The sequence below is a fragment of the Streptomyces sparsogenes subsp. cuspidosporus genome, from assembly GCF_039532705.1.
In the GTDB taxonomy this organism is placed as follows: Bacteria; Actinomycetota; Actinomycetes; order Streptomycetales; family Streptomycetaceae; genus Streptomyces; species Streptomyces sparsogenes.
The window spans coordinates 167,198-223,357 of record NZ_BAAASD010000008.1; the positions used below are offsets into that span (position 1 = coordinate 167,198).

The window sequence follows — 56,160 nt, forward strand, 5'->3', positions numbered from 1 at the left end:
CCGTGGAGAAGAAGACCAACACGTTGGCGCCGGCGACCCAGCGGCCGCGTAGCAGGCCGAGGCGCAACAGCGGTGCGGGGGTCCTGGATTCGGCGACGATGAAGGCGGCCAGGAGCGCGGCCGCGGCGCCGAGCGTCGCCCATGTGGCCGGGGAGCCCCACCCTTGGGTGTCGGTGCGAACCACCCCGAGCACCAGCAGACCGGCTCCACCGGTTGCCAGGACGGCGCCGAGCACGTCCAGCCTCTCGCGCCGGGCGGGGCGTGCTTCGGCGGGCACGCCTGCGAGAACCAGCGCGAGAGCCACCGCCACGATGGGCAGATTGATCAACATCACCCAGCGCCAGCCCGCGTACTGGGTGAGCAGGCCACCGGCCAGCACGCCCAGCGCTCCTCCCGCGGCGTTCACCCCGCTCCACACCCCGAGCGCGCGTACGCGCTGCGGGCCCTCGGGGAAGGCGGTGGTGAGCATCGCCAGCGTGGCCGGGGTGGCTGCTGCGGCTCCCAGGCCCTGACCGGCGCGGGCGGCGATCAGTTGCCAGGGGGCCTGGGCCAGCCCGCCCGCCAGCGAGCACAACCCGAAGAAGGCGAGGCCCAGCACGAAGAGCCGACGTCGGCCGTACAGGTCGCATGCGCGGCCACCCAGCAGCAGGAATCCGCCGAGCGTGAGCGCGTAGACGTGCACGACCCACGACAAGGCGAGTGGCGCGAACCCCAACGCGGTGCGCATTGCGGGCAGCGCGACGTTGACCACCGACAGGTCCAGGGCGACGGCGAACTGGGCGACGGCCACCGCCGCCAGTACCACTCCGGGCCGCCCCTGCGAGTTTTTATACATGTAAGGAAAATAGCCTTGGAGGATCACTGCTGTCGACACCTGGGGGATGATGAGGGCATGCCGCAACCATCCGCACCGCGCAGAACGCTCGGCCGACCTCCCCGTATCTCCCGCGAGGAGGTCGTCACAACTGCCCGCCGGATCGTGGACTCGGAAGGCGTGGACCGGCTGACGATGCGGCGGCTGGCCACGGAGATCGGCAGTACGCCGATGGCGCTCTACCACCACGTCCGCAACAAGGAAGAACTGCTCGTCCTGCTGCTGGACGACTACGCCGCGCGGGCGCTGCACCGGCCCGAACTGCCCGCCCAGCCTCGCGAGCGGATCGTCGTCGCTGCCGCCGCGATCCACAAAGCGCTCGCCGCCTGCCCCTGGATCGTGGAGGTGCTGACTGCCGACGACTTGATGTCCGCATCCGCCTTGTGGTTCGTCGAGCAGATCGTCGACGGTCTGGTCGCATGCGGACTGACCCCCGAGCGGGCCATACAGGGATACCGCGCGATCTGGTACTACACGGTCGGAGAGATCGTGGTCCGGGCGACAGCGGCCCGGAGGCGCACAGACGACGACCGCCCCACCTACCGGGAGCGGATCTTTGCCGATCTCGACCCGAGCGAACTACCCCGTCTGGCACAGGCCGCGGACCACTGGGCACCGCTGACCGCTGAGGACACCTACCTCGATGGGCTCCGCGCCATGGTGGACGGCCTTCTCGCTGCCCGCTGACGAGTCGCCCCGGGGATACACGCGCCTGGCCTCCGAGATGACTGGTCGATCGTAGGGACGCGGAATTGCCGGTGGGGCGGAACGAAATCATCCATTTCAAGCGGCGCGGAGATCGGCCGAGGAGGCACGATGAGCGGGACGTGGGCCGGGGTGCGGGAGCGCGTGCTCGCGCTGCGGAAGGCGCCGCGGTGGTGGGCCGTCTTCGGTGCCGACCACCCCGGTCACGGCCACGAGTTCGAGCTGCTGCCCGTCCTCACCGAGGAGCGGCTGCGGGACGTGGAGCGGTGGCTGGGGACCGGACTGCCCGAGGAGTACCGCACGTTCCTCACGGAGGTGGGCGCGGGCGGCGCGGGCCCCGACTACGGCCTGTTCCCGCTGCGGCCGCCCGGCCCCGGCACCCCGCCCGCCACCGGCCACTGCGCGCTGCCCTTCCGCCCGGGGCTCACGGCCGAGCTGGAGGAGCACGAGGAGGCGGAGCCCCGGCGGGAGGACCACCCGGACGACGAGACCTTCGCCGCCGCGTACGCCGCCTGGGACACCCGCCGCGACGAGCTGAACGACGCCCTGACCGAGGGCACCCTCTGCGTCGGCTCCCAGGGCTGCGCGTACTACTCGCTCCTCGTGGTCACGGGCCCGTACCGCGGCACCATGTGGGACGACGTACGGGCCGTCGGCGAGGGCGTGGTGCCGATCGAGCCGCGGGGCCGGACGGGGCCGGTCACCTTCGCCGAGTGGTACCTCGACTGGCTCGACCACGCGGAGCGGCGCGCCTGGGACACGACGACCGAACCCCCGCCACGCCTTCGGTTCATCCCCGACCGCGCGGACGGGTGACGGGGACCACGGCCTGCCGGGGCCCGGTGGCGTTATGCTGCGCTCATGCTTCTTTCGCCGTGTCTCAGCTGGTGGCGCTCCTCTTAGGAGCGGCCGCCTCTCAGACGTGGAAAGGGCCGTTCGGACGGACGGCCCTTTTTGTGTCCCGTGGAGCAGGGGGTGTCGTCTCGTCCGAACGGCGGCACCGACCCCCAGGAGACCTCATGGAAACCACCGTCCGGACCCCGGCTCCCCAGGCCCTCACCTCCGATTCCGCCGCCGACACGCTCGGGGTGTCCGCCGCGCGGGCGCGCAGCGCGGTGCTGGAGGAACGGATCCTCGATGACCCCGGGCAGTTCCGGGTGCTGACCGGCGACCGCCCCACCGGGCGGCTGCACCTGGGCCACTACTTCGGCACGCTCCACAACCGGGTGCGGCTGCAGGACCTCGGCGTGGAGATGTTCGTCATCATCGCGGACTACCAGGTCCTCACCGACCGCGATGTCGCGGACGACCTGACCCGGCACGTCGAGGAGCTGGTGCTCGACTACCTCGCCGTCGGCGTGGATCCGGCACGCGGCACCATCTTCACGCACAGCGCGGTGCCCGCGCTCAACCAGCTGCTGCTGCCGTTCCTCAGCCTCGTCTCCGTCGCCGAACTCGAGCGCAACCCCACGGTGAAGGACGAGATCGTCCACTCGCGGCAGGCCGCCATCAGCGGCCTGATGTTCACCTACCCCGTGCACCAGGCAGCCGACATCCTCTTCTGCAAGGCCAATCTGGTCCCGGTCGGCCGGGACCAGCTCCCCCACCTCGAACTCACCCGGACCGTCGCCCGCCGCTTCAACGACCGCTACGGCGCCGGCACCGCCGTCTTCCCCCGGCCCGACGCGCTGTTGTCGAGCGCGCCGCTGCTGCTCGGCACGGACGGCACCAAGATGAGCAAGAGCCGGGGCAACGCCATCACCCTGGCCGCCGACGCCGACGAGACGGCCCGGCTGATCAAGGGGGCGAAGACCGACTCCGAGCGCCGCATCACCTACGACCCGGCCACCCGCCCGGAGGTGTCCTCGCTGCTCCTTCTGGCCGCCCTGTGCCAGGGCCGGACCCCCGAGCAGGTCGCCTCCGACATCGGCTCCGCGGGGGCCGCCGCGCTGAAGAGGACCGTAACCGAGTCGGTCAACGAGTACCTGGCTCCCCTCCGGGCCCGCCGGGCCGAGTACGCGCGGGACCGCGGCTTTCTCCACCAGGTCCTGCGCGAGGGCAACGAGAGGGCCAACGCCGTGGCGGACGCCACCCTGGCCGAGGTGCGGGCCGCCATGAACAACCGCTACTGAACGGCGGCTTCAGCCCGCCAGGACCATGCCCGCGCCGTCCCCGAAGGTGAGGCGGCAGGTGTCGGCGCGGTACGTGGCGACGGCCACGGCGACCGTGCGGCCGGCGGCGGTGTAGCGGGTGGTGACCAGGAGAACGGGGGCGCCGGGCAGGCGGTCCAGCCGCTTGGCGTCGTCGGCGCGGGCGGAGCCCAGCTCGACGGACTGTTCGCGGCCTTCGAGTTCGACGCGGCGCAGCTCGCCGAGGACCGCGCGGGCGCGGGCGGCGCCGGGCGGGATGTCGAGGGCGGCGAGCCCGGGGACGGAGGCGGCCGGGACATAGAGCAGCTCGGCGGCGATCGGCTGGCCGTGGCTGACGCGGGTGCGGCGCACGGTGTGCACGGGGGTGCCGGGCCGGACGTCGAGGAGCCGGGCGATCGCGGCGGGCGGCGCGGCCTCCGCGCTGTCGACGGGCTGCCAGGCCGCCTCGTCGGTGTCGTCCCAGCTGTGGGCGCGGTCGCCGACCGCGACGCCCACGCGGGGCGGGGCGACGGTGGTGCCCACGCCGCGGCGGCGCTGCAACCTGCCCTCCAGCTCGAGCTGTTCGAGGGCCTGCCTGAGGGTGGCGCGGGCCACGCCGAAGCGGGCCGCGAGCTCGCGCTCGTTGGGCAGGATCTCACCGACGGCGAACTCCGAGTCGAGCGCGTCGCTGAGCACGGTCTTGAGGTGCCAGTACTTGGGCTCCGGCACCGTGTCGAGCTGCGTGGTCCCCACCCTGTCCTCCGCAACGGATCTGCGCGCTTACGCGTGCTCTGCAGTGCTCTGCAGTGCTCTGTATTGCGTGTTTCTTTATTAAAGGTTGTTGCAGTATCTGTAGCGACCATAAAGCGGCGCCTTGCCTTGGTCAAGACCAATTGCCTTGGTAAGGACCTATCAACGCGCCGCCTAGGATGCGGTCATGACGTCAGAGCCCTATCTCTCCGAGCTGTTCTCGCTGACCGACCGGGTCGCCGTGGTGACCGGCGGCAGTTCGGGCATCGGCCGGGCCATCGCCGTGGCGCTGGGGCGCGCGGGCGCGAGCGTCGTGGTGGTGGCGCGCAGGGAGGCCGAGTTGGCCGCCACCGTGGAGGAGCTGACGGGGCACGGCTGCCGTGCGGCCCGGGTGAGCGCGGACCTGGGCACCCGGGAGGGGGTACGGGCGGCGGCGGAGGAGGCGGTCGCCGCGTTCGGGGAGCCCGACATCCTGGTCAACAGCGCCGGGATCAACCTGCGGCCCCCGCTGGGCGAGCTGGGCGACGACGTGTGGGACACCACGATGGCGGTCAACCTGGAGGCGCCCTACCTGCTGGGGCAGCGGTTCGGCCCGGCGATGGCCGCACGGGGCTTCGGGCGGATCATCCACATCACCTCCCAGCAGGCGCACCGGGCGTTCGTGCAGAGCGGCGCGTACGGCGTCTCCAAGGGGGCGTTGGAGTCGCTGGCCCGGTCACAGGCCGAGGCCTGGTCGCCGTACGGGGTCACCTGCAACACGCTGGTGCCGGGGTTCGTGATGACGCCGCTCAACAGGCGGCTGTCCACCGACCCGGAGAAGGTGGCGGCGCTGGCCGCGCGCACGATGGTCGGGCGCAACGGGCTGGCCGAGGACTTCGCCGGCGCGGCGGTGTTCCTGGCGAGCCGCGCCTCCGGCTATGTCACCGGGCAGTCGATCTTCGTCGACGGCGGGTTCTCCGTTCACTGAGCCGCTCGTAAGCCGCTCCCCGAGCCCTTCACTGAGCCGCGCCGCCGGGCGTCCCCCCTGCCGGAGGTGCCAGGTGGGCCAGGTGGGCCAGCTTGTCGGGGTTGCGCACGATGTAGACGGCCTGGACCAGGCCGTCCGCGACGTCGAGGCTGAGGACCGTGTCGGGGCGGCCGTCCGCGAAGAGCACCAGCGCGGGGCCGCCGTTGAGCTCGGTGAAGGCCAATTCCGGGTGCTGCCTGGCGTCCTGGGCCACCGCCACCATGAAGCGGGCGATCTTGTCCGCCGTCTCCATGACACGCAGCGGCGCCTTGGACTTGCCGCCGCTGTCGCCGATCAGGCGTACGTCGGGCGCCAGCAGTGCGAGCAGTCCCTCGAGGTCGCCGTCCCGGGCGGCGGCCAGGAAACGCTCCGTCAGGTCGCGGCGCTGCGCCGGGTCCACCTCGAACCGCGGCTTGCGCTCCTCCACATGGCGCCGCGCCCGCCCGGCCAGCTGCCGCACCGCCGGCTCCGTGCGGTCCAGGGCGGTGGCGATCTCCCCGTACGCGAAGCCGAAGGCCTCGCGCAGGACGAACACCGCGCGCTCCAGTGGGGAGAGCGACTCCAGGACGACGAGCACGGCCAGTGAGACGGACTCGGCGAGCAGCGCCCGCTCGGCGGTGTCCGGGGCGGCGTGGCCGAGGTCGGTGACGAGCGGCTCGGGCAGCCAGGGGCCGACGTACGACTCGCGGCGGGACCGCGCCTGCCGCAGCCGGTCGATGGCGAGCCGGGTGGTGACGCGCACGAGGAAGCCGCGGGGGTCGCGGACCGTTTCGCGGTCGGCGCCGGACCAGCGCAGCCAGGCCTCCTGCACCACGTCCTCCGCGTCCGCGACGCGGCCCAGCATCCGGTAGGCCACCGCGGTCAGGAGGGAGCGGTGGTCTTCGAAGACGTCCGTCGCGGTGTCGGCCGCGTTGTGAGAGGTGGCCACGGGGGCCATCCTCCCACGCCCACCGGACGGCGGCCCGGGCGCTTCGGCTACGAGCGGCGGGGCACCGGCCGCGGTGCCCGCGCGCGGCCCAGCACCCCCGAGCCGAGGGCCACTCCCAGAGCGACCAGGAGGCTGCCCGCCGCCTGCGCCGTGCCGTAGCCGCCGGTGCCGACGAGCGGTGCGGTCGCGGCGGCGGAGACGGGGATCAGACCGGAGAAGAGGGTGGCCCGCTCGGCGCCGATCCGCTGGACGCCGACGTACCAGAACACGAAGCCGACGACGGTCACCACGGCCGCCTGCCACAGCAGTGCCGCCGCCTCCCCGCCGTCCGGGGCCCGCAGCCATCCCCGGCCGTCGAGCACCAGGGCGAGCAGCGCGGACTCCACGGCGGCGAGGCCGCAGGCCGCGGCGGACAGCAGCCGGGGGCCGAGCGGCCGCAGGACCGGGACGGCCAGCACGGCGAACCCCACCTCGCCCCCGAGCGCCGCCGCCGACCACAGCAGCCCGGCCGTGTCCGTACGCCCCCACCCCTGGACGACGAACGCGCCGGCGGCCACCGAAAGCGCCCCCACGACCACGGCCGGCGCCGGGTGCCGCCCGTCGAGCGCGGGCACGATCACCGCGACGACCACGGGCGCACAGCCGACGAACACCCCGGGCACCGCGGGCTCCGCGCTGCCCTCCGCCGCGAGCACGGCGAGGTTGAACCCGACCATTCCGACGGCCGCCAGCACGGCCAGCCGCGCCCACTGGCGCCCGGTCAGCTTCCGCAGCCTGCCCGCCACTTGCCCCTCGGGCGCCCGACCGTCCAGACCGCCGCGTCGGGCCCGGCCGCGCCATCCGGCGAGCGGCAGCAGCAGGGCACAGGCGAGGCCGTAGCGCAGCGCCTGGCCGCCCGCGTGGGGGTAGTCGCCGAGCACGCTGTTGGCGGTGAACGAGGCGCCCACCAAACAGCAGGCCACCGCCGCGAGCAGCGCCCCGAGCAGCCGGTGGCGCGCTCCCGCGCCACCGCCGGGGCGCGGGACGGGGTCCCCGCGCCCGGCGGCGGGGGCCACGGTGGGAGCCGCGGCGGAGCGGGTGGCGACCCGGGCCGCGGGGGCGCCCGGGTCCGGCACCGGGAGATCGTTTCGTTTCATGACGCCGACGCTAGGCAGCCGACCGGCACCCCTTAAGGTCCAATCCGATGGCTGATTCAGGGACCACTTCCGGTACCGCCGCTTCCGGTACCGCCGCTTCCGGTGCCACCGCCTGGCAGCTGCTGCTTCCCACCGCGTCCGCGCCGCCCCGCCGGCGCGGACGGACGCTGCAGGCCGCGCTGCGCGAGGCGGTGCGCTCGGGGCGGATCGCCGCCGGGACCCGGCTGCCGTCCAGCCGGGAGCTGGCGGCCGACCTGGGGGTCTCGCGCGGCCTGGTGACCGAGGCGTACGAGCAGCTGACGGCCGAGGGGTACCTGAGGAGCGCGCGCGGCTCGGGCACCTGGGTGAGCGGGGCGGCGCGGGCCGCGGCGGAGCGGGGGCACCAGGCGCCCGTGTCCGGCGGCGCGCCCGGGACCGGCTTCGTACCCGGTACCCCCGATCTGTCGCTGTTCCCGCGCGCCGCGTGGTCGGCGGCGCACCGCCGGGCCCTGGCGCGCCTCCCGCACAGCGCCCTGGGGTATCCGGATCCGCGCGGGCTGCCCGAGTTGCGGGCCGCGGTGGCGGGGCTGCTCACCCGGCGCCGGGGGGTGGTGGCGGACCCGGAGTGCGTGGTGATCTGCTCGGGCGTCGCGCAGGCCATGACGCTGCTGGGCTTCACGCTGGCCGGGCTCGGGCACCGCGCGGTGGCGGTGGAGGACCCCGGCAGCCCCGAGCACACGACGCTGCTGGCGGCGACGGGACTGACAGCCGTGCCGGTGCCGCTGGACGCGGAGGGGCTGTCCCCCACCGCCCTGGCGGCGTCGGACGCGCGGGCCGCCCAGCTCACCCCGTCCCACCAGTTCCCCCTGGGCGTCGCGTATTCGGCGCGGCGCCGCCTCGAACTGCTGGAGTGGGCGCGGGCCGTCGACGGCCTGCTGATGGAGGACGACTACGACGGCGACTTCCGCTACGACCGGGCGCCCGTCGGCGCGCTGCAGGGCCTGGACCCGGCTCGGGTCGCCTATGCCGGCTCGGTCAGCAAGTCGCTGGCCCCGGGGCTGCGGCTGGGCTGGCTGGTGGTGCCCGGCGGCCTCGTGGGCCCGGTCGTGGAGCGCAAGCGGACCATGGACCTGGGCAATCCGGCGCTCGACCAAGCGCTGTTGGCCGAGTTCATCGAGCGCGGCGACTACGACCGGCAGTTGCGGCGCTGCCGGCGCGCCTACCGGGAGCGGCGGGACGCGCTGGTCACGGCGCTGGCCGAGCACTTCCCCGGCACGGAGGTGACCGGGATCTCCGCCGGGCTGCACGTCATCGCGCGGCTGCCGAGGCGGTACGGGCCCCAGGACCGCTTCCTGGAGCGCGCGGCGCGGGCCGGGGTGGCGCTGCGCCCGCTCGCCGCCTACGGGCACCGGCCCGGCCGCGCCCCCGGCCCCACGCCCGCCGACGACGACGGGCGGGTACGTCTGGTGATGGGCTATGCCCATCTGCCCCCCGCCCGCATCGCCCGGGCCGTGGCCGCGATCGCCCGCGCCGGCGGCCCGGGCCTTCCCGGCACCCCTCGGTGAGTTGTTCACTGTCCGTTCGAACGCGAGGCATCTGGCACCGATAGCAACAGGACCGCACAGCGGTTCCATGAGCAACAGGAGGTTCGGCATGGCGCGGGATTCGGGCACAGAGATCGGGCGGCGGGAGGTCGGGCGGCGGCAGGTGCTGCGCGGTTCGGCGGCGGCCTCCGCCGCGCTGGCGGTGCCGACGCTGGCGTCGGCGGCGTGGGCGGCGCCCGCGCAGGCGCTGTCCGGCCGGCCGAGCGCCCAGTGGGGCGTACAGGTGGGCGATGTGACGACGTCCTCGGGCCTGGTGTGGGTGCGCTCCGACCGTCCGGCCCGGATGGTGGTCGAGACCTCCGCGACCGAGTCGTTCGCGAGGCCCCGGCGCTGGCGGGGCCCGCTGCTGGGGGCCGGCAGCGACTTCACCGGCACCACCCCGCTGCACGGGCTGCCGCCGGGCACCCAGGTCCACTACCGGGTGCTGCTGGCCGACCCGGACGACCCGCGCCGCACCGGCGAGCCGGTGTACGGCACGTTCCGCACCGCGCCGGCGCGCCGCCAGGGCGTGCGCTTCGTGTGGTCGGGCGATCTGGCGGGGCAGGGCTGGGGCATCAACCCGGACCTCGGCGGCTACCGGATCTTCGAGGAGATGCGGCGGCTGGACCCCGACTTCTTCCTGTGCAGCGGCGACAACATCTACGCCGACGGCCCGCTCGCCCAGAGCGTGGCCCTGCCGGACGGCCGCACCTGGCGGAACGTCACGACCGAGGAGAAGTCCAAGGTCGCCGAGACGCTCGCGGAGTACCGGGGCAACTTCCGCTACAACCTGCTGGACGCCAATCTGCGCCGGTTCAACGCGCAGGTGCCGACGATCGTCCAGTGGGACGACCACGAGGTCCTCAACAACTGGTACCCGGGCGAGATCCTCACCGACGCCCGCTACACCGAGAAGGACGTGAACGTGCTGGCGGCGCGGTCGCGGCGGGCCTTCAGCGAGTACTTCCCGATCAGCACGCTGCGCCCGGACGCGGACGGCCGGGTGTACCGGGTGCTGCGGCACGGCCCGCTGCTCGACGTGTTCGTGCTGGACTGCCGCACGTACCGGAACGCCAACTCGCCGGGCCGGCAGCCCGACGACGCCCAGGGCATCCTCGGCGCCGAGCAGCTCGCCTGGCTCAAGCGGGAGCTGTCGGCGTCGCGCGCGGTGTGGAAGGTCATCGCCTGCGACATGCCGCTGGGGCTCGTGGTCCCGGACGGGGCGACGGACTTCGAGGCGGTCGCGCAGGGCGACCCGGGGGCGCCGCTCGGCCGTGAGCTGCAGATCGCGGAGCTGCTGCGGCACATCAAGCACCGGAAGATCACCGGCACGGTGTGGCTGACGGCCGATGTCCACTACACCAGCGCCCAGCACTACGACCCGTCGCGGGCGGCGTTCAAGGACTTCGCCCCGTTCTGGGAGTTCGTCTCCGGGCCGCTGAACGCGGGCGCGTTCCCCGCGGTGAAGCTGGACGGCACCTTCGGCCCCGAGCAGCCCTTCGTCAAGGCTCCCACCCGGGCGAACGTCTCGCCGGCCGAGGGCTTCCAGTTCTTCGGCGAGGTGGACATCGACGGGCACAGCGGCGAGCTCACGGTCCGGCTGCGCGAGCTGGGCGGGGCGGTGCTCTTCACCAAGGTGCTCCAGCCCGGGCGCGTCGGCCAGTGAGCCGGGGGGCCGGGGCCTGTCCCGTGCGCGCCTGTCCCGTACGGGCCTGTCCGATGCGGGTGTTTCCGTACGGGCCTGTCCGCCCCGGCCCCATCCCTGGCGCCGCCACTTTCAACTGTTCCATTCCGGACAAAAACGGTTTCGTTCCGCAAATACCCTCTTAACCCATCGGTCACAAAGCGTTCGTGATCACGCAACACCGCTCCGCAAGGGTGGACGCATGACCCACGCGACCCCTCACGACCACACCCGGCGCTCCCACGGCTGGCGGCGCGACCTGGTGGAGCTGGCCGCCCGGTGGTCACGGCGCCACGGCTCCGGCCCCGCGGAGCCGGAGCCCCCGACCGCCACCACCGCCACCCCGGTCACGGACGCCCCGGTCACGGTCGTCCCGGACCGCGCGGGAGGCGAGGGCGACGGGGGCGCGTCCCGGGCGGACACCACCCTGTGGCGGATGCGGACGACCGTCCGGGACGAGCCGGGCACCCTCGCGGCGCTGTGCACCGCGCTCGCCCGTCACCGGGTCGACATCCTGGCGCTGCAGACCCACCCGCTCGGGGACGGCACCGTGGACGAGTTCCTGCTGCGCGCCCCCGCCGACCTGCCGCCCGCCGAGCTGACCCGCACGGTGACCGACGGGGGCGGCCGCGACACCTGGATCGAGCGGGCCGACGCCCACGACCTGGTCGACGCGCCGACCCGGATCCTGTCCCTGGCCACCCGCACCGCCCTGGACGCCGCCGAACTCCCCCTCGCGCTGCGCGCCCTCCTCGGCCGCTGCGCCATCCGGTCGCTGCCCGCCAGGTCCCTGGCCGGCCGCCCGCTGGAGGGGCTGCCGCCGCTCGAGGGCGTGCTGGAGGAGACCGTGATGCGGCTGCGGGACCCGTCCGGCGGCGCGATCGTCATCGAGCGCCCGTACCTCCCGTTCACCCCCACCGAGTTCGCGCGCGCCCGCGCGCTGGTCGAGCTGGACTCCCGGCTCGGCCCGCGCGTCCCGCGCCGCCGCGACGTCCTGACGCTGCCCGAGGGCAACGAGATCACCGTACGCCGCGCCGACACCCGCGACCTGGACGCGGCGCGCGCCATGCACCAGCGCTGCTCCGCCGCGACGCTCGCCCAGCGCTACCACGGCCCGGTCGGCGACGCCGACCGCTACCTCGACCACCTGCTGAGCCCGCGCTTCGGCCGCACCCTCGCCGCGCACACCGCCTCCGGACGGCTGGTCGCCCTCGGCCACCTGCTGTGGGACGGGGACGAGACCGAGGTCGCGCTGCTCGTCGAGGACGAGTGGCAGCGCCGGGGCATCGGCGGGGAGCTGCTGAGGCGGCTGGTCGCGATGGCCGCCGAGACGGGCTGCGCATGCGTCTACGCCGTCACCCGGTCGGCCAACACCGGCATGGTCGCGGCGATGCGCGCGCTGGAGCTGCCGCTGGACTACCAGATCGAGGAGGGCACGCTCGTCATCACCGCCCGGCTCTCCCCCGCGGTGATCCCCTCGAGCACGGGCTGACCCGTCGGCGCGGGTCCCGTCGGCGCGCCACTCATGGCCACGGGCCCCGTCGGCGCGGCTCTCGTCGGCGCGGGCCCCGTCGGCGCGGAACGATCTCGGTCAGGTACGTAACATCCGATGCGCGTGACGCGGCCCCTCCCTCCGTACGAGGATGGCCGCATGTCCGACACCAATGACGCATCCCTGCCCCGCCAGGTGGCCGACGCCTACGTCGACGCCCTCATCGAACTCGACCCGATCACCGGCACCTACCTGGGGGTGCCCGACAGCGCCCGGCGCCTGCCCGACTACTCGCCCGCCGGCCAGGAGGCGCTCGCCGACCTCGCCCGCGCCACCCTGGACCGGCTCGGTGAGGCGGAGGCACGACCCGGTGCGGACACCGACATCGAGCGGCGCTGTGCCCGGCTGCTGCGGGAGCGGCTGACCGCCGAGCTGGCCGTGCACGACGCGCAGGAGCACCTGCGGGCCGTCAGCAACCTCCACTCCCCGGCGCACGCCGTGCGCGGCGTCTTCACCGTGATGCCGACCGAGACCGAGGACGACTGGGCCGCGGTCGCCGCGCGGCTGCGCGCCGTACCGGCCGCCCTGGAGGGCTACCGCGCCTCGCTCGCCGAGGGGCTGCGGCGCGACCTGCCCGCCGGCCCCCGCCAGGTGACCACGGTCGTCGGCCAGCTCGGCGAGTGGGTCGGCACCGCCGGCACCGGCCGCGGCTGGTTCGCCGACTTCGCGGCCGGCGGCCCCGAGGCGCTGCGCGCCGAGCTGGACGGGGCGGCCGCCGAGGCGACCGCCGCCTTCGCCGCGCTCCGCGACTGGCTGCGGGATGTGTACGGCCCGGCGGTCCAGGGCGCGCCCGACGTCGTCGGGCGCGAGCGCTACCGCAGGTGGGCGCGGATGTGGAACGGCACCGACCTGGACCTGGACGAGGCGTACGCGTACGGCTGGTCCGAATACCACCGGCTGTACGCCGAGATGCGGGCCGAGGCGGAGAAGATCCTGCCCGGCGCCACCCCTTGGGAGGCGCTGCGCCACCTCGACGAGCACGGCCAGGCCATCGAGGGCGTCGAGGAGACCCGCGCCTGGCTGCAGGGGCTCATGGACCAGGCCATCGAGGCGCTGGACGGCACCCACTTCGACCTCGCCGAGCGGGTCAAGCGCGTCGAGTCGATGATCGCGCCGCCGGGCAGCGCGGCGGCGCCGTACTACACCCAGCCGTCGGTGGACTTCTCGCGGCCCGGCCGGACCTGGCTGCCCACCATGGGCGAGACCCGCTTCCCGGTCTACGACCTGGTCTCCACCTGGTACCACGAGGGCGTGCCCGGCCACCACCTGCAGCTCGCGCAGTGGGCGCACGTGGCCGACCGGCTCTCCCGCTACCAGGCCACGGTCGGCATGGTCAGCGCCAACGCGGAGGGCTGGGCGCTGTACGCGGAGCGGCTGATGGACGAGCTGGGCTTCCTCACCGACTCCGAGCAGCGCCTGGGCTATCTCGACGCGCAGATGATGCGCGCGGTGCGGGTGATCATCGACATCGGCATGCACCTGGAGCTGGAGATCCCCGCCGACTCCCCGTTCCACCCCGGGGAGCGCTGGACGCCGGAGCTGGCGCAGGAGTTCTTCGCCCGGCACAGCGGCCGGCCCGCGGACTTCATCGAGAGCGAGCTGGTGCGCTACCTGGGCATGCCGGGCCAGGCCATCGGCTACAAGCTGGGCGAGCGCGCCTGGCTCGCCGGGCGCGAGGCGGCCCGCAAGGCGCACGGGGACGCGTTCGACGCGAAGTCCTGGCACATGGCGGCCCTTTCGCAGGGCTCGCTGGGGCTGGACGACCTGGTGGCCGAGCTCTCGGCGATCTGACCCGGGCCTCGGGGCCGGGCCTGGGCGCGGGCCTCGGGGCCGGGCCTGCGGGGCCGGGCCTGGGCGCGGGGGCTGACTCTCGGCGCGGGGGCTGACTCTCGGCGCGGGGTCCGGCTCCCCGCCCGAGGTCCGGCTCTCCGCCCGGGGGCCGGGCGAATCGCCGTTGTGGAACGGCCGTCCGGCTCCCTAAGGCCGACTGCCATGAGCACCGCCGGCACCACCGTCTTCCTCTTCCCCTGCGATCCGCTCGCGCCGCGGCGCGTGGACCCCGAGTTCGCCGAGGAGGCGCGGGCGGCCCGCGCCTCGGGGGTGACGGTGGCCCTGATCGACCACGACGCGCTGCTGTCCCAGGGCGCGGCGGACGCGGTCGCCCGGGTGCCGCGCGACGCCGGGTCCGCGTGGTACCGCGGCTGGATGGTGCCGGCCGACCGTTATGCCGAGCTGTCCACCACGCTCGCCGACCGGGGCTGCGCCCTGCTCACCTCCCCCGAGCGCTACCGCGCCGCGCACGAGCTGCCCGGCTGGTACGACACCTTCGCCGCGCTGACCCCGCGCAGCGCGTGGCTCCCCTCGCCCCCGGGCCGGGTGCCGGCCGAGGCCGATCTGGCGTACCTGGCCGCCCGGCTCGGCGGCGGCGGCCCGGCCGTCGTCAAGGACTGGGTCAAGTCCCGCAAGCACGAGTGGCTCGAGGCCTGTTACGTCCCCGACCTGGCCGATACCCGCCAACTGGCCGCCGTGGTCGCCCGCTTCGTGGAGCTGCAGGACGAGTTCCTCACCGGAAGGGTGGTGTTGCGCGCGTACGAGCCGTACCAGCCGGTGGGCGAGGCCCGCGTCTGGTGGGTGGACGGCGCCCCCGCCCTGGTCGGCGCCCACCCCGACTCGCCGGGGCTGCGCCCCTCCCCCGACCTGTCGGCGGTGGCCCCGGCCGTACGGGAGTTGGGCTGCCGGTTCGTCACCACCGATCTGGCGCTGCGCGAGGACGGGCGGTGGCGGGTCGTGGAGGTCGGGGACGGTCAGGTCGGCGGCTTGCCCCGGGACGCCGACCCGGAGCCGCTGTTCGAGGCGCTGGCGGTGGCGGGCGCCCGCGGCGCGGCGGCTCGGCCGGCATAGCCATCCGGCAGGCCGACGGCACGTCAGGGCGACCGACCGCTCCCGGCGGTCAGCGCGCTGACCCGTGATGCCGCACCGTCGAGCCGTCCCGGCCCTTCACCACCTCCAGCCGCACCGGGATGCGCTGGCGCAGGTCGGCGACGTGGCTGACGATGCCGACCGTACGGTCGCGCTCGCGGAGCGAGTCCAGCACGTCCAGGACCTCGTCGAGGGTCTGCTCGTCCAGGCTGCCGAAGCCCTCGTCGACGAAGAGGGTGTCCAGCCGGACGCCGCCCGCCTCGTCCGTCACCACGTCGGCGAGGCCGAGGGCGAGGGCGAGCGACACGAAGAAGGTCTCGCCGCCGGAGAGGGTGGCGGTGTCGCGCTCGCCGCCGGTCCAGGCGTCGATGACGTGCAGGCCCAGGCCCGACCTGCCGCGGCCGCCCGTGCGCGCGTCGGAGTGCACGAGGGTGTAGCGGCCCAAGGACATGCGGCGCAGCCGGGCGCTGGCCGCGGCCGCGACCTGTTCGAGCCGGGCGGCCAGGACGTACGCCTCCAGGCGCATCCGGCGCTCGTTCTCGGCGGAGGTGCCCGCCGCGAGCGTGGCCAGCCGGGCCAGCCGGTCGTGCTCCTGGCGCAGCGGGGCGAGCCGCCGGGCGTCGGCCGCGGCTTGGGCGGAGAGCCGGTCCAGCTCCTGGCAGCGGGTACGGGCCGCCGCGTCCCGGGCCGAGGCCTCGCGCAGCAGCCGGGTGGCCGCCTCGGCCGCCGCCTCCGCGGCGGCGGGGTCCGCGCGGGGCTCCCGCGCGGCCGCGGCCACCTGCGGATCGGCCAGCTCGGCCGCGACGGCCGCGGATTCCGTCTGCCACTGCTCCAGTCGGTGCCGCAGCCCACTCTGGGCCGCCGCGGGCAGCACGGCGCGGGCCGCGGTGTGCGGCGTCTCGAAGCCCGCGCGGCGCGCGCCCTCGGCGACCCGCGCCCTCGCCTCCTCCAGCCGCCGCGCGGCGGCCTCGGTCTCCCGCGCCGTCTCGGCGGCCCGGGCCAGCAGCCCGGCGTGCCGCTCCAGCCGGGCCGCCCGCTCGGCCACGGTGGCGGTGCCGCCGCGGGCCCGCTCCAGCGCCTCCAGCAGCGCGGCCCGCTCCGCCACCAGGGCCTCGCGGTGCGAGGTGCGCGCCGCGGCGCGGCGCTCGGCCTCCTGCCGCTGGGTCAGGCGCCGGTCGTGCTCCTCCTCGGCACGGGCCAGGGCCTCGCGCGCGGCGTGGCCCCCGGCCGCGGCGCCGCGGGCCTCGGCGAGCGCGGTCTCCACGTCCGCCAGGGCCCGGTCCAGTTCGTCCGCCGTACCGCCGCCCGCGGTGGCCTCCGCGCCCGCCAGCGCCTCCCGCAGCGACTGCAGCCGCCGCTCGGCCTCCTCCCGCCCGGCCTCGGCCCCGCGGTAGTCCTCCAGCGCGGCCTCCTCCGCCGCACGGTCCACATGGCCGGCTCCCGGGCGCGCGGGGGCGGGGTGTTCGGCGGCCCCGCACACCGCGCACGGCTCGCCGTCGCGCAGCGCCGCCGCGAGTTCGGCGGCGATGCCGCGCAGCCGCCGGTCCTTGAGGTCCAGCCATCTCTCGTGGGCGGCGGCGGCCTCCTCGCGGGAGCGCAGCAGCCGATCCTCGGCCTCGGTCGCCTGCCCGGCAAGGAGGTCCCGCCGCCGGGCGGCCTCGAGCCGCTGCCGGGCGGGGGCGAGCTGCCCACCGAGCTGTTCGGCCCGGGTGGCGGCCTCCTGCGCGGCCTCGATCCGCCGCGTGTGCGCCTGGCGCACCTCCTCCCACCCGGCGAGCCACTGCCCGGCCTCCTCGGCCGCCTCCTCGTCGGCGCGCGCCTGTCGGTCGAGCCGCCCGACCTCGTCGGCCACCTCCCCCGCCCGCCGCTCGGCGCGGCGGGCCGCCCCCAGCGAACCGAGCTCCTCCCGCACCCGCCGCTCGGCGGCGGCCAGCACCGCGGCGTCCGCCCCTGCGAGCCCCGGCATCCCGAACCGCGGCCCGGGATCCGCGCCGCCCGTCCCGGCGCCCTCGCGGAGGCCCTGCCCGGGCACCGCGACTCCCGCCTGCCCAGCAGCAGCGCGCTCCTCGTCCGCCTCGGGGCGGCCCGAGAACTCCCCCCGCGCCTCCAGCCCCGCACCGGCCCCGCCCACGCGCGGCGCCTGCCCCGCACCCTGCCCTGACGCCACCGGCGCGTGTTCCGCGTTGTCGGCGGCGTGGCGCGGGCGCGGGAGTTCGGTCGGGTGAGGTACGGGGGCGTCGAGACGCAGGTCGGGGGCGGTCGCCAGGTCGGCGCGGGCGGCGCGTTCGGCCGCGGTGGCGGCGGCGTGGTCGTGTTCGGCGGCGGTGTGGAGTTCGAGGGCGGGGACGACGGCGTCGGCCGCGCGGGCGCGGTCCAGGCGTTCGCGGGCCAGGTCGTGGTCGGCGCGCTGCCGCTCCAGCTCTTCGGCGCGGTGTCGGGCCTCGGCGTGGCGGTGCTGGAGGCGGGCGCGCTCGCGTTCGGTGTCGGCCGCCCGGCGGGCGGCGTGGTGGGCGGTCTCGGCGGCCTGGACCGCGGCGAGCGCGATGTCCTGCCGCTCGCGGGCGGTCGTACGGGCGATGGCGGCCCACTCCAGGACGGCGCCGGCCAGCCCCGGTTCCCCCGGTGCGAGCTCCGGCAGCGGATGCTCCTCACCGCCGGAGGCCGAGGGGGAGGGCGAGATGGCGCCGGCGGCCTGGGCCATGCGGTGGGCGAGGGCGAGCAGCCGCTCGTCCCCGGCGACGACCTGCTTCTCCGCCGCGCGCCGCAGCTCGGCGAGGCGTTCCTCGACGGCGGCGAAGCGGCCCGTGTCGAAGAGCTTGCCGAGCAGCTTGCCGCGGGCCAGTTCGTCGGCGCGCAGGAAGCGGGCGAAGTCGCCCTGGGGCAACAGCACCACCTGGCAGAACTGCTCCTTGCTCATGCCGAGCAGCTGGCTGATCTCCTCGCCGATCTCCTGGTGCGAGCGGCTGAGGGCCTTCCACTCCCCGGCCCCGGGGAGGTATTCGCGCAGCCGGCTCTGCGCCTTCTCACGCGTGAAGCCGGTGCCGCGCTTCTTGGGGCGCGGCTGCTCGGGGCTCCGGGTGATCTCCAGGCGCCGCCCGCCGACGGTGAGTTCGAGGAGGACCTCGGTGGGGGTGTGCGGGTCGGCGTGGTCGCTGCGCAGGGACAGCCCGCCGCCCTGCCGGGCGCCGGGCACCTGGCCGTACAGCCCGTAGCAGACCGCGTCCAGGACGGACGTCTTGCCCGCGCCGGTCGGCCCGTGGAGGAGGAAGAGCCCGGCGGCCGACAGCTCGTCGAAGTCGACCTCCTGTGTGGTCGCGAAGGGGCCGAAGGCGGTCATGGCGAGGCGGTGCAGCCTCATCGGGCCACCTTCCGGGAGGAGGAAGCCGCCCCGACGGACCCCGCCCCCGCGGATCCGGTAGCGGGGGATTCGGCTGCGGGGGATCGGGTTGCGGCGGATTCGGTCTCCGCGGCCCGTACGGCGTCCAGGGCCGCCCCGAGCACCGCGCGCTCGGCCTCGTCCGGGCCGCGCCCGCCACGCACATGGGCCACGAAGTCCTCCGCGATCTGCCAGTCGGTGCGGCCGCGCAGCCGCTGCGCGTACGAGGCGAGGGGGTCCTCGGGGGCCCGCTCGGGGTCGAACACCAGGCTGAGCAGGTGGGGGAAGCGGCGCGTCAGGCGGGGCATCGGCTCGTGGGGGCGCGCGGGGTCGGTGAGGGTGGCCTCGACCCAGGCGTCCTCGTGCCGGGCCAGGCCGGGGTCGGCGAGCAGGTCCTCGATCCGGCCCCGGATCCGGGCCAGCGGCCGGGGCACCGGGCAGTCCACGCGCTCGGCGGTCACGGCGCCGCCGGGGCCGAGGTCGACCAGCCACATGGACTTGCGGTGGCGGGCCTCGGAGAAGGAGTACGCGAGCGGGGAGCCGGAGTAGCGGACCCGCTCGGTGATGGCCTGGCAACCGTGCAGGTGCCCGAGCGCCGTGTAGTCGACGCCGTCGAACACCTCGGCGGGCACGGAGGCGACGCCCCCGACGGTGATGTCGCGCTCGCTGTCGCTGGGCGCGCCGCCGGTGACGAAGGCGTGCGCGAGGACGACCGAGCGGGTGCCCGGGGGCCGGGTGGCGAGGTCGGCGCGCACCCGGGCCATGGCGGCGCGCAGCACCGCGGTGTGCCCCGTGCCGTCGGCGCCGAGCGCCTCCCGCACGAGGGCGGGCTCGAGGTACGGCAGCCCGTAGAACGCGACGTCGCCGTGGTCGTCGGCGAGGACAACCGGGGTGGCGCAGCCCGCGGGGTCGGTGCGCAGGTGGATGCCGGCCCGCTCGATCAGCCCGGCGCCGACGCCGAGCCGCCGGGCCGAGTCGTGGTTGCCGGAGATCATGACCGTCGGCACGCCGAGGTCGGCGAGGCGGTGGAGGGCGTCGTCGAACAGCTCGACGGCGGCGAGCGGCGGCACCGCCCGGTCGTAGACGTCACCCGCGACGAGGACGGCGTCGACGTGCCGCTCGCGCACGGTGGCGACCAGGTGGTCGATGAACCGCCGCTGCGCCGCGAGCAGGTTGACGCGGTGGAAGGACCGCCCCAGGTGCCAGTCGGACGTGTGCAGAAATCTCACCGGCTCGCTCCGACCCGCACGCTCGCCCTCTCTCCGCCCCTGGTTCCTGTCTTTCCTGTTCGCCGCGGCGCGCCCGCCTCACGGCGGCCGGCACCGCCCTACCGTAGCCCCCTCGGCCGCCCGCCCGCCCGCACACCCTGTGAAAGCGGGAGGCCGGCCGGTGCCGTCTCCAGCCGTCGTCCGGGAAGTGGGGCGCGGTGTCGGGGTGGATCGTGCCGCGGTGTGCCGCGGCCGTCCCCGCCGCGGCCGACCGCTACTGGCCCTCTTGCTGCGCCTGCTGCTGGGCGCGCGCCTCCGGAGAGGGGCCGAAGGTCTGGTCGAGTGCCTGGTTGAACTGCTGGTCGTCGACCCCGAGCAGATCGTTCATCATCCTGGTGCGCATTCCGCCGTTGCCCTCGGTGAGCAGGGCGCGCCCGGTGTCCTTCCAGGTCTGGCCCATCTCGTCACCGGCCTGCTGCCAGGACGCCGCGCTGTAGTCCGGCGCGTCGGGGGTGAAGATGTCGCCCCAGCCCTGCTTGGCGACCTCTTCCTCCGACAGGTGCGGATTGCCGGTGGGCGACAGGGCGTTGACGGTGACCTTGAGGGTGTTGCCCCAGTACTGGTCCTCTTCCCACATCAAACCCGCCGCCAGACCGAGCCGGTTGGCTATCTCGTTGGCGTCCTGGACGAGCGCCCGGACTCCCCACTCCCAGCGGTCGCAGAACCCCTCGAACGCGTCGGCCAGCCCCTTGCCCCCGGCTTCCATCTTGGACATCGTCATGTCCGAGAAGCCGGAGCCCTGCAGGGCGCCGGTGTTGTCCCCGACGTCCCTGAGTTCGCCGATCGCCGCCCGCAGACCCTTGGTGATCAGGTCCACGGACTCCTTGCCGACATTCAGATCCCCGTCGCTCACTGCCCGGCCCCCTGTGTCCGCTCGTTCCCGGTGCCGTTCCGGCCCTCGTTCCCGTTCTCGTCGTCGTCCACGTCCACCGCGACCTCGTCCGGGACGATGCCCCGCACCGGCGGGAACATCATCGACCCGTCCTCGTCCGCCACGTCCACCGCGACGCCCGCGGGGCGGCCCATCTCCGGCACCATCACATCCAGCAGCCGCGCCCCGAGCACGGCGGCGTACTCCCACTCCTGGCCCGGGTCGGAGCCGCGCGCGGTGGCGAAGCGGGCCAGCGCGGACTCGTCGGTGAAGGCGTAGATCCAGCGGATGCCGCCGTATTCGGCCGTCATGAAACCGCCGTCGGCCACGGGTACCAGTACGGCCGTGCGGCGGAACTCGCCGACCATCGCGGCGGGATCACCCGCCCCCGCGCGCACCGCGGCGATGTGCTCAGCCAGTTCCATAAGGGCGGCCCCCCGTTCCTGTGTCCTCAACGGCATCCCCGGCCACGGTACCGTCGCCCAGCGGCATGATCAGCACCCGCGCCGTCCACTGTTGCAAACCTCGTACATACGACATCCGGGCATGCGCCCACGTCAGACGGGTCGGCCGCCCGGGGCGTCCTGGTACGCCTCGCCGCCCAGCTCGAGGGTGGCGGTGCCCGCGGTGGCGTCCGCCAGCCAGGCGCGGAAGGCGTCCACGTCCGCGTCGGGAAGCCCCAGCTCGATCGTCACGGCCTCCGCGTAGCGCACCTCGCGCACCGCGCGGCCGGTCGCGCGCAGGTCGTTCTCCAGCCGTCCGGCCCGCTCGTGGCCGACGGTGACGGTCGCCAGCCGGAACCGCTCCCGGGTGACGGTGCCCAGGGCGTCCAGGGCCTCGCCGACCACCCCGCCGTAGGCGCGGATCAGCCCTCCGGCGCCGAGTTTCACACCGCCGTAGTAGCGGGTGACGACCGCCACGACGTACCGCACCTCGCGGCGCAGCAACATCTGCAGCATCGGCACACCCGCCGTGCCGCCCGGCTCCCCGTCGTCGCTCGCCTTCTGGACCCCGCCGTCGGCGCCGATGACGTAGGCGTAGCAGTTGTGGGTCGCGGTGGGGTGCTCCCCGCGGACGCGCCGGACGAAGTCCTGGGCTTCCTGCTCGGTCGCGGCGGGCGCGAGGGAGCACAGGAAACGCGATTTGCTGATCTCGATCTCGTGCACGCCCTCGCGCGCGACCGTCCGGTACCGCTCCTGCATCGGACCACCCTATGCGGTGGACCGGGCCGCTCGGCGCGCGGTGGCGCCGGGGTGGCTTCGGAATGCCCGGGCGCCGGTGTTCGTTGCGGACGGTGAACGAGCATCCAACCCTCGGGAGGCAGGCGTGTACGGCGATCCGGCGGTGATCCGCGAGATCCTGACCGAGCTCGGTGACACCTGGGCGGTGGTGGGCCTGTCCTCGAACCGGGCGCGGGCGGCGTACGGGGTCGCGGAGGTGCTGAGGCGCCACGGCAAGCGGGTGATCCCCGTGCACCCGAAGGCGGAGACGGTCCACGGGGAGCAGGGGTACCGCTCGCTCTCGGACATCCCCTTCGAGGTGGATGTCGTGGATGTCTTCGTCAACAGCCGGCTCGCGGGGGCGGTCGCCGACGAGGCCGTGGCCATCGGGGCCAAGGCGGTGTGGTTCCAGCTCGGCGTGGTGGACGAGGCGGCGTACGAGCGCACCCGTGGCGCGGGGCTCGCCATGGTCATGGACCGCTGCCCGGCCATCGAGTTCAATTCCGTGGGCTAGGGCCCGTACCACTCGACCGAGGCCAGGAGGTCCGGGTGCTAGCGTCGGACCGTGATCCCCATACGGGCCGCCCGCCCCGCCGACGCCGCTGAACTGGTACGACTGCGCCGTGTGATGTTCGAGGCCATGCACGGCCTGGACCGGCCCGGCGCGTGGGAGGCCGGCGCGCGGGAGGCGGTCGTGCGGCTGCTCACCGGGCCGGAGGGACGGCTGGGCGCGTTCGTCGTGGACGGCGACGAGCCGGGCGCCCCGCACCTGGCCGCGTGCGCGGTCGGCAGTGTCGAGGAGCGGCTGCCCGCGCCCGGACACCCCTCGGGGCGCTTCGGCTTCGTCTTCAACGTGTGCACCGACCCCCGTTACCGGGGCCGCGGATACGCCCGCGCGCTGACCGAGGCGCTGCTCGACTGGTTCGCCGGGCAGGGCGTCACCCGCGTCGATCTGCATGCCACGCCCGACGCCGAGCACCTCTACCGCAGTCTGGGGTTCGCGGAGCACTCCCGCGCGCTGTCCCTGGACGTGTCCGGGCGCGGGGGCTGAGCCGGGCGCGCGGCGACCGGCATCAGAGGCCGACGCCCGCGGCGACCGGTCCTCAGATGCCGAGGCCCTCCAGGACCTCCGCCCCCGGCAGCCCGGCGATCGCCTTGCCCGGCACGATGAGCTTGCCGCGGCGGCTTCCGCTGCCGATGAGCGCGTACGGGATGTCGGCGACGGCCGCGTCGACCAGCACCGGCCAGTCGGCGGGCAGGCCGATGGGCGTGACGCCGCCGAACTCCATGCCGCTCACGCCGAGCGCCGTCTCCATGGGGGCGAAGGAGGCCTTGCGGGCGCCGAGTCGGCGGCGCACCGCGCCGTTGACGTCCACCCGGGTGTGGGAGAGGACCACGCAGGCGGCGAGGGTGGTCTCGCCGGCCCGCTTGCCCGCGACCACCACGCAGTTCGCGGACTGCTCCAGCAGCCGGGCCCCGTAGTGCTCCACGAGCACGGCCGTGTCGGCCTTGTCCGGGTCGGTGTCCACGTACAGCACCTGCTCCACGGGCACGGGGCCGCGCCAGGCGCGCAGCGCCTCGGCCACCGGCGCGGTCAGCAGGTCGAGGCATTCGACGGCGGGACGTGCGTCGTCGAAGGCGTCCATCGGCGTACTCATGCGGTCAAGTTAACAGCCCGCCCGGCGGCCTCCGCTCCCGACGGCCTCCGCGCCCGGTGGCTCAGCGTGCCGGGGGGACGGAGACGGCCATGGTCATCGTGACGGTCTCCGTCCCGTCGTTGCGGTAGCCGTGGGGGACGCTCGCCTCGAAGGCCGCCGAGGAGCCGGCCGGCACGGGGTAGGTCTCGCCGCCGACGGTCAGTGTCAGCTCGCCCGCCGTGACGTGCAGCAGCTCGAAGGTGCCGGGCGGATGCGGATCGGAGTCGCTGCCCTCCCCCGGCGTCAGCCGCCACTCCCACAGCTCCAGCGGCCCGCGCGCCTCCGTGCCGACGAGGAGGGCGGTGTAGCTGCCGGCGTCGGTGGACCACATGCGTACGGCCTGCTCGGCGGGGACGAGCTGGACCTGGGGGCCGCTCTCGTAGTCGAGCAGGGTGGTGATGCTCACTCCGAGGGCGTCGGCGAGCTTGACGGTGGTGCCGACGCTCGGGTTGGTGCGGGCCTGCTCGATCTGGATGATCATGCCGCGGCTGACCCCGGAGCGGGCCGCGAGGGCGTCGAGGGTGAAGCCACGCTCATTGCGCCAGCGTTTGAGGTTGCGGGCGAGCGACTGGGTGAGGTGGTCGAGGTCCGTCAACGATCCGTCCAATATTCTAAATGGCAAAGTCGAACATACTGAACTACGGTGTGGTGTACTCCAACGTCCACCACACTGTACGGCGAGGTCTCCCCATGTCCGCACTCTTCGCTCTGGCCACCAGCCTCCTGCTGGGGCTGGCCGACTTCGGCGGAGGGCTCCTCACCCGGCGCATCCCCGCCCTCACCGTGGTCGTCGTCTCGCAGGGCATCTCGGTGGTCGTGCTGGGCTGCGTCGTCACGGCCGGTGGCGGCTGGGCCGAGGCCGATCCGCGGCTGTGGTACGCCGTCGCGGCGGGCGTGGTGGGGCCGGTCGGGATGCTGTGCTTCTACCGGGCGCTGGCGCTCGGCCCGATGGGGGTCGTCTCGCCGATCGGCGCGCTCGGCAGCGTGGCCGTCCCCCTCGGCGTCGGGCTCGCCCTCGGCGAGCGGCCCGGCCTGCCGCAGTTCGCCGGGATCGCGGTCGCGGTGGCCGGGGTGGTGCTCGCCAGCGGACCGCAGACCGGGGGCACGTCCGTACCGCGGCAGACGCTGCTGCTCACCCTGGTCGCCGCGGTCGGCTTCGGGTCGGTCATGACGCTGATCGCCGAGGCGTCCACCACCGTGACCGGGCTGTTCCTGGCGCTGTTCGTCCAGCGGGCGTGCAGCGCGGTGGTCAGCGGCGCCGCGCTGTACGCGTCCACGCGCCGCGGCACCCCCGCGCTCGACCCGGCCGCCGGGGGCGTACGCGCGCTGTGGGCCGCGCTGCCCGCCCTGGCCTTCGTGGGCCTGGCCGACGTGGCGGGCAACGGCACCTACAGCGTGGCCGCCCACACCGGTCCGGTGACCGTGGCCGCGGTGCTCGCCGCCCTGTACCCGGTCGTGACCGCGCTGGCGGCGCGCGCGGTCCTCAGCGAGCGGCTGCGCGCGGTGCAGGCCACCGGCGCCGGGCTGGCGCTGGTGGGGTCGCTGCTGCTCGCGACGGGATGAGCGGCCGCCCTGTGGGCGCCGGGGCCGCGGGGACTACCGTGCCCTCCGGCGCCGCGCGACGCGGCGGTGACGGATGAGACCAGGGAGTGGGGCTGTGGCGGAGCGGGCGTTGATCGCGAGCGTGGGCGGCAAGGAGCCGAAGGTCGATTCGGAGGCGTTCACCGCCCCGACGTCCGTGGTGATCGGCGAGGTGACGCTCGGCGCCGGCGCGAGCGTCTGGTACCACGCGGTGCTGCGCGGCGACGCGGAGGCCATCAGCGTGGGGGCCGGGAGCAACATCCAGGACAACTGCACGGTGCACGCCGACCCCGGTTTCCCGGTCACCGTCGGCGAGCGGGTGTCGGTGGGCCACAACGCGGTGCTGCACGGCTGCGTCATCGAGGACGACGTGCTCGTCGGCATGGGCGCCACCGTCCTCAACGGCGCCCATATCGGCGCCGGCTCCCTGGTCGCCGCCCAGGCGCTGGTCCCGCAGGGAATGCGGGTGCCGCCGGGGTCGCTGGTCGCGGGGGTGCCCGCGAAGGTCCGGCGGGAGCTGACCGAGGAGGAGCGGGAGGGCATCCGGCTGAACGCGGCGGGCTATACGGAGCTGGCCCGCCACCACCGCGACGCCACCCTGGAGCGGGAGGGGCGGGAGCGGCGGGCCTGAACGGGACACCTCTGCGAGAGGTGTGACCGGCAGCCCTGACGGGAGATGCGAGGGAGGCCCGGGCGGGAGGCCTGCGCGGAAGGTCGGGCGGGGCCGGGCGGAAGGTCAGTCGGCCGCCGGGACGGGCTGCTGCTCGGCCGCCCCGGGGCCGGCCTGCTCGGCCTCGACCGCCTCCGCCTGGGCCTTCTTCGCGCGCCGCTTCATCACGAGCATCGAGCCGAGGCCGAACAGCAGGGCCGCCACCAGACCGAGCCAGGAGAAGCGCTTGAGCCAGTCCTCGGCGACCTTTCCGACCGAGTAGATGACCGCGGTGGTGCCGCCCGCCCAGACGATGCCGCCCAGCACATTGGCGATGAGGAACTTCCAGTACGGCATGCGCAGGCATCCGGCGAGCGGGCCGGCGAAGATGCGCAGCAGCGCGATGAAGCGGCCCACGAAGACCGCCCACATGCCCCACTTCTGGAAGTACCGCTCGGCGGTGGCCACGTGCTCGGCGCTGAAGTGCTTGGGGAACTTGCGCCCCAGCCAGTTCAGCAGCGGCTGACCGCCCTTCCGGCCGATCAGATAGCCGATCGAGTCGCCGATCACCGCGCCCGCGATGGCGGAGCCGCCCAGGATGTACGGATTGATGTGGTCCTGGGAGGCCGCCAGCAGGCTCGCGCTGACGAGAATGATCTCTCCGGGAAGCGGGATGCCCAGGCTCTCCAGGCCGATGACCAGACCCACCAGCAGATAGACGCTGACCGCGGGTACGGTCTCGAGCCACTCCTCGATATGCAACGCCGGTTCCTCCCCATATGCCCGTACTCTTCCCGGCGTGCGCCGATTCGGCGCACGCCGGGAAGCCTACTCAATCAGCGTGCGGTGGCCACATCCCACATGCCACACCGATGATCACACCGATGATCGCGGCATGCGGCGCCCGGGCATGGCGTCCCCTCCCCCGGAGACGGCCGCGGCGCCGACATGGTTCCCGCCCGCCGGGGAGCGGTGCGGCACCGAGGGGCGGCCGTGGCCGCCACCCCTGTCCCCCCTTATGGTTACTGGCCATGTGGCCAGGACAGCAGCCGCCCGGGGGCGAGCAGAACCCGCAAAATCCGAACCCCTATCAGCAGCCGGGGTATCACCAGCCCAACCCGTACCAGCAGCCGGGATATCACCAGCCGAATCCCTACCAGCAACCCCAGCAACCCCAGCAGCCCCAGCAGGGGCAGCCGCAGGGCCCGCCGCAGGTGCAGCCGCAGGGCCCGCCGCAGCAGGGATATCCGCAGCAGGCGCAGGCGCACGACATGCCCACCCAGGCCTGGGGCTCCCCCGCCGTCCAGCCGCCCGGCGCGCCGGAGCCGCCGCGGAAGAAGAACCGCACGGCCGTCATCGCCGTCGTCGCGGCGGTGGCCGTGGTCGCGGCCGCGGCGGTGACCGCCGTGCTGGTGACGAACAACGACGACGGGGGGAAGAAGGAGGCGAAGGGCGGCAAGAAGCCCTCGGCCGCCGCGTCCTCGTCCTCCCCCGCGCAGGGCGACGAGGGCGGCGACGACACCAGCGGTGACAGCGGCGGTGAGGACAATCCGCGCGCCGGCCAGACCGTCGAGCCGGTCATACCCGGCTGGAAGACGGTCACCAACCCCAAGCGCCACAACGCCTTCGACGTCCCCGCCGGCTGGTACGTGGCGTCCCCCGACACCATGAGTTCGTACTCCAAGGACGGCAAGCCGATCATCTCGATGACCGGCCCCGCCTACTACAAGCGGGACCGCTGCACGGTCAAGGACAAGAAGACCGGCTTCACCACCTCCAGCCCCCTGGCCGGAGCGGGCACCAAGGGCGCCCAGGGCGCCAAGACCCAGGCCCAGGCCGCCAAGACCGAGGCGCTCAACTGGCTCTACGCCGTGTTCGACCAGGACGAGACCGGCGATTTCAAATCCACCACGCCCAAGAAGTTCACCAGCGAGTACGGCGTCAAGGGCTACTCCTCCTCGGCCACCGTCACCGGTGTGAAGAAGACCGACAAGTGCTCGTCGGACGGCAAGGCGTTCACCGTCACCTACACGGACGTCAACGGCGACTGGGCGACCTGGGTCCTGTACTCGGCCAAGGGCGTCAAGGACGAGATCTCCGACGAGACCATCAAGAAGATCATGAACACTCTGCGGCCGCTGAAGTCCGGCTCCTGAACCGTCCGGGCCTCCCGAGCGGGCCCGGCCGAAAACCTCCTGGCCGAAATAGGGTTGGCGCCGGGGCCCGCCCCCAGGGATAGTCCGCGGGTGACCATCCCCTCCGCCTCGCGCCGCCGACCGGGCCGTCCCGCCTGGGCCGGCCGCAACTACACCCTGCTGACCGCCGCCGCCGTGGTGACGGGCCTCGGCAACGCCGGAGCCCTGATCGCGGCGGCGTTCGCGGTCCTGGAGGCCGGCGGGGACGGCGGCGACGTCGGCCTCGTCGCCGCGGCCCGCACCGTCCCGCTCGTCGTCTTCCTGCTGATCGGCGGCGCGGTCGCGGACCGGCTGCCGCGACACCGGGTCATGGTCGCGGCCAACACCCTCAACTGCCTGTCCCAGGCCGCCTTCGCCGCGCTCGTGCTGTCCGGCGAGGCACGGCTGTGGCAGATGGCCGTGCTCTCCGCGCTCGGCGGCACCGGGCAGGCCTTCTTCTCCCCCGCCGCCGAGGGCATGCTGCTGTCCACGGTCGACGGCGAACAGGCCGGGCGCGCCTTCGCGATCTTCCGGATGGGCATGAACGGCGCGCAGATCGGCGGCGCGGCGCTCGGCGGGGCCCTCATCGCGGCCTTCGGCCCCGGCTGGGTGCTGGCCGTGGACGCCGCCGCCTTCGCCGTCGCGGGCGCCCTGCGCGCCTTCCTCGACGTCGGCCGCACCGCCAGGCGCGAGAGCGCCGGAATGCTGCGGGATCTGCGCGAGGGCTGGCGGGAGGTGGCGGGCCGGCCCTGGCTGTGGGGCATCGTGGTGCAGTTCTCGGTGGTCAACGCCGTGGTGGCGGCGGCCGAGTCGGTGTACGGGCCGCTGGTCGCCGAGGAGCACCTGGGCGGGGCGCGGCCCTGGGGGCTCGCGCTCGCCGCGTTCGGCGCGGGCACCCTCCTGGGCGGGCTGCTGATGACGCGCTGGAAACCGCGCCGGCTGCTGCTGGTGGGCACGGTGTGCGTGTTTCCGTTCGCCCTGCCCTCGGCCGCCCTCGCCGTCCCGCTGCCCGTGCCCGCCCTGTGCGCGGTGATGTTCGGCGCCGGGGTCTCGATCGAGGTGTTCGGGGTGTCCTGGATGACCGCGCTGCACCAGGAGATCCCCGAGGACAAGCTGTCGCGGGTCGCCGCGTACGACTGGTTCGGCTCGGTGTCCATGGTGCCGCTCGCCACGGCGCTCGCGGGCCCGGCCGAGAGCGCCTTCGGCCGCACGGCCGCGCTGTGGGGGTGCTCCGCGCTGATCGTGCTGCTGACGGTGGCCGTGCTGGCGGTGCCGGAGGTACGGCGGCTGCGGCGGCGCACCGGCGCGCCCGTGGCGGAGGGCGTCGTCGCCGCCGGCCTCCCGGGCGTGCCCGGCGGCCTCCCCGGCGTGCCCGGCCAGGCGGACGGGCCGGGCCCGGTCAGCCGATGCTGAACGCGCCGCCCGGCGGCGTGGGCGAGGGCACCGCGTCCATGTCCCGCACCGGCGCCGCCCCGGCGACGAAGCGCTCCAGCGCCGCCCCGTGTTCGACCCGCGCGGGGAAGGCGTCGGCGGCGGTGCGCCGCGCCAGGGCGCTGACCGGCAGCTCGGCGTCCGAGGCCACCACCACCGCGTTGCCGAACCGGCGGCCGCGCAGCACGGCGGGCTCGGCGATCAGGCACACCTGGGCGAAGGCGGCGCGGAGATTGGCCAGTTGGGAGCGGAGGAAGGTGAAGGGCGCGCTGTCGGCCAGGTTGGCCGTGTAGCGGCCGCCCGGCCGCAGCACCCGGGCGGCGGCGCGCGCGTACTCGACGGAGGTGAGGTGCGCGGGGATCCGCGAGCCGCCGAAGACATCGGCGACCACGACGTCGGCGGACGCGGCGGGGGCGGCCTCCAGCGCGGTACGGGCGTCCGCCCGGCGCACCGCGATCCCCGACCCGGCGGGCAGCGGCAGCCGCTCGGCGACCAGTTCCAGCAGCGCGCCGTCGGCCTCGATCACCTCCTGGCGCGAGCCGGGGCGGACGGCCGCGACGAAGCGCGGCAGGGTCAGCGCCCCGCCGCCCAGGTGCAGCACGTCCAGCGGGGTGCCGGCGGCCCCGGTGAGCTCCAGGACGTGTGCGAGCCGCCGCGCGTACTCGAACTCCAGGTGGGTGGGGTCGTCCAGGTCGACGTACGACTGGGGGGAGCCGTCCACCGTGAGCAGCCAGGCGCGCGGGCGGTCCACGTCCGGCATCAGCTTGGCGGTGCCGCCGTCCACGTCCCTGACCACGGGGATCGGCTCGGCGGGGACCGGTCCGGCGGTTTTCGGCTCGGCGGGTATCGGTTCGGCGGGTATCGGCTCGGCGGATCTGGGCTCGGTGGGTGTTCTGGGCTCGGTGGGTGTCGGCTGGTCCACGCTCTCATTGTGCCGCCCGGCGCCCGGGCCCCGGCCCGCCCCGCCTCCGGCAGGCGTCTGCCGGAGGCGGGGGGCCCGCGGGCTCAGGGCCGGTCGGCGGCCGCTCAGGCCTGGTGGACGGCGGTCACCGTGCCCGCGCCCACCGTCCGGCCGCCCTCGCGGATGGCGAAGCCCAGGCCGGGCTCCAGCGGCAGGGCGCGCCCGAGCTCGACCTCCATGGTGACGGTGTCGCCGGGCCGGGCCACGCCCACCGCACCGAGGTCCACATCGCCGACCACGTCGGCCGTACGGATGTAGAACTGCGGCCGGTAGCCGGTGGAGACCGGGGTGCGCCGGCCTCCCTCGGCCGCCGACAGGACGTACACCCGCGCGGTGAAGCGCCGCCGGGGCACCACGCTGCCGGGCGCGGCGACCACATGGCCGCGGCGCACCGCGTCCCGCGCCACTCCCCGCAGCAGCAGGGCCACGTTGTCGCCCGCCTCGGCGAACTCCATCGGTTTGCCGAATGTCTCGACGCCCGTGACCACCGTCGCGGTGTCGGCGCCCAGCACCTCCACGCGGTCGCCGACGCGGACCGTGCCGCGCTCGATCGCTCCGGTGACGACCGTGCCGCGCCCGGTGATGGTCAGGACGTTCTCCACCGGGAGCAGGAACGGCGCGTCGGTGTAGCGCACCGGCATCGGCACATAGGTGTCCACCGCGTCCAGCAGGGCCTCGACGGAGGCGGTCCAGCGCGGCTCGCCGGCCAGCGCGCCCAGCCCGGAGACCCGTACGACGGGCGTGGTGTCGCCGGGGTAGCCGTGCGCGGACAGCAGCTCGCGCACCTCCAGCTCGACGAGGTCGGTGAGCTCGGGGTCGCCCGCGTCGGCCTTGTTGAGGGCGACCACGATGTGGTCCACCCCGACCTGGCGGGCGAGCAGCACGTGCTCGGCGGTCTGCGGCATGACGCCGTCGAGCGCCGAGACGACGAGCACCGCTCCGTCGAGTTGGGCCGCGCCCGTCACCATGTTCTTGATGAAGTCGGCGTGGCCGGGCATGTCGACGTGGGCGTAGTGGCGGGTGTCGGTCTCGTACTCGACGTGCGCGATGTTGATGGTGATGCCGCGCGCCGCCTCCTCCGGCGCCCGGTCGATGCGCTCGAAGGGGACGTACGCGCCGCCGGCGCCGCGCTCGCTGAGCACCTTGGTGATGGCGGCGGTCAACGTGGTCTTGCCGTGGTCGACATGGCCGATGGTGCCGATGTTCAGATGCGGCTTGGTGCGCGCGTAGGTCTGCTTGGACATGCTCCCGTTCCTCCCCGGAACAGCGATGGGATGTGAAGGAGGACCCCAGGGCCGAACCGACCCTCCCCTGGTGGGATCCGTCGGAGCTGTCCGAGGAGGGTCAGAGTCGGGCGCCGCCCGGGCAGGCGGGCGCGCCGGCCGCCGCGGGGGTGAAGGCAGCCTTGAGCGCGTCCGCGACCGCGGACGTGGGCTCGAGGAAGGGCTGCCGGAACATGCCGTTGATCGTCGCGCATCGCCTTCGCGTGCGTCGAATGGTTTTTCCTGGTTTCCGTGGTCGGTCGGTTACGCTCCTCCGGTGCCCGATGCCGCCGCCCCGCCCGCCACACCGGCCACCACACCGGCCGCGCGCCGCGCCCGCGCGCTGCTCTCGCCGCGGCTGCGGCTGTGCCTGCTGGTGCTGTTGCTGGCGGCCGCGGCGGGCGTGGTGTGGGCATGGCAGCCGCACCGGCTGCTGGCCGAGGGGTGGCCGCCGCGGCTGTCCGGCGGCCCGGCCGTGGTGATCTTCGCGCTCGCGTACGGGGGTTGTGCCGCGGCTCTTGTACCGCGGCCGCTGCTGAACCTGGCGGCGGGCGCGCTGTTCGGGGCTCCGGCGGGGCTGGCCGCGGCGGTGGCCGGGACGGTGCTGGGCGCCGGTGTCTCCTTCGGGCTGGGCAGGCTGCTGGGGCAGGACGCGCTGCGGCCGCTGCTGCGCGCCCGCTGGCTGGCGGCGGCCGACCGGCAGCTGAGCCGGCACGGCTTCCGGTCGATGCTGGCGATCCGGCTGTTCCCGGGTGTGCCGTTCGCCGCCGCCAACTACTGCGCCGCGGTGTCACGGATGGGCTGGCTTCCGTTCCTGCTCGCGACCGGCCTCGGCAGCGTCCCGAACACCGCCGCGTACGCGGTGGCGGGCAGCCACGCCACCACCCCGACCTCCCCGGTGTTCCTGGCCGCGCTGGCCTGTGTCGCCCTGCCCGCCCTCGCCGGGTGCGCCGTGGCCTGGCGCAAGCGCGGCCGGCTCCGCGCGGCCCGGGACACGGCCGGGCCAGGGCGGTCGGGCGAGCCGGGCCGGCCCGCGACGGAACCGGGCCCGTCGGGGGCCTGAGGACCAGGGTCCTAGTGGCCCTCTTACCGGGGGACGGTACGCTGCCCGACGACCGGCACTGATCCACAGCGGCCGGTTTCCCGTCGGCCACCCCGCCTGACCCGCCGCTGCGCCGGTCAGCGCATGATCAGCCTTTGGATATGTAGACGCGATGTCGTGGTTCGAATCATTCATTCTCGGACTGGTCCAGGGGCTGACCGAGTTCCTGCCGATCTCCTCCAGCGCCCATCTGCGGCTCACCGCCGCCTTCGCGGGCTGGAGCGACCCCGGCCCCGCCTTCACCGCCATCACCCAGATCGGCACCGAGCTGGCCGTGCTGATCTACTTCCGCAAGGACATCGCCAACATCGTCTCGGCTTGGGCCCGCTCCCTCTTCAGCAAGGAGTGGCGCGGCAACCATGACGCCCAGATGGGGTGGCTGGTCATCGTCGGCTCGATACCCATCGGTGTGCTCGGGGTGAGCCTGAAGGACCAGATCGAGGGCCCCTTCCGCGATCTGCGGCTGATCGCCACCACCCTGGTGGTGATGGGTCTCGTGCTGGGCTTCGCGGACCGGCGGGCCGCGCGCGACGAGACCGGCGGCAGGCACCGCGCGCCCGTGCAGCGCAAGACGCTGCGCGAACTCGGCGTCAAGGACGGCCTGATCTTCGGCATCTGCCAGGCGATGGCGCTGGTGCCGGGCGTGTCCCGCTCGGGGGCGACGATCAGCGGTGGTCTGCTGATGGGCTACACGCGCGAGGCGGCGGCCCGGTACTCCTTCCTGCTCGCGGTGCCCGCGGTGCTGGCCTCCGGTCTCTTCGAGCTGAAGGACGCCTCGGACGGACACACGGCGTGGGGTCCGACCATCTTCGCCACGGTTGTCGCGTTCGTCGTGGGTTACGCGGTCATCGCGTGGTTCATGAAGTTCATCACCACGAAGAGCTTCATGCCCTTCGTGATCTACCGCGTGCTGCTGGGCCTGGCGCTCTTCGCCCTCGTCGGATTCGGTGTGCTGAGCGCCCACGCGGCCGAGTCCGCGGGCTGACAGCCGCTTCGTCAAACAAGATCATCTCTCACTTCTCTCCCGCTCCCCTCCCGCGCGCGGGACCCGTGGGACAGGACAGGGCGTGGCCCTCACCGCTGTGGTGAGGGCCACGCGCGGCATGGGCCCGCCTTGTCCCCAGCCGCCCGTAGTCTTGGTCGTATGCCCGAGATGCCCATACCCCTGGAGTCGCCGCGCGCCGTCGACGCGGCGAATGAGGCGATCCGGCGGTTCATGGCGGCGCGGATCGGGCGCCCCCTCCGGCCGGCGGAGCGGCGGGAGTACACACGGCTGCTCGCCGTATGGGCCGAGGCCCAGCGGGGCCGGCTGCCCGAGACCGCGTAAGCCCGGGGGCGGCGGCCGTTCCGTCCCGAATACTGCGCTTGAACGCGAATGCCCCTCGCCGACGGGGGAGCAGCGAGGGGCACGGCCAGTGTGACACGGGACGGGCGGCGAAGTACCCGATTCGGGCGGTACACGTCGCATATATCTACAACCGGAACCGGGCCCCCTGACTCCGGGCCCTGGATCCGCCGGGTTATGGATCCGCCGGGTTATGGATCCGCCGGGCGCGAGGCACGCCTCCCGAGATCGGAGCGGTAGCGGTCCTACGGGGTTCGATCCCCGTACGCGCGAACGCGTTTCTACCAGAAAGAAGTAACCGCCGGCCTGCGCACCGGGAGGCGCGGCGCCTACTCTAGCCGCCCGCGTGGCCGCCGCCGAGCGATTAGAAGCGATCAAGGGGGAGGGGGGCCGCCGGCCGAGGAGGGAGGAGTCCGGCGGCCCCTTCGCCCAGGTCTGGCGCACCTGGACGGGCTGTACGAAGACTCAACCACCGCGTCGCGCGGCGCGGGAGGGTGTGCGGTAGATATATGCATGCACTCTGATCACACGGGGTGTGAACGCATCACACTCCGTGCGAGCTCTACCCAACGCTCCGCGTCGCCCCCGCCCCCATCAACCGGGCCAGCTCGGTCAGCGAGTCGACGCGCCAGTCCGCCAGGGCCGAGTCGGCCGTGCGCGCCCACAGATGCCCCCACGGCCCGCGCCGGAGGTGCGCCGCCCGCAGCCCGGCGGCCTTGGCGGGGCGGATGTCGAGGGCCGGGTAGTCGCCGACGTAGACGGTCTCGTGGGGCGCGGCGCGGGCCAGGTCCACGACATGGGCGAAGAACCGGGGATCCGGCTTGGCGACGCCCCACTGACCTGAGGTCGCGACCTCGTCCACCGGCAGGTCCAGCGCGCGCACCAGCTCACCCGCGCGCGCCGACTGGTTCCCGGCCACGGCCACGCGCATCCCCAGCGCCCGCAGCGCGCCCAGGGCCTCCCGGACGTCCGGATACAGATCCGACTCCTCGAGCCGCTCCCCGCAACCGGCCGCCTCCCGCGCCCGCCGCTCGGCGTGCACGTCCACCCCCGGCCGGGCGAGCCGGATCGCCTCCGCGTCGTCCCGCCCCTCCGCGACTACCGCCCCGACCAGCGCGGACAGCGTATGCCGGGGGACGCGGAGCCAGTCGGCCCACGACGCCCAGTACCGGTCCTCGCGCACCAGGGTCGAACCGACGTCGAAGACGATCGCCGCGGGCACCGGGCCGCCCCTAAGAACCGCTCCGCGCGCCGCCGCCCGCGCCGCCCTCCCAGTCCGCGTACCGGATCCGGGACCGCTCCCACACCTCCCCGAGCGTCCCCCACTCGTCCTTGCCCAGCCGCGCCAGCGGGCGCAGCCTGGTCACCTCGGGGTGCCCGTCGTCCATGACCTGCTCGTCGACCACGGCGTGCACCACCCGGCCGAACACCACGGTGGAGTCCCCCAGCCGCACCGTGCTGTGCAGCTCGCACTCCAGCGCCACCGGCGACGCCGCCACCCGCGGCGGCTTCACCCGCAGGCTGGGCTCCCGGGCGATGCCCACCGCCTCGAACTCCCCCATGTCGCGGGGGAAGTCCGTCGCGGTCTCGTTGATCTGCTCGAAGAGCTGCTCGGGCGCGAAGTTGACCACGAACTCGCCGGTCTCCTCCACATTGCGCAGCGAGTCCTTCCGCCCCACGGAGGTGAACTGCACGATCGGCGGGGACACGCAGGCGATGGTGAAGAAGGAGTGCGGCGCCAGATTGCAGGTCCCGGCCGCCGAGACGGTGGACACCCAGGCGATCGGCCGGGGCACGACCACCGAGGTCAGCAGCTTGTAGAAGGGAGTGCGGCCTACGGCCTCGGGCTCGAATTCGATACGCATACCGCCCAGTATCCGCACCCACGGCAGGCCACCCCAAGGGCGGCTCGCGGCCTCACCGCTTTCCGTGGTGTTCCGCACCGGCGGCGTCGGGGCGCGGGGTGGTGCGCCCCCGCGCCCCGGGTCGCGTCACTTGTTGGTCTTGGGCAGGCCCGGCGGGTTGATCTCCGACTTCTCGACGGCCTCGCCCGACAACCCCCAGCGCTTGAGCACCTTCGCGTAACTGCCGTTGTCGATGATCTCGTTGAGCGCCGAGTTCACCGCCTTGACCAGCCCGTTGTCCTTCTTGGTGGTGGCCGCGATGAGGCCCTGGAGGGTTTCGCCGGCGCCGGAGTACGTGCCGACGACCTCGGTCTGCCCGGCGGAGGCCACATGGTAGGCGGCGGTCGGGTTGGGGCCCAGGAAGAGGTCGATCCGGCCGGAGGCGAGCGCGAGGTAGGTGTCGCTCTGGTTCTGGTAGTACTTGATCCTCACCGGTTCGCGGCCGGCCTTCACGTTCTCCTTGCTCCACTCGACCAGCAGCTTCTCCTGGTTGGTGCCGGTGTCCACGGCGACGGTCTTCCCCGACACGTCCTTGGGCCCGGTCACCTTCAGACCGCTGCCCTTCTTCGCCTCGAAGGCCAGGTCGTCCTTGCGGTAGCTGGCGAAGTCGTACTTCTCCTTGCGCTCTTCGGTGTCGGTGATGTTGCTGAAGCCGACGTCGTACTTGCCGCTGTCCAGGCCGACGAAGATGTTCTCCCAGGACACCGTGTTGAGGTGCGGCTTGAGGCCCAGCACATCGGCCACCAGGTAGGCGAGGTCGGGCTCCACGCCGATGACGGTCTTGTTGTCGGTGGCGTAGAAGGTCAGCGGCGCCGAGGAGTCGGAGGAGTCGACGATCTCCAGGGTGCCTCTCTTGCGTATCTCCGCGGGCACCTGCGCGGCGATGGAGTCCACCTCGGGGGTGGTGACGCGCTTCTGGTCCGCGCTCAGGTTGATCTTCGTACGGCTGCCGTTCCCGGCCTTGACCTCGGCCGTACCGCTGTCCGAGGGGTTGCCGCAGGCGGTGAGGACGAGGGCCGCGGCGAGCGGCAGGACGGCCGTGGCGGAGCGACGGGTGAGGCTGGCTGACACGGTGGTTCTCCTTGCTTCGGGGGAAACGGGGGCGGCCGCGGGGAGGGAGGCCGTCACAGGACCTTGGAGAGGAAGGCGCGGGTGCGCTCGTGGCGCGGGGCGTCGAGGACGGCCGCGGGCGGTCCCTGCTCCACGACGACGCCCCCGTCCATGAACACCACCGTGTCGGCGACCTCGCGGGCGAAGCCGATCTCGTGGGTCACGATGATCATGGTGGTGCCGGTCCGCGCCAGATCCTTGATCACGTCCAGGACCTCACCGACCAGTTCCGGGTCGAGTGCCGAGGTGGGCTCGTCGAACAGCAGCACCTTGGGCTCCAGGGCCAGCGCGCGGGCGATGGCCACGCGCTGCTGCTGCCCGCCGGACAGCTGCCGGGGATAGGCGCCCGCCTTGTCGGCGAGGCCGACCCGCTCCAGCAGCCGCGCGGCACTCGCCACGGCCTCCTTGCGCGGGCGGCGCAGCGCCGAGACCGGGGCCTCGAGGAGGTTCTCCTCCACGGTGAGGTGCGGGAAGAGGTTGAAGTCCTGGAAGACGAAGCCGATGTGGGTGCGCTGCCGCAGGACCTCCCGCTCCCTCAGCTCGTGCAGCCTGTTCCCGGACCTGCGGTAGCCGATCAGCTCCCCGTCGATGCTGATCCAGCCGCGGTCCACCTTCTCCAGGTGGTTGATGGTGCGCAGCAGGGTGGACTTGCCGGAGCCGGAGGGGCCGAGGATCACGGTCACCTCGCCGGCGCGCACCCGGAGGTCCACGCCGCGCAGCACCTCCAGCGGCCCGAAGCTCTTGTGGACCCCGCGCACCTCCACCATCACCTCACCCATGACCGCCTCCCAGGGGTGCGGCCGGGCGGCGGCGCTGTGTGGCGGCGGCCCGCAGGCCGGCCAGGAACCGCCGGGCGCGCTCCGGCGGCGTGGGGGGCGGGGTGCGCTCGGCGCCCCGGGCGTAGTGGCGCTCGACGTAGTACTGCGCCACCGAGAGCACGGAGGTCAGGAACACGTACCAGGCGGTGGCGACCATCAGCAGCGGGATCACCATGCCGTTGCGCCCGTAGATGACCTTGACCTGGTAGAAGAGTTCGCCGATGGCCATCACGTACACCACCGAGGTGCCCTTGAGGAGGCTGATGATCTCGCTGCCGGCGGTGGGCAGGATGGCCCGCATGGCCTGGGGCAGCACGATCCGCCGGATCTGCCGCAGCCTGGGGATCCCGAGGGCCGCCGCGGCCTCGAGCTGGCCCTGGTCGACCGAGAGGACACCGCCGCGGACGATCTCCGCGCAGTAGGCCGCCTGGTGGAGCGACAGGCCGATGAGGGCCGCGCCGATGGTCCCGATCAGGTCATTGCTGCTGACGGACCAGAACACCGGGCCGAAGGGGATGCCGATGCCCAACTCCCGGTAGAGGGCGCCCAGGTTGAACCAGAACACCAGCTGGACGATCATCGGGATGGACCGGAAGATCCACACATAGGTCCAGGCCACGGTCCGCAGCACCGGGCTGGCCGACAGCCGCATGAACGCCAGCACGGTGCCGAGGGTGAAGCCGAGCAGCATCGAATAGGCGGTGAGCTGCAACGTCACCCCCACGGCGGTGACGATGGTCTCGGACAGCACGTACTCGCCGAAGACCCGCCACTGCCAGACGGGGTTGGTGACCAGCCCGTGGAGGAACTGGACGCTGACGACGAGGACGGCGAGCGCGGCGGCCCAGCGGGCGTAGTGGCGGGTGGGAACGACCTTCAGCGAGGCCAGGTCGTCGTGGTCGGGGCGAGCGTGGTCGGGGCGAGCGTGGTCGGGGCGAGCCTGGTCGGCCTCGATGGCGTCGGCCGGGGTGGCGTCGGCCTCGATGGCGACGGCTCGGCCCCGGTCCGCGGCGGTGAGGTGCTTCTCGAAGGGGAGCGGGCCGATGGTCTCCGGGTCGGCCTCCGTGTCGAACAGCGGTGTGTAGCCGGTGGCCAGGTACAGCCCGCGGGCCTCGGGCTGGCGCGGCCCGGTGGTCAGGTAGATCCGCCGGTAGCCCCGGGCGGCCGCCTCGCGTTCCAGCTCGGCCACCACCCGGCGGGCGAGGCCGCGCCGCCGGTGCGCGGAGTGCGTCCAGATGCGCTTCAGCTCGGCCGTGGCCCCGTCGTACCGGCGGAACGCCCCGCCGGCGACGGGCTCGCCGTCCTCCAGCAACAGCAGCAGCACCCCGCCGCGCGGCGGGGTGAACTCCTCGTCGGGGTAACGGGCGAGCTCGGCGTGGGCGTCCTTGCCGTAGCGGGTCGAGTACTCATGGCCCAGTTCGCGCAGCAGCGGTCGTACGCGCGGGTCGGACACCGAGACCTGGATAACCGTCAGGTCGGCCGGAGCCGGCTCGGAGGAGGGCGGTCGCGTGACGGAAGTCATCCGCGCTCCCCGGCCAGTTCCCGTACGGCCGTCCGGCCCCCGTCGCCCGTGCCGCAAGCGGCGCGGGAGGCACGTGCGGCACGGGTGGCGCAGGTGGTCCCGGATCCGTCAGGGGTGGGGGCGGTGCCGAGGAGTTCCACGGGCATGGGAGTGGCCTTTCGGGGAGGTGGACGGGGAGCGCACGCGGGCGGCCCGCGACTGCCCCGGGCGCCGGGCGACATGACGGCGCGACAGGGGTGGCGCGGAACACGGGAGTGGCCCTGACGCGCCGGCACCACAAGGCGGGCCCGGCGCGGCTACGGGAGGGCGGCGCGGCACGTACGCGGGGCGGAGCTCACGTACGGGGGCGACGCGGGGGGCTCGGACCGCGACGGTCACGAGCGGAGGCGGACCGCTACGGCGGACCGCTACCGGGTCAGGCGCAACACGCCGCGGACCACACCCGACCGAAGTCGATGTGGCCGCGCGTGACCAGACGCTGCTCGGCGTTCATGGCAATCATTCAGCAGTACATCGCTCGCCACGTCAACCGCCGGTCGCATGCTGGACGGTTACGCCGCCACTCGGACCCTTCCTCAAGGGTCCGGCCTCACCCCTCGGGGACGCTGCTCGGGGCGCTCGACCTGCTCGACGGCCGGCTGGCCGGGGGGCCGTACGCGCTGGGCGACGAGCTGACCGCCCCGGACGTGTACCGCGGACATCACGCCCCGGCCGCGCGGTAGGACGGGCCCGGCGCCCGTGCGCCGGGCCGCCGGCGGGCCGGGCGCCAGGTGGCGACGAGGGCCGCGGCGAGCAGGAGTTCGGCGATGTCTCCGCCGTAGTACATGAGCTGGGCCGCGCCCCGGACCTGCGGGATCGGCGCGTGCACGGCGATGAGGAACCCGCCGTACATCAGCTGGGCCAAGGTGGCGTGAAGGGCGACGGCGACGCCGAGGAACACCAGCCGGGCGGGGACCCCGGGGCGCGTCGGGCCGGGGTCGGGCCCGGCGACGGCCCAGGCGAACAGGTAGCCGGAGAACAGGAAGTGGGCGTGCAGCAGCCCGTGGGCGAGCGGCCGGTGGGCGGTGGCGTCGTACAGCGGGGTGCAGTAGAGCACGACCAGGCCGCCGGTGCTCAGCGCCAGCGCGGTGGCCGGGTGGGCGAGCAGCCGCAGGGGGCGGGTGCGCAGCAGACCGGCCGCCCGCCGGGCCCGGTGGGCGGGCAGGGTGCGCAGCAGCAGGGTGACCGGCGCGCCGAGGACCAGGGCGAGCGGGGCGTACATGCCGATGAGCAGGTGCTGGGCCATGTGGCCGCGGAAGTCGCCGTGGGCGAACGGGGCGAGGGGCGGCAGCAGGGCCACGGCGAGCAGCGCGCAGCCGGCCAGGAAACTCGCCGTCCGCCGCCCCGCCCAGGGGCGGCCCGGGTGGCGGGAGCGGGCCCGGCGGGCGAGGAGGAGGTAGCCGCAGGCGAGCACCAGGACCGCCGCCACGGGCAGCAGTGTCTCCAGCGCCTCGGCGCCCGTGTGCGGCTCGTGGGTGGCGGGATGGTGGGCGGGCATCAGGGGCGCCCTCGCGTCTGCCCCGCAGGCCCCGGCCGGCCCGGCTGACCCGGGGGCCCGGACCGCCCCAGCCGCCCCAGCCGCCCCAGCCGCCCCGGCTGCCCCGGAGGCCCGGACCGCCCCGGCCGGCCCGACTGCCCCGAGGGCCCGGACCGCCCTGGCCGACCCGGGGGTCCCGGGGCAGCCGGGGCGCCGGCGGGTTCGGGGTCCAGGGGGCGGCCCCGGCGGCGCAGCAGCGAGCCGAGGGCGACCAGGAGCGCCCCGAGGAGGAGGAAACCGAGGTCCCACCAGAGCTGACCGGGCCCGGCGCGCACGTGGTGGATACCGAGGACGTGGTGGTCCAGGACCCCTTCGACCAGGTTGAACAGCCCCCAGCCGACCAGCATCCAGCCCCACAGCACGGGTGAGGTCCACACCCGGCGGCGGTCGTGGGTGACGCGGGCGTACAGGACGGCCAGTCCGGTGAGGACCGCCAGCCAGCACACGGTGTGGAAGACGCCGTCCCAGACGGTGTTCATCCGCAGTCCGGACACGGTGTGGGCCGAGTAGTACTTCACGCCGATGTTGTCGTCGTTTGTGCTGGTCAGCATGTGGTGCCACTGCAGGAGCTGGTGCAGCAGGATGCCGTCGACGAACCCGCCCATGCCCACGCCCAGCACGATCCCCGGCAGCCGGAGGCCGGGGGGTGCGGCGGGCCGGGCCTCGCCCGCGGTGGTGGACATCGCTCACCTCCGTCCCGTCGGCGGTCCGCGTCGCGCGGACCGCGCTCGGCACGGGTTGCCCGCCGCCGGCCCGCCAGTCACCGGCCCCCCGGATTTCCGCCGGCCGGTTTCCGGGGCGGGCGGCTCAGCGCGGCGGGCGCCGCCGCCAGTGCCCGGTGGCCTGTTCGAAGGCGTGGCCGAGCTGGAGGACCGCGAAGTCCGCCCGGTGGGGGCCGACGATCTGCAGGCCGACCGGCAGCCCCTCGGGGGTGAACCCGGCCGGTACGGACAGCGCGGGGCTGCCGGTGGAGGAGATCAGATAGGCCGAGCGCATCCAGTCCAGGTAGTCCTCCATGGGCACTCCGGCCACCTCGGTCGGGTATTCGGCGGTGACGTCGAACGGCACCACCTGGCTGACCGGAAGCAGCAGCGCGTCGTACCGCTCGAAGAACTCGCGCACCCGGTGGAAGAGCCTGGCGTGCGCCACCTCGGCCCGGCCGAGGGCGGGCCCGGTCAGCCGGCGGCCCTCCTCCGTGTTCTCCCGGATGGTCCGCTTCAGCGCGTCGGGGTGATCCTCGGGACAGCGGTCCATCAGCGGGCCGAAGGAGATCTCGAAGAGCCAGGCGCGCAGCGTACGGAACACCTCCTCGCCCTCGGCCAGGTCCGGGCACGCCTCCTCCACCACGCACCCCAGGTCCTCGAACACCTTGACCGCCGACTCGACGGCGCGGGCCACGGCCGGCTCGACCGGGACCAGCCCGCCCAGGTCCGGCGACCAGGCCACCCGCAGTCCGCGCGGATCGCGGTCGAGCGGGCGGGCGAAGCGGGCGCCCGGCTCCTCCAGGGCGATGGGCGAGCGCGGGTCGGGGCCCGCCATGGCGGACAGCAGCAGCGCCGCGTCGCCGACCGTGCGGGCCATGGGGCCCTTGACCGGCAGCGTGTTCCAGGCGGCCGCGGTGGGCCAGGTGGGGACACGGCCGGGCGACGGGCGCAGGCCCACGACATTGCAGAACGAGGCCGGGTTGCGCAGCGAGCCGCCGGTGTCGCTGCCGTCCGCGAGCGGCACCATTCCGGAGGCCAGCGCGGCGGCCGCGCCGCCGCTGCTGCCGCCCGCGCTGCGGCCCAGGTCGTACGGGTTGTGGGTGGCGCCGAAGATGGGGTTGAAGGTGTGCGAACCGGCGGCGAACTCGGGCACGTTGGTCTTGCCGAGGGTGATCGCCCCGGCGGCCTTGATCCGCTCGATGACCAGGTCGTCCTGGTCGGGCACGCCGTCGGCGAGCCGTGAGCCGTGGCTGGTGCGGATGCCGGCGGTGTTGTGGGTGTCCTTGTGGGCGATCGGCAGCCCGTGGAGGGGGCCGAGATCTCCCGGGCCGGCCCCGGCCGCGAGCCGCTCGTCGGCGGCCTTCGCGGCGTCGAACGCGCGCTCCGCGACGAGGGTGACGATCGCGTTGACGGCGGGGTTGACCCGCTCGATCCGGTCCAGGTGGGCCCGCAGCAGCTCGCGCGCGGACACCTCGCGGCGGCGCAGCAGGTCGGCGAGTTCGAGGGCGGGCAGGAAGCAGAGGTCGTCGTCGTGGGGCACGCGGGGCTCACTCTCCTTGCTCGACGCGGCGGTTCGGGCCGCGATGCGGCCGATGCCGCGGTCCGTGCAGCCTAGGGCCGTCGCTTCGCGGCGGACCTCCCCGCTACAGCACCCCGCCCGCCTCGTCGTGGAAGACCTCCGGCCAGTAGCGCCAGTCGTCCGGCTCGCCCGTCGGCCGGCAGGCCACCGGGTCCACCGAGGCCAGCACGGCCGTCATGATGTCGGCCAGGGGCTGGTACATGTCGTCGGTCAGCTTGTGTTCCTCGTCGATGGCGTGCTCGCGGTGCAGCGCCCAGGCCGTGAAGGCCAGCGTGGAGACGTCGGCGTTGAGCGGTCGCAGGGCGGCGTCGGGGATGTTCCAGGCGTGGATCGCGCCGCTGTCCCCGTCGATGACGACGTCCGTGTCCTCGACGAGGTATCCCAGGCGCAGCAGCCGCTCGGGGGCCACGGCCATGTCCTCGGGGAAGCCGTAGAAGGCCTCCCCCCGCTCGTGCTCATCGCGGCACCGGGCGAGGGTGGGCAGCGTCGGCGCCTCGGTGTCCAGGCGGAACATGAGGCCGTCCTTGGGCAGCCCGGTGCGGGCCAGGAAGCGCCGCGTCGGCTCGTGGACGAGGGTGTGGGGCAGCTCGGCCGGGTCGAAGCGCACGATCTCCTCGGCCCCGAACTCCTCCTCCAGCACCCCCGCGGGCAGATCGAGCCGCAGACCGCCGCCCGGGCCCGCGAGCAGCGCGAACGGCCGTACGAGCGCGACGGCGCGCCAGAACGCGGGGAGGGCGTGGTCCCACTCCGCCACGTCGCCCGCGCTCCCCCAGCCGCCGTCCCAGTCCTCGGCTTCGAGGACCGACAGATACAGCGCGGAGGCCTCCGCCACCGCCCCCGTTCCACAGCGCCCGGCGAGGTGGGCGAACCGGCCGCGGAGCCCGGCCAGGTCGGCCGCCGCGTCGAGGAAGCGCGCGAGGGCCTCCACGGACGGCGCCAGGGGAAGGACCTCGAGCAGGCCGGGGTCCTCCTCGAAGAGCAGCATGCTGGAGACGCGACCGGTGGCCCCGTCCAGCACGACGACATCGGCCTCCTCTCCTTCGACGAGGAGGTGGCCGATGGCCAGCAGGCCGCTGATGTGCGGGTCGAGCTCGGCCGGGTCGGCGGAGTCGGCGAGCAGCCGCGGGACCGGCACCGGCGGGCCCTCGGCCAGCGGGCGGAAGCTCATCAGATCGCCGCCGCCCGGCAGGCCCCCGCCGCTCAGCCACCGCCGGGTGTGCTGGTCGGTGATCGCCGGGGGCAGTTTGCCCTCCGGCACCGTGATGACCTCCGCTGTCACGCTTCCCCCGCACCGCTGACGACCCGGCGCGCCGGGTCACGCTTGTCACTGCGCAGGACCCTACAGCGGGGGTCCGACAGCGCCCCGGGCGGCGTCCATCAGGACCCGGGCGGCCGCGCGGGCCTGGCGGGCCGGTTCGGGGGTGCCGGATATGGCGGCCGTGGTGATCGCGCCCTCGGCCAGCAGGGCGAGCTGGGGGGCCAACGCGGCGGGCAGGCCCGCGGCCTCGACAAGACCGGCCAGATACCGCTGGAACGCCTCCTTGTGGGCGCGGGCGGCCGCGGCGACCTCCGGGGTGGTGGCGCCCAGCTCGCCGTAGGAGTTGATGAAGGCGCAGCCCCGGTAGTCCGGCTCGCCGAACCACTCGTACAGCCAGTCGAAGACCGCCGCCACCCGCTCCTCGGGCGGCCCCGGCGCCGCCTCGACGTACCGCGCGAGCCCGTCGAGCAGGCGGGCGTCGCGGCGCCGGAGATACGCCTCGACCAGCGCGGCCTTGGAGGGGTAGAGCTGGTAGAGCCGCTTGAGGGAGACGCCCGAGGCGGTCCGTACCGCGTCCATGCCGACGGCCTGGACACCGCGGCCGTAGTAGAGCTCCTCGGCGGCGTCGAGGACCCGCTCCCTCGTCGCTTCGAGTTCCACCGTCATCGACCCCTGCCTCATCCACCCTGCCCCGGCCGCCAGCGGCCGACGGCCGTACCCGAACATGCGAGAACCATCGTTCTCCCATCCTACCGCAGGCAGGGGCGCGCATCCGGGGTACTCGGTCGCCCTGCCGTCGTCCGGACGAGCCGGAGGTCACGCCATGAACACGAGCCCTCCCGAAGGCGCCGTGGAGATCCACTTCATCGGCAACGCGACCCTGCTGCTGCGCTACGGGCCCTTCACCCTGCTGACCGATCCGAACTTCCTCCACCGCGGGCAGCACGCGTACCTCGGCCATGGCCTGCTGTCGCGCCGCCTGACCGAGCCCGCGCTGCCCGTGACGCGGCTGCCGGTGGGGCTGGACGCCGTCGTCCTGTCCCATCTGCACGGCGACCACTGGGACCGGGTCGCCCGCCGCCACCTGGACCGCGGCGTGCCCGTCATCACGACCCCGCACGCCGCACGCCGGCTCCAGGCGTTCCACGGCTTCCACCGGGCCACCGGGCTGCGCAACCGGCAGAGCCACGACCTGGTGAAGGACGGCGCGCGGGTCCGGGTCACGGCCGTCCCCGGGCGGCACGCGCGCGGGGCGCTGCAAGCGTTCCTGCCGCCGGTCATGGGCAGCGTGGTGGAGTTCATGGACGCGTACGGGCAGGTCACCCTGCGGCTCTACCTCTCCGGCGACACCCTCCCGTTCGAGGGTCTGGAGATGATCACCGAGGACCACCCGGACATCCATCTGGCCGTGGTCCACCTGGGCGGCACCACGCTCCCCGGCGGCTTCCTGGTCACGATGGACGCCGCCATGGGCTGCGATCTGGTGGAGCTGCTCGATCCGCCGCTGGTGCTGCCCGTCCACTACGAGGAGTACACGGTCATGAAGTCGCCCCTCGGCCACTTCCTCGCCGAGGCCCGGCGCCGCGGGCTCGGCCCGCGCCTCGTCCACTGCCCGCGTGGAGGGCGCGTCATCGCGGGGCCGGGCCCGCGCGTCGCCGCGCCCGGCACCGCCGTGCCGGGCCGCTGACCCGGGCTCCTTACCGGACGTCCCGGGGCCCGGCGCGCCGGATTCGGCCATTCGGGGAGTCCTCCCGGCCCTCTTGGTTGGTGCCCTGTGCCCGGGGAGCACCCGGCCTCCGCTCCACGGCCCCCGAGCCCCCACCCCGCTGCCAGGAGACGCCCATGACGTTGGACGTCAGGCGGCAACTGGCGCGGACCCGGTACATCGAACAGCAGCAGAAGGTCGTGAACCGGCTGCGCCCGCGACACGATCCGCAAGGCGATGGGCGACAAGGGCTGACCGGGGCCGGGCCCCGACGCCCCGGCCCCGCGCCGCGTTCCTGAGGGCCGGCGGGCGCGTTCGCCGGCCGTGGGTGTTTCCCTGGAGGGAGGTGGATGGGCAGCCGAGTCATACTTGAAGATGTGAGCATCCAGGCGTTTCCTCCGCCGCGGGCGCGGCGACGGCGCGCATGACCTCACGATCTCGGCCGGATCTACCAGGCAGCGTGGGATGAACGACCATGAGGCGACCGGACACCGGGCGGGATCTCCCCGTCCGGTGGGACGACCTCGTTGACGAGCCGTCGACGGCCAGGGCCACCCTCGACGAGCGGGGCGTCGTCACCGGGTGGAGCGAGGGGGCCCGCAGGCTCCTCGGCCACCCGAGCGCGGCGGTGCTGGGCCGGCCTGCCTCCCTGCTGCTCGTAGGCGGGGCGGGCCCCGACCTCCCCGGCGCCCGGGGGCGGCTGGGCCGGTGGGCCGGGGAGCTGACGCTGCTCCACCGCGACGGCCATCCCCTGCGGGTCCGTCTGCTGGCGCACCACCGGGCGGCGGCGGGCGGCGGCGCCGAGTGGCTGCTGGTCTCCCCGCTGGACCGGCCGGCGCCGACCGCCGGGGACGACTGGCTGGTCAAGGCCTCGTTCGCCCAGGGGCCCTGCACGATGGCGGTCTACGACCGGCGGCTGCTGCTGCGGTGGGCCAACGCGGACATGGAACGCGCGATGGGGCTCACCCAGGACCAGATGCGCGGGCTGCGCATGTCGGAGATCGTGGCCGACTCGCGCGGCGCCGAGGCCGAGCGGCTGATGCGCCAGGTGCTGGACAGCGGCCTGCCGCGCTCCCTGCGGCTCCCGCCCGCCCCCGGCAGGCCGGCCTGGTCCACCTCGCTGGCCCCGCTGTGCGGCGCCGACGGCCGGCCGCGAGGGGTGATCGTGTCGGCGCATGACGTCACGGAGCGGTACGAGGCGCAGCGGCGGCTGGCGCTGCTCGACGAGGCGAGCCTCCGCATCGGCTCGACGCTGGACATCACGCGCACCGCGCGGGAGCTGACCGAGGTGGCCACCCCGGGGTTCGCGGACTTCGCCGTGGTGGATCTGCTGCCCTCCGTCCACCCCGGCGGCGACGAGCCGCCCCCCGGGCCGGTGCCCGGCACGGTCGTGCTGCGCCGCGTCGCCGCCCGCTCGGTGCTGGAGGGCAGCCCGGACGTGGTGATCGGACTCGGTGAGCTGGCCGTCTATCCGGAGCGCTCCCCCGCGGCCGAGTGCCTGGCCGCCGGGCGGGGGGTGCTGACGGAGGTGACTCCCGAGGCCGTCGCCCGGTGGGCCGGGGACGACCCCGCGCGGGCCGACTCGACGCGCCAGTTCGGCTTCCACTCCACGATCACCGTCCCGCTGCGCGCCCGGGGGACGACGCTGGGCGTGGCCGCGTTCGCCCGCCACCGGCGCCCCGAGCCGTTCCAGCAGGACGATCTGCTGCTCGCCGAGGAGATCACGGCCCGGGCCGCGGTGTGCATCGACAACGCCCACCGCTACACCCGGCAGCGCGAGACCGCCCTGACCCTGCAGCGCAGCCTGCTGCCGCGGCAGCTGCCGCGGCACGCGGCGGTCGAGACCGCCTCCCGCTATCTGCCGGCCCGGTCGCGGGCGGGCGTCGGGGGCGACTGGTTCGATGTGATCCCGCTGTCCGGCGCCCGGGTCGCGCTGGTGGTGGGCGATGTGGTGGGCCACGGCGTGCAGGCGTCGGCCGCCATGGGCCGGCTGCGGACGGCGGTGCGCACCCTGGCCGATGTCGATCTGCCCCCGGACGAGCTGCTCACCCACCTCGACGACCTGGTGGCCCAGTTGTCGGCCGAGGCGGGGGGCGAGCCGGGCGCGGACGCCGCGGGGGGCCTGGGGGCCACCTGTCTGTATGTGGTGTACGACCCGGTGTCCCGGCGCTGCTGCCTGGCCCGCGCCGGCCATCCGCCTCCCGTGCTGACCCGCCCGGACGGCCGCGCCGACTTCCTCGACCTGCCCGGCGGGCCGCCCCTGGGCCTGGGCAGCCTGCCGTTCGAGTCCCGCGAGGTGGAACTGGAGGAGGGCAGCCTGCTGTCCCTCTACACCGATGGGCTGCTCCAGGCCCCCGACGGCGATGTCGACGAGGCGGTGGCCGCGCTGCGCGCCGCGCTCTCCCGGCCCGCCGGGCCCCTGGACGAGCTGTGTCAGGCCGTGCTCGCCACCCTGGTCACCGGCCGCCCCGCCGACGACGTGGCCCTCCTGATGGCCCGCACCCGGGCGCTCGACGCGTCCCAGGTGGCCACCTGGGACCTGCCCCCGGACCCGACCGCCGTGGCCCGGGCCCGCCAGGACGCCGCCGACCAGCTGCTGGCCTGGGGCCTGGACGGGGCGGTGTTCACCACCGAACTGGTCGTCAGCGAGCTGGTCACCAACGCCATCCGGCACGCCGAAGGCCCCATCACACTGCGCCTGATCCACGACCGCAGCCTGATCTGCGAGGTCTCCGACGGCAGCGACACCGCCCCGCATCTGCGCCGGGCGCGGGTGTTCGACGAGGGCGGGCGCGGGCTGCTGCTGGTGGCCCAGCTCGCGCGGCGCTGGGGCACCCGGCACACCCCGACCGGCAAGACGATCTGGGCCGAACAGCCGCTGCGGGGCCCGGTCGAGTGAGGGCGGGCCATACAATCACCGGTGAAACAAAGCCTGTTCGGCCGCGGCGCCTGGCACCCGAGGAACGAAAGGCCGCATCTCCATGCGAAGCAAAGCCTCGCTCGGCACCGGTCCGCTGGCCGACCTGAGCCCCGCCGAATCGGCCCGCCTCATGTCGGTCATGCGCGAGGCCGCGCTGAGCCGGGGCCGGCTGCCGCTGCCCGCGCGCCCGGTGATCGGGCAGTCCTGGGACCGCATGCTGCGTCTGGGCCTGGACCCCGAGCGGGGAAGCGCCCCGCGGCTGCTGGGCATCGAGGAGCTGGAGCGGCGGCGGCAGCGGACCCGGCTCGCGGATGTGCTGCCCACCTTGCACAGCGGCCTGCTGGAGGCGGCGGAGGCGGCCGGCCACATCATGATCATCACCGATGCCGACGGCAGGGTGCTGTGGATCGACGGCCACCGCGGCGTACGCCGGCACGCCGACGGCATCGCCCTCACCGAGGGGGCCCACTGGGCCGAGGACGCCGCCGGCACCAGCGGCATCGGCACCGCGCTGGCCGTCCGGGCGCCGGTGCGCGTGCACTCCGCCGAGCACTTCGTCCGCGCCTTCCACACCTGGAGCTGCGCCGCGGCCCCGGTCCGCGACCCCAGGGACGGGCGGCTGCTGGGCATCGCGGACATCAGCGGCCCGGCCGCCGGCGCCCACCCGACCGTGCTGTCGCTGGTCACCGCGACGGCCCGGTGGGCGGAGGGCGAGCTGCGGCTGGCCCACAGCCGGGAGCTGGACCGGCTGCGGGCCGTCGCCGCCCCGGTGCTGGCGCGGATCCGGGGCAAGGCGGTCGCGGTCGACCCGCACGGCTGGGTCGCCGGGGTCACCGGCGTCACGCCCCGGGACCGCCGGCTGCTGCTGCCCAGGACGGCGCTCGACGGGCCCGTCTGGCTGCCCGCGCTGGGAGCCTGCGCGGTGGAGCCGCTGCCGGGCGGCCATCTGCTGCGGGTGCTGGACACCGGGGCGGACGAGGCGGGCGAGCTGTACGAGCCGGGCGGCGCCGGCCGCCTGGTGCTGGACGTACGCCGCCCGCACGAGTGGGCGCTGACCTTCGCCGGGCCCTCGGGCACCTGGACCCACCAGCTCAGCGCCCGCCACGCCGAGGTGCTGCTGGTCCTCGCCGCGTCCCCCGGCGGGCGGACGGCGGCGCAGCTCGCCGACGACCTGTTCGGGGACCCGACGCGGACGGTGACCGTGCGCGCCGCCATGTCCCGGCTGCGCCGCAGCTTCGGGGCGGTGCTCGCGCACCGCCCCTACCGCATCGCCGACCAGCTCCGCGTCGACGTACGGCGCCCGGACCGCCGCGAGGATCTGCTGCCGTTCAGCGCGGCGCCGGCCGTGGCCCGTCTCCGGGAGCCGGCCTGAGAGGTGTCAGCCGCGGCCGGCCACCTGCTCCGGGCTGAGGACGGCGGCGAGCCGGTCGGCGGGCAGCAGCCCCTTCTCCAGGACCAGTTCGGCCACGCCGCGGCCGGTGGCCAGGGCCTCCTTGGCGATGGCGGTGGCCGCGCTGTAGCCGATGTGCGGGTTGAGCGCGGTGACCAGGCCTATGGAGTTCTCCACCGCCGCGCGCAGGACCTCGGCGTTGGCGGTGATGCCGGACACACAGCGCTCGGCGAGCACCAGGCAGGCCGTCCGCAGGTGGGTGATGCTCTCCGACAGGGAGTGCAGGATGATCGGCTCGAAGGCGTTGAGCTGGAGCTGCCCGGCCTCGGCGGCCATCGTGATGGTGACGTCGTTGCCGATCACCTCGAAGGCGACCTGGTTGACCACCTCGGGGATGACCGGGTTGACCTTGCCGGGCATGATGCTGGACCCGGCCTGGACCGGCGGCAGGTTGATCTCGTTCAGCCCGGCGCGCGGGCCGGAGGAGAGCAGTCGCAGGTCGTTGCAGCTCTTGGAGAGCTTGACGGCGATGCGCTTGAGGACGCCCGACAGATGGACGAAGGCGCCGCAGTCCTGGGTGGCCTCGACCAGGTTGGCGGCGGTGACCACGGGCAGGCCGGTGATGTCGGCGAGGTGGCGGCGGGCGGCCTCGGCGTAGCCGGCGGGGGCGTTGAGGCCGGTGCCGATCGCGGTGGCGCCGAGGTTGATCTCGTGGACCAGGCTCTGGGCCTCCCGCAGCCGGCTCTGGTCCTCCTCCAGCATCACCGCGTACGCGGAGAACTCCTGGCCCAGGGTCATCGGCACCGCGTCCTGGAGCTGGGTGCGCCCCATCTTCAGGATGTCGCGGAACTCCTCGGCCTTGGCGGCGAACGCCTCGCGCAGCACCTCCATCGCGGCCAGCAGCCCCCGCACGGCGAGGATGGTGGAGACCTTGACGGCGGTCGGGTAGACGTCGTTGGTGGACTGGCTGAGGTTGACGTCCTCGTTCGGGTGCAGCTGGGTGTAGTCGCCCTTGGCGTGGCCGAGGATCTCCAGCGCCCGGTTGGCGATCACCTCGTTGGCGTTCATGTTGGTCGAGGTGCCCGCGCCGCCCTGGATCACGTCCACCACGAACTGGTCGTGCAGCTTGCCCTCGCGGATCTCCCGGCAGGCGGCCGCGATGGCGTCGGCCTTGCGCGGCTCCAGCAGCCCCAGGTCCTGGTTGGCGCGGGCGGCGGCCTCCTTGACGGCGGCCAGCGCACCGATGAGGTGCGGGTAGGCCGCGATGGTGGTGCCGGTGATGGGGAAGTTCTCCGTGGCGCGCAGGGTGTGGATCCCCCAGTACGCGTCGGCCGGCACGTCGCGGTCACCCAGCAGGTCGTGTTCTCGGCGGAAGCCGGTGGCAGTCATCGGTGTGCGGTATCCCTTGGTGAGACGGGGTGAGGGTTGGGGTGGGGGGTGAGGGTGGCGTGGGTGGGGGGCGCGTCAGGCAAGCCGCTCCAGCACGTTCAGCGCATGCAGGGTGCCGACGGGCCGGCCGCCGCCGAGGACGGGGGCCTCGGCGAACTCGGTGAGCCGCTCGGGGGCGATGCCGAGGTGGGCGAGGGCCGCGGCGGTCACCGGCATCCGGGCGCGGTCCGCGCCGTCGGCGATCTTCACGGCGAGCGCGCTCCCGTCGGGCAGCGCCGCCACCTGGACGCCTTCGAAGCCGTCCTTGGCGATGAGTCCGGGCACCGCGCGCATCAGCCGGGCGACGTCCCGCCCGGTCCCGGCGACCATCTCGGGGTGTTCGCGCATGGCGGCCGCGACCCGGCCCTCGGGGGTGCCGGCGGGAGCGGTGGCGATCCGGGCGAGGGCGCGGGCCAGCCCGCGCGGCGAGACGGCGAACAGCGGCGCGCCGCACCCGTCGACCGTCACCCGGGCGATCCGCTGCCCGGTGAGGTCCTCGACGGTCTCGGCGATCAGCCGCTGCAGCGGGTGCGCCGGGTCGAGGTACCCCTCCAGCGGCCAGTCGCACAGCTGGGCGGTCAGCAGCATCGCGGCGTGCTTGCCGGAGCAGTTCTGGGCGAGCCGGGAGCGGCCGCGTCCGGCGCGCAGCCAGGCCTCGCGCTCGGGGGCGCCGTAGGGCAGGTCGGGGACGTTGCGCAGCAGGTCCTCGGCCAGCCGGCCCTGCTCGAGGATGCGCCGGGCCCCGGCCAGGTGCCGCTCCTGGCCGGAGTGGCTGGCGGCGGTGAGCGCCAGCAGTTCGCCGTCCAGCGGCAGCCCGGCCCGCGCCATGGCGACGGCCTGGACGGGCTTGAGGGCCGAGCGGGGGTAGAACGCGACGTCGGGGTCGCCGGCCTGGACGAGCACCCGGCCGTCGGCGGCCAGGACCACGGCCGAGCCGTGGTGGACGCCCTCGACCAGGCCGCCGCGTATGACCTGGACGAGCGGTACGTGGCGTGGCTCGCGGATCTCGGGGGCCTCGGCGGGCAGCGGGTGGTGGGTGTCGGAGTGCGGGGAGGCGGAGGAGGTGTTCAAGGTGCTCGCGACGGTAGTAGGGGTGTGGTGGGAGGAAGGGGGCGGGGAGGTGGCGGGGTGGCCGGGGTCCGGGGCGGTCATCGCCGTCCGGTCACCCGGTTCCGTACGCCGAACCAGCCGAGGACCAGGGCCAGCACGATCGCCGGGAGCGCCATGACCGTCAGCCGGCTGGGCCCGCCGTCGGCCCACATCAGGACCAGCACGGAGGCGAGGAAGCCGATGGTGACGATCTCGGTGTACGGCGAGCCGGGGAGCCGGTAGCCGGGTCGCTCGACCAGTCCCTCCCGGGAGCGCCGCCAGAAGAGCAGGTGACACAGCATGATCATGGCCCAGGTGGAGAGGATGCCGATCGCGGCGAAGTTCAGCACGATCTCGAAGGCCTTGCTGGGCACCACGTAGTTCAGGCCCACGCCCAGCACGCAGAAGAAGGCGGTGAGCAGGATCCCGCCGTACGGGACGTGGGTGCGGCTCATCACACCGGTGAACTTGGGGGCGGAGCCGGACATGGCCATCGAGCGCAGGATGCGGCCGGTGGAGTAGAGCCCGGAGTTGAGGCTGGACATGGCGGCGGTGAGCACGACGAGGTTCATCACCCCGCCCGCCGAGGGCACGCCGATGTTGGACAGCACGGTCACGAACGGGCTCTGGTCGGCGGAGTAGGAGGTGAACGGCATCAGCATGGAGAGCAGCACCACGGAGCCGACGTAGAAGAGGGCGACGCGCCACATGATGGAGTTGATCGCCTTGGGCATGATCTTCTCGGGGTTCTCGGTCTCCCCCGCCGCGACGCCGACGAGCTCGACGGACGCGTAGGCGAAGATGACGCCCTGGATGACCAGCAGCATCGGGAGCACCCCGTGCGGGAAGACGCCGCCGTGGTCGAAGATCATCGCGGGGCCGGGGTCGTTGCCGTCGATGGGGTGGCGGGTGACCAGCAGGAAGATGCCGATCGCCATGAAGGCGACGAGCGCGCCGACCTTGATGATCGCGAACCAGAACTCCATCTCGCCGAAGATCTTCACCGAGATGAGGTTCACCGCCAGCACGACGGCGAGCGCGATCAGGGCGATCACCCACTGTGGGATCTCGGTGAACATTCCCCAGTAGTGGGTGTAGGTCGCGACGGCCGTGATGTCGGCGATCCCGGTGGTGGCCCAGTTCAGGAAGTACATCCAGCCGGCGACGAAGGCGCCCTTCTCGCCGAGGAACTCACGGGCGTACGAGACGAAGGCGCCCGAGGAGGGGCGGTGCAGCACGAGCTCGCCCAGGGCCCGCACCACCAGGAAGGCGAAGACTCCGCAGACCGCGTAGGCGATGAAGAGCGAGGGTCCGGCGTCGTTGAGCCGCCCGCCGGCTCCGAGGAAGAGCCCGGTGCCGATGGCGCCACCGATGGCGATCATGTTGACGTGCCGGGCCTTGAGGGACTTGCTGTACCCGGCGTCCCCCGCGTCGATGTGCGCGGGGGACGTGTCGGTGTGCTGCTGACGGCGTTCTTCGTGCCGGAGGGACTGCTCGCTCACTCCTGCTGTCCGCCTTCCGTGGGTATTGCGGTGCGGTCCGCCCCGGGGGCGGGCCGCACGATGGAGGTGAGGGTGTTTTCGACGCGCTGGAGGTGATGGGTCATCGCCGCCACGGCGTCTGGTTCGGAGCCGTCGGACAGCGCCTCGACGATCGCCCGGTGTTCCCGGTTGGCCTGCTCGCGCCGGCCGCCGAGTTCGTTGAGGAACGCGGACTGCCGTGCCAGGGCGTCGCGGATTTCCTCGATCACCTTGCGGAATACAGGGTTCCGGGCCGCTTGGGCAATGGCCAGATGGAAAAGTGTGTCCATCGCCACCCACGCGGTGGTGTCGGTCTCCCGCTCCATCCGGTCCAGCAGATGGCCCAGGTGATCCAGGTCCTCGGCGGTGCGGCGGGTGGCCGCGTACCCGGCGACCGGGATCTCGACGTGCCGCCGCACCTCGAGCAGGTCGCTCGCCGTGTAGTCGCCGAAGGTGGGGTCCGCCACCGGGCCGCTGGAGATGACGAAGGTACCCTTGCCGGTGCGCGACGCGGTGAGACCCATGGTCTGCAGGGCCCGCAGCGCCTCCCGGAGGACCGGTCGGCTGACCTCCAGCCGCCGGCAGAGTTCCGCCTCGGACGGGAGCTTGTCCCCGACCGCGTACTCGCCCGCCTCGATGGCCCGGCGAAGGTGCGTGAGCACGGCCTCCATGGCGCTGACTCGACGGGGGACGGATACCGCTGTCTGGCTGTCTGACAGGTTCACGCGCCGATCCTCGGCTGGCCACGGAACCGTTGTCAATAGTTCCGCGACAAAGAGCGTCCGACCGCACACTATGAGGCTTTTGCCGGGTTTATGCTCTATGTTGAGTTTCTTCGCGAGGCGTAGCGGCGTTGCCGAGGGCACGAGCGACGGGTGCGTGATCAGGCATGACACAGCGGCTGACCAGGGCGCGCATCACGGCCGTCGACACCCGTGACATCCGCTTCCCCACCTCGCGGCGGCTCGACGGCTCGGACGCCATGCACCCCGACCCCGACTACTCGGCCGCCTATGTGACCCTGCGCACCGACGCCCCGGACGGCCTGGAGGGACACGGCTTCTGCTTCACCATCGGCCGGGGGAACGAGGTGGCGGTCGCGGCGATCGACGCCCTGCGCCCGCGCCTGACGGGGACGGAGCTCGGCGGCGCCCCGGCCGACCTGGGCGCCGTCTACCGCGCGCTGGCCGGCGACAGCCAGCTGCGCTGGCTGGGCCCGGACAAGGGCGTCACCCACATGGCCGTCGGCGCCGTGATGAACGCCCTGTGGGACCTGTACGCGAAGCGGGCGGGGAAGCCGCTGTGGAAGCTGCTGGCCGACCTCACCCCCGAGCAGCTCGTCGCCCTCGTCGACTTCCGCTACCTCACCGACGCGCTGACCCCCGACGAGGCGCTGCGGATCCTGCGCCGCGCCGAGCCGGGCAAGGCCGAGCGCGAGGCCCGGCTGCGGGCCGA

The 56,160-nt window shown here is 74.2% G+C and carries 50 protein-coding genes and 2 pseudogenes (2 of these 52 only partly in view); 23 read left to right on the plus strand and 29 right to left on the minus strand.

Annotated elements, in window-relative coordinates:
- Positions 1-835: the 5' portion of an MFS transporter gene (locus ABFY07_RS13200; RefSeq protein ID WP_346174676.1), read on the minus strand. 614 nt of this gene lie to the left of the window's left edge; 835 of the gene's 1,449 nt are visible here — the first part of the coding sequence; its start codon is at positions 833-835; the stop codon falls past the left edge of the window.
- A gap of 57 nt (positions 836-892) precedes the next feature.
- On the opposite strand from ABFY07_RS13200, the gene ABFY07_RS13205 reads away from it, so the two are divergent.
- The 3 genes from ABFY07_RS13205 to trpS all read left to right on the plus strand — a co-directional run bounded on the left by ABFY07_RS13205 (position 893) and on the right by trpS (position 3,711).
- A complete protein-coding gene (locus ABFY07_RS13205) occupies positions 893-1,561 on the plus strand; it encodes a TetR/AcrR family transcriptional regulator (RefSeq protein ID WP_346174677.1) in 669 nt (222 codons plus the stop codon).
- Positions 1,562-1,690: 129 nt separating this feature from the next.
- The gene (locus ABFY07_RS13210; protein WP_346174678.1) at positions 1,691-2,395 is read left to right on the plus strand and encodes an SMI1/KNR4 family protein; all 705 of its coding nucleotides are present in this window, start codon (positions 1,691-1,693) and stop codon (positions 2,393-2,395) included.
- 203 nt (positions 2,396-2,598) lie between these two features.
- Complete coding sequence (trpS, locus tag ABFY07_RS13215) at positions 2,599-3,711, plus strand: tryptophan--tRNA ligase (protein ID WP_346174679.1); 1,113 nt, start codon at positions 2,599-2,601, stop codon at positions 3,709-3,711.
- Positions 3,712-3,720: 9 nt separating this feature from the next.
- Here trpS and ABFY07_RS13220 read toward each other — a convergent pair whose 3' ends face one another.
- Positions 3,721-4,461 carry a GntR family transcriptional regulator gene (locus tag ABFY07_RS13220; RefSeq protein ID WP_346174680.1) on the minus strand — a complete coding sequence of 247 codons (741 nt, stop codon included), beginning with the start codon at positions 4,459-4,461 and terminating at the stop codon, positions 3,721-3,723.
- Positions 4,462-4,645: 184 nt separating this feature from the next.
- On the opposite strand from ABFY07_RS13220, the gene ABFY07_RS13225 reads away from it, so the two are divergent.
- The gene (locus tag ABFY07_RS13225) at positions 4,646-5,425 is read left to right on the plus strand and encodes an SDR family NAD(P)-dependent oxidoreductase (protein ID WP_346174681.1); all 780 of its coding nucleotides are present in this window, start codon (positions 4,646-4,648) and stop codon (positions 5,423-5,425) included.
- 28 nt (positions 5,426-5,453) lie between these two features.
- Here ABFY07_RS13225 and ABFY07_RS13230 read toward each other — a convergent pair whose 3' ends face one another.
- Together ABFY07_RS13230 and ABFY07_RS13235 are read right to left on the minus strand one after the other, a co-directional pair.
- Positions 5,454-6,401: an RNA polymerase sigma-70 factor gene (locus ABFY07_RS13230; RefSeq protein ID WP_428836917.1), complete on the minus strand. Its 948-nt coding sequence runs from the start codon at positions 6,399-6,401 to the stop codon at positions 5,454-5,456.
- 38 nt (positions 6,402-6,439) lie between these two features.
- Positions 6,440-7,378, minus strand: a complete 939-nt coding sequence (locus ABFY07_RS13235; protein ID WP_428836920.1) for an EamA family transporter — start codon at positions 7,376-7,378, stop codon at positions 6,440-6,442.
- Between the two features lie 197 nt (positions 7,379-7,575).
- Between ABFY07_RS13235 and pdxR the strand changes: the two genes are divergently transcribed.
- The 5 genes from pdxR (at position 7,576) to ABFY07_RS13260 (ending at position 15,227) form a co-directional block, all read left to right on the plus strand.
- Positions 7,576-9,072, plus strand: coding sequence for a MocR-like pyridoxine biosynthesis transcription factor PdxR (gene pdxR, locus ABFY07_RS13240; protein ID WP_346174684.1), 1,497 nt, complete (start codon positions 7,576-7,578; stop codon positions 9,070-9,072).
- An 88-nt stretch (positions 9,073-9,160) separates the two neighbouring features.
- Positions 9,161-10,756, plus strand: a complete 1,596-nt coding sequence (locus ABFY07_RS13245; protein ID WP_346174754.1) for an alkaline phosphatase D family protein — start codon at positions 9,161-9,163, stop codon at positions 10,754-10,756.
- A gap of 220 nt (positions 10,757-10,976) precedes the next feature.
- Positions 10,977-12,266, plus strand: a complete 1,290-nt coding sequence (locus ABFY07_RS13250; RefSeq protein WP_346174685.1) for a GNAT family N-acetyltransferase — start codon at positions 10,977-10,979, stop codon at positions 12,264-12,266.
- A gap of 159 nt (positions 12,267-12,425) precedes the next feature.
- Positions 12,426-14,117: a DUF885 domain-containing protein gene (locus tag ABFY07_RS13255; protein WP_346174686.1), complete on the plus strand. Its 1,692-nt coding sequence runs from the start codon at positions 12,426-12,428 to the stop codon at positions 14,115-14,117.
- Positions 14,118-14,318: 201 nt separating this feature from the next.
- The gene (locus ABFY07_RS13260; RefSeq protein ID WP_346174687.1) at positions 14,319-15,227 is read left to right on the plus strand and encodes an ATP-grasp domain-containing protein; all 909 of its coding nucleotides are present in this window, start codon (positions 14,319-14,321) and stop codon (positions 15,225-15,227) included.
- Positions 15,228-15,276: 49 nt separating this feature from the next.
- On the opposite strand, the gene ABFY07_RS13265 is transcribed toward ABFY07_RS13260, so the two are convergent.
- The 5 genes from ABFY07_RS13265 to ABFY07_RS13285 all read right to left on the minus strand — a co-directional run bounded on the left by ABFY07_RS13265 (position 15,277) and on the right by ABFY07_RS13285 (position 21,962).
- Positions 15,277-18,603, minus strand: a complete 3,327-nt coding sequence (locus ABFY07_RS13265) for an AAA family ATPase (RefSeq protein ID WP_346174688.1) — start codon at positions 18,601-18,603, stop codon at positions 15,277-15,279.
- Entirely contained in the window at positions 18,600-19,850 is a 1,251-nt protein-coding gene (locus ABFY07_RS13270) for an exonuclease SbcCD subunit D (protein ID WP_346174689.1), read from the minus strand. Before ABFY07_RS13270 ends, ABFY07_RS13265 begins: the two co-directional genes overlap by 4 nt.
- 253 nt (positions 19,851-20,103) lie before the next feature.
- Positions 20,104-20,742, minus strand: a complete 639-nt coding sequence (locus ABFY07_RS13275) for a hypothetical protein (RefSeq protein ID WP_346174690.1) — start codon at positions 20,740-20,742, stop codon at positions 20,104-20,106.
- Positions 20,739-21,185, minus strand: a complete 447-nt coding sequence (locus tag ABFY07_RS13280; protein WP_346174691.1) for an SseB family protein — start codon at positions 21,183-21,185, stop codon at positions 20,739-20,741. The genes ABFY07_RS13275 and ABFY07_RS13280 overlap by 4 nt, the downstream gene beginning before the upstream one ends.
- A gap of 132 nt (positions 21,186-21,317) precedes the next feature.
- Positions 21,318-21,962, minus strand: a complete 645-nt coding sequence (locus tag ABFY07_RS13285; RefSeq protein ID WP_346174692.1) for a YigZ family protein — start codon at positions 21,960-21,962, stop codon at positions 21,318-21,320.
- A 124-nt stretch (positions 21,963-22,086) separates the two neighbouring features.
- Between ABFY07_RS13285 and ABFY07_RS13290 the strand changes: the two genes are divergently transcribed.
- Positions 22,087-22,494 (plus strand): CoA-binding protein, encoded by a 408-nt coding sequence (locus tag ABFY07_RS13290; protein ID WP_346174693.1) that lies wholly within the window; start codon positions 22,087-22,089, stop codon positions 22,492-22,494.
- A 51-nt stretch (positions 22,495-22,545) separates the two neighbouring features.
- Positions 22,546-23,031, plus strand: coding sequence for a GNAT family N-acetyltransferase (locus ABFY07_RS13295; protein ID WP_346174694.1), 486 nt, complete (start codon positions 22,546-22,548; stop codon positions 23,029-23,031).
- 52 nt (positions 23,032-23,083) lie between these two features.
- Here ABFY07_RS13295 and ABFY07_RS13300 read toward each other — a convergent pair whose 3' ends face one another.
- Both ABFY07_RS13300 and ABFY07_RS13305 read right to left on the minus strand, forming a co-directional pair.
- The gene (locus ABFY07_RS13300; RefSeq protein ID WP_346174695.1) at positions 23,084-23,638 is read right to left on the minus strand and encodes a YbaK/EbsC family protein; all 555 of its coding nucleotides are present in this window, start codon (positions 23,636-23,638) and stop codon (positions 23,084-23,086) included.
- Between the two features lie 61 nt (positions 23,639-23,699).
- A complete protein-coding gene (locus ABFY07_RS13305; protein WP_065966797.1) occupies positions 23,700-24,272 on the minus strand; it encodes a helix-turn-helix domain-containing protein in 573 nt (190 codons plus the stop codon).
- A gap of 95 nt (positions 24,273-24,367) precedes the next feature.
- Here ABFY07_RS13305 and ABFY07_RS13310 point away from each other — a divergent pair, with 95 nt between their 5' ends.
- Together ABFY07_RS13310 and ABFY07_RS13315 are read left to right on the plus strand one after the other, a co-directional pair.
- Entirely contained in the window at positions 24,368-25,240 is an 873-nt protein-coding gene (locus tag ABFY07_RS13310) for an EamA family transporter (RefSeq protein WP_346174696.1), read from the plus strand.
- 94 nt (positions 25,241-25,334) lie between these two features.
- Positions 25,335-25,889 (plus strand): gamma carbonic anhydrase family protein, encoded by a 555-nt coding sequence (locus ABFY07_RS13315; protein ID WP_346174697.1) that lies wholly within the window; start codon positions 25,335-25,337, stop codon positions 25,887-25,889.
- Between the two features lie 105 nt (positions 25,890-25,994).
- Here ABFY07_RS13315 and ABFY07_RS13320 read toward each other — a convergent pair whose 3' ends face one another.
- Complete coding sequence (locus tag ABFY07_RS13320) at positions 25,995-26,669, minus strand: DedA family protein (protein ID WP_346174698.1); 675 nt, start codon at positions 26,667-26,669, stop codon at positions 25,995-25,997.
- Positions 26,670-26,938: 269 nt separating this feature from the next.
- Between ABFY07_RS13320 and ABFY07_RS13325 the strand changes: the two genes are divergently transcribed.
- Together ABFY07_RS13325 and ABFY07_RS13330 are read left to right on the plus strand one after the other, a co-directional pair.
- Entirely contained in the window at positions 26,939-28,063 is a 1,125-nt protein-coding gene (locus ABFY07_RS13325; RefSeq protein WP_346174699.1) for a DUF8017 domain-containing protein, read from the plus strand.
- Positions 28,064-28,153: 90 nt separating this feature from the next.
- Positions 28,154-29,494: an MFS transporter gene (locus ABFY07_RS13330; protein ID WP_065966793.1), complete on the plus strand. Its 1,341-nt coding sequence runs from the start codon at positions 28,154-28,156 to the stop codon at positions 29,492-29,494.
- Here ABFY07_RS13330 and ABFY07_RS13335 read toward each other — a convergent pair.
- Entirely contained in the window at positions 29,481-30,272 is a 792-nt protein-coding gene (locus tag ABFY07_RS13335) for a spermidine synthase (RefSeq protein ID WP_346174755.1), read from the minus strand. The genes ABFY07_RS13330 and ABFY07_RS13335 overlap by 14 nt on opposite strands.
- A gap of 266 nt (positions 30,273-30,538) precedes the next feature.
- A complete protein-coding gene (gene tuf / locus ABFY07_RS13340) occupies positions 30,539-31,717 on the minus strand; it encodes an elongation factor Tu (protein ID WP_065966792.1) in 1,179 nt (392 codons plus the stop codon).
- 295 nt (positions 31,718-32,012) lie between these two features.
- On the opposite strand from tuf, the gene ABFY07_RS13345 reads away from it, so the two are divergent.
- The 3 genes from ABFY07_RS13345 to ABFY07_RS13355 all read left to right on the plus strand — a co-directional run bounded on the left by ABFY07_RS13345 (position 32,013) and on the right by ABFY07_RS13355 (position 34,164).
- Positions 32,013-32,798: a TVP38/TMEM64 family protein gene (locus tag ABFY07_RS13345; protein WP_346174700.1), complete on the plus strand. Its 786-nt coding sequence runs from the start codon at positions 32,013-32,015 to the stop codon at positions 32,796-32,798.
- Positions 32,799-32,949: 151 nt separating this feature from the next.
- Positions 32,950-33,822: an undecaprenyl-diphosphate phosphatase gene (locus ABFY07_RS13350; RefSeq protein ID WP_065966790.1), complete on the plus strand. Its 873-nt coding sequence runs from the start codon at positions 32,950-32,952 to the stop codon at positions 33,820-33,822.
- A gap of 159 nt (positions 33,823-33,981) precedes the next feature.
- Positions 33,982-34,164: a hypothetical protein gene (locus ABFY07_RS13355; protein ID WP_346174701.1), complete on the plus strand. Its 183-nt coding sequence runs from the start codon at positions 33,982-33,984 to the stop codon at positions 34,162-34,164.
- Positions 34,165-34,744: 580 nt separating this feature from the next.
- On the opposite strand, the gene ABFY07_RS13360 is transcribed toward ABFY07_RS13355, so the two are convergent.
- From ABFY07_RS13360 to ABFY07_RS13385, 6 genes and pseudogenes are all read right to left on the minus strand, one after another.
- Complete coding sequence (locus tag ABFY07_RS13360; protein WP_346174702.1) at positions 34,745-35,404, minus strand: HAD family hydrolase; 660 nt, start codon at positions 35,402-35,404, stop codon at positions 34,745-34,747.
- Positions 35,405-35,414: 10 nt separating this feature from the next.
- A complete protein-coding gene (locus tag ABFY07_RS13365; RefSeq protein ID WP_346174703.1) occupies positions 35,415-36,047 on the minus strand; it encodes a flavin reductase family protein in 633 nt (210 codons plus the stop codon).
- Positions 36,048-36,173: 126 nt separating this feature from the next.
- Positions 36,174-37,157, minus strand: coding sequence for an ABC transporter substrate-binding protein (locus ABFY07_RS13370; protein ID WP_346174704.1), 984 nt, complete (start codon positions 37,155-37,157; stop codon positions 36,174-36,176).
- 53 nt (positions 37,158-37,210) lie between these two features.
- A complete protein-coding gene (locus ABFY07_RS13375; RefSeq protein ID WP_346174705.1) occupies positions 37,211-37,975 on the minus strand; it encodes an amino acid ABC transporter ATP-binding protein in 765 nt (254 codons plus the stop codon).
- The gene (locus ABFY07_RS13380) at positions 37,968-38,969 is read right to left on the minus strand and encodes an amino acid ABC transporter permease (protein ID WP_428836921.1); all 1,002 of its coding nucleotides are present in this window, start codon (positions 38,967-38,969) and stop codon (positions 37,968-37,970) included. Before ABFY07_RS13380 ends, ABFY07_RS13375 begins: the two co-directional genes overlap by 8 nt.
- Positions 38,970-39,089: 120 nt before the next feature.
- Positions 39,090-39,536 (minus strand): annotated as a pseudogene (locus ABFY07_RS13385) (GNAT family N-acetyltransferase); the annotation flags it as partial.
- A 491-nt stretch (positions 39,537-40,027) separates the two neighbouring features.
- Between ABFY07_RS13385 and ABFY07_RS13390 the strand changes: the two are divergent.
- Positions 40,028-40,258, plus strand: a complete 231-nt coding sequence (locus tag ABFY07_RS13390; protein ID WP_346174706.1) for a hypothetical protein — start codon at positions 40,028-40,030, stop codon at positions 40,256-40,258.
- Here ABFY07_RS13390 and ABFY07_RS13395 read toward each other — a convergent pair.
- The 5 genes and pseudogenes from ABFY07_RS13395 to ABFY07_RS13415 form a co-directional block, all read right to left on the minus strand.
- Positions 40,237-41,073 carry a cytochrome c oxidase assembly protein gene (locus ABFY07_RS13395; RefSeq protein ID WP_346174707.1) on the minus strand — a complete coding sequence of 279 codons (837 nt, stop codon included), beginning with the start codon at positions 41,071-41,073 and terminating at the stop codon, positions 40,237-40,239. The two genes, ABFY07_RS13390 and ABFY07_RS13395, sit on opposite strands and share 22 nt — an antisense overlap.
- A 173-nt stretch (positions 41,074-41,246) precedes the next feature.
- A pseudogene (locus ABFY07_RS13400) lies at positions 41,247-41,795 on the minus strand (DUF2243 domain-containing protein); the annotation flags it as partial.
- Positions 41,796-41,919: 124 nt separating this feature from the next.
- Positions 41,920-43,356 carry an amidase gene (locus ABFY07_RS13405; RefSeq protein WP_346174708.1) on the minus strand — a complete coding sequence of 479 codons (1,437 nt, stop codon included), beginning with the start codon at positions 43,354-43,356 and terminating at the stop codon, positions 41,920-41,922.
- Positions 43,357-43,459: 103 nt separating this feature from the next.
- Positions 43,460-44,674, minus strand: a complete 1,215-nt coding sequence (locus ABFY07_RS13410) for an SUKH-4 family immunity protein (RefSeq protein WP_346174709.1) — start codon at positions 44,672-44,674, stop codon at positions 43,460-43,462.
- Between the two features lie 60 nt (positions 44,675-44,734).
- Positions 44,735-45,319 carry a TetR/AcrR family transcriptional regulator gene (locus ABFY07_RS13415; RefSeq protein ID WP_346174710.1) on the minus strand — a complete coding sequence of 195 codons (585 nt, stop codon included), beginning with the start codon at positions 45,317-45,319 and terminating at the stop codon, positions 44,735-44,737.
- A 157-nt stretch (positions 45,320-45,476) separates the two neighbouring features.
- Here ABFY07_RS13415 and ABFY07_RS13420 point away from each other — a divergent pair, with 157 nt between their 5' ends.
- From ABFY07_RS13420 to ABFY07_RS13430, 3 genes are all read left to right on the plus strand, one after another.
- The gene (locus ABFY07_RS13420; RefSeq protein ID WP_346174711.1) at positions 45,477-46,340 is read left to right on the plus strand and encodes an MBL fold metallo-hydrolase; all 864 of its coding nucleotides are present in this window, start codon (positions 45,477-45,479) and stop codon (positions 46,338-46,340) included.
- Positions 46,341-46,833: 493 nt separating this feature from the next.
- A complete protein-coding gene (locus ABFY07_RS13425) occupies positions 46,834-49,257 on the plus strand; it encodes a SpoIIE family protein phosphatase (RefSeq protein WP_346174712.1) in 2,424 nt (807 codons plus the stop codon).
- 82 nt (positions 49,258-49,339) lie between these two features.
- A complete protein-coding gene (locus ABFY07_RS13430) occupies positions 49,340-50,650 on the plus strand; it encodes a helix-turn-helix domain-containing protein (protein WP_346174713.1) in 1,311 nt (436 codons plus the stop codon).
- Positions 50,651-50,656: 6 nt separating this feature from the next.
- Here the strand turns inward: ABFY07_RS13430 and aspA are convergent, their stop codons facing one another.
- The 4 genes from aspA to ABFY07_RS13450 form a co-directional block, all read right to left on the minus strand.
- Positions 50,657-52,057 carry an aspartate ammonia-lyase gene (aspA, locus tag ABFY07_RS13435; RefSeq protein ID WP_346174714.1) on the minus strand — a complete coding sequence of 467 codons (1,401 nt, stop codon included), beginning with the start codon at positions 52,055-52,057 and terminating at the stop codon, positions 50,657-50,659.
- A 75-nt stretch (positions 52,058-52,132) separates the two neighbouring features.
- Positions 52,133-53,248, minus strand: coding sequence for an asparaginase (locus ABFY07_RS13440; RefSeq protein ID WP_346174715.1), 1,116 nt, complete (start codon positions 53,246-53,248; stop codon positions 52,133-52,135).
- The gene (locus tag ABFY07_RS13445) at positions 53,245-54,687 is read right to left on the minus strand and encodes an amino acid permease (RefSeq protein ID WP_346174716.1); all 1,443 of its coding nucleotides are present in this window, start codon (positions 54,685-54,687) and stop codon (positions 53,245-53,247) included. Before ABFY07_RS13445 ends, ABFY07_RS13440 begins: the two co-directional genes overlap by 4 nt.
- On the minus strand, positions 54,684-55,430 hold the full coding sequence (locus ABFY07_RS13450) for a FadR/GntR family transcriptional regulator (RefSeq protein WP_346174717.1): 747 nt from the start codon (positions 55,428-55,430) through the stop codon (positions 54,684-54,686). The genes ABFY07_RS13445 and ABFY07_RS13450 overlap by 4 nt, the downstream gene beginning before the upstream one ends.
- A 164-nt stretch (positions 55,431-55,594) precedes the next feature.
- Between ABFY07_RS13450 and ABFY07_RS13455 the strand changes: the two genes are divergently transcribed.
- Positions 55,595-56,160, plus strand: the 5' portion of a protein-coding gene (locus ABFY07_RS13455; protein WP_346174718.1) for an enolase C-terminal domain-like protein. Its footprint extends 772 nt past the window's final position; only the first 566 of its 1,338 coding nucleotides appear in the window; it begins with the start codon at positions 55,595-55,597; the stop codon falls past the right edge of the window.

What these genes read in the sequence shown, in the direction of transcription:
- ABFY07_RS13205 (WP_346174677.1), top strand. Translation starts at nt 893, where the DNA reads ATGCCGCAACCATCCGCACCGCGCAGAACGCTCGGCCGACCTCCCCGT.
- ABFY07_RS13210 (WP_346174678.1), top strand. Translation starts at nt 1,691, where the DNA reads ATGAGCGGGACGTGGGCCGGGGTGCGGGAGCGCGTGCTCGCGCTGCGG.
- trpS (WP_346174679.1), top strand. Translation starts at nt 2,599, where the DNA reads ATGGAAACCACCGTCCGGACCCCGGCTCCCCAGGCCCTCACCTCCGAT.
- ABFY07_RS13225 (WP_346174681.1), top strand. Translation starts at nt 4,646, where the DNA reads ATGACGTCAGAGCCCTATCTCTCCGAGCTGTTCTCGCTGACCGACCGG.
- ABFY07_RS13230 (WP_428836917.1), bottom strand. Translation starts at nt 6,401, where the DNA reads ATGGCCCCCGTGGCCACCTCTCACAACGCGGCCGACACCGCGACGGAC.
- pdxR (WP_346174684.1), top strand. Translation starts at nt 7,576, where the DNA reads ATGGCTGATTCAGGGACCACTTCCGGTACCGCCGCTTCCGGTACCGCC.
- ABFY07_RS13245 (WP_346174754.1), top strand. Translation starts at nt 9,161, where the DNA reads ATGGCGCGGGATTCGGGCACAGAGATCGGGCGGCGGGAGGTCGGGCGG.
- ABFY07_RS13250 (WP_346174685.1), top strand. Translation starts at nt 10,977, where the DNA reads ATGACCCACGCGACCCCTCACGACCACACCCGGCGCTCCCACGGCTGG.
- ABFY07_RS13255 (WP_346174686.1), top strand. Translation starts at nt 12,426, where the DNA reads ATGTCCGACACCAATGACGCATCCCTGCCCCGCCAGGTGGCCGACGCC.
- ABFY07_RS13260 (WP_346174687.1), top strand. Translation starts at nt 14,319, where the DNA reads ATGAGCACCGCCGGCACCACCGTCTTCCTCTTCCCCTGCGATCCGCTC.
- ABFY07_RS13265 (WP_346174688.1), bottom strand. Translation starts at nt 18,603, where the DNA reads ATGAGGCTGCACCGCCTCGCCATGACCGCCTTCGGCCCCTTCGCGACC.
- ABFY07_RS13280 (WP_346174691.1), bottom strand. Translation starts at nt 21,185, where the DNA reads ATGGAACTGGCTGAGCACATCGCCGCGGTGCGCGCGGGGGCGGGTGAT.
- ABFY07_RS13285 (WP_346174692.1), bottom strand. Translation starts at nt 21,962, where the DNA reads ATGCAGGAGCGGTACCGGACGGTCGCGCGCGAGGGCGTGCACGAGATC.
- ABFY07_RS13300 (WP_346174695.1), bottom strand. Translation starts at nt 23,638, where the DNA reads ATGAGTACGCCGATGGACGCCTTCGACGACGCACGTCCCGCCGTCGAA.
- ABFY07_RS13310 (WP_346174696.1), top strand. Translation starts at nt 24,368, where the DNA reads ATGTCCGCACTCTTCGCTCTGGCCACCAGCCTCCTGCTGGGGCTGGCC.
- ABFY07_RS13325 (WP_346174699.1), top strand. Translation starts at nt 26,939, where the DNA reads ATGTGGCCAGGACAGCAGCCGCCCGGGGGCGAGCAGAACCCGCAAAAT.
- ABFY07_RS13335 (WP_346174755.1), bottom strand. Translation starts at nt 30,272, where the DNA reads ATGCCGGACGTGGACCGCCCGCGCGCCTGGCTGCTCACGGTGGACGGC.
- tuf (WP_065966792.1), bottom strand. Translation starts at nt 31,717, where the DNA reads ATGTCCAAGCAGACCTACGCGCGCACCAAGCCGCATCTGAACATCGGC.
- ABFY07_RS13350 (WP_065966790.1), top strand. Translation starts at nt 32,950, where the DNA reads ATGTCGTGGTTCGAATCATTCATTCTCGGACTGGTCCAGGGGCTGACC.
- ABFY07_RS13355 (WP_346174701.1), top strand. Translation starts at nt 33,982, where the DNA reads ATGCCCGAGATGCCCATACCCCTGGAGTCGCCGCGCGCCGTCGACGCG.
- ABFY07_RS13365 (WP_346174703.1), bottom strand. Translation starts at nt 36,047, where the DNA reads ATGCGTATCGAATTCGAGCCCGAGGCCGTAGGCCGCACTCCCTTCTAC.
- ABFY07_RS13375 (WP_346174705.1), bottom strand. Translation starts at nt 37,975, where the DNA reads ATGGGTGAGGTGATGGTGGAGGTGCGCGGGGTCCACAAGAGCTTCGGG.
- ABFY07_RS13390 (WP_346174706.1), top strand. Translation starts at nt 40,028, where the DNA reads ATGGCAATCATTCAGCAGTACATCGCTCGCCACGTCAACCGCCGGTCG.
- ABFY07_RS13395 (WP_346174707.1), bottom strand. Translation starts at nt 41,073, where the DNA reads ATGCCCGCCCACCATCCCGCCACCCACGAGCCGCACACGGGCGCCGAG.
- ABFY07_RS13415 (WP_346174710.1), bottom strand. Translation starts at nt 45,319, where the DNA reads ATGACGGTGGAACTCGAAGCGACGAGGGAGCGGGTCCTCGACGCCGCC.
- ABFY07_RS13420 (WP_346174711.1), top strand. Translation starts at nt 45,477, where the DNA reads ATGAACACGAGCCCTCCCGAAGGCGCCGTGGAGATCCACTTCATCGGC.
- ABFY07_RS13425 (WP_346174712.1), top strand. Translation starts at nt 46,834, where the DNA reads ATGAGGCGACCGGACACCGGGCGGGATCTCCCCGTCCGGTGGGACGAC.
- ABFY07_RS13430 (WP_346174713.1), top strand. Translation starts at nt 49,340, where the DNA reads ATGCGAAGCAAAGCCTCGCTCGGCACCGGTCCGCTGGCCGACCTGAGC.
- aspA (WP_346174714.1), bottom strand. Translation starts at nt 52,057, where the DNA reads ATGACTGCCACCGGCTTCCGCCGAGAACACGACCTGCTGGGTGACCGC.
- ABFY07_RS13440 (WP_346174715.1), bottom strand. Translation starts at nt 53,248, where the DNA reads ATGACCGCCCCGGACCCCGGCCACCCCGCCACCTCCCCGCCCCCTTCC.